Source organism: Methylopila jiangsuensis, assembly GCF_027922305.1.
In the GTDB taxonomy this organism is placed as follows: Bacteria; Pseudomonadota; Alphaproteobacteria; order Rhizobiales; family Methylopilaceae; genus Methylopila; species Methylopila jiangsuensis.
This window is the reverse complement of record NZ_BSFK01000016.1, coordinates 706,550-757,883: the sequence shown is the minus strand read 5'-3', so window position 1 is coordinate 757,883 and position 51,334 is coordinate 706,550. Positions and strand designations below refer to the sequence as shown.

The 51,334-nt window shown below is 68.2% G+C and carries 76 protein-coding genes (2 of these 76 cut by a window edge); 29 read left to right on the top strand and 47 right to left on the bottom strand.

Annotated features, from left to right (window positions below):
* The 4 genes from PKE85_RS16550 to PKE85_RS16535 form a co-directional block, all read right to left on the bottom strand.
* On the bottom strand, positions 1-273 hold the beginning of the coding sequence (locus tag PKE85_RS16550; protein WP_271205867.1) for a hypothetical protein. The gene continues 285 nt to the left of window position 1, outside the view; 273 of the gene's 558 nt are visible here — the first part of the coding sequence; the start codon lies at positions 271-273; its stop codon lies off the left edge, out of view.
* 75 nt (positions 274-348) lie between these two features.
* Complete coding sequence (locus tag PKE85_RS16545) at positions 349-651, bottom strand: hypothetical protein (protein ID WP_271205866.1); 303 nt, start codon at positions 649-651, stop codon at positions 349-351.
* Positions 648-1,436, bottom strand: a complete 789-nt coding sequence (locus PKE85_RS16540) for a Rha family transcriptional regulator (protein WP_271205865.1) — start codon at positions 1,434-1,436, stop codon at positions 648-650. Before PKE85_RS16540 ends, PKE85_RS16545 begins: the two co-directional genes overlap by 4 nt.
* 10 nt (positions 1,437-1,446) lie before the next feature.
* Complete coding sequence (locus tag PKE85_RS16535) at positions 1,447-1,695, bottom strand: Arc family DNA-binding protein (RefSeq protein WP_271205864.1); 249 nt, start codon at positions 1,693-1,695, stop codon at positions 1,447-1,449.
* 108 nt (positions 1,696-1,803) lie between these two features.
* On the opposite strand from PKE85_RS16535, the gene PKE85_RS16530 reads away from it, so the two are divergent.
* Together PKE85_RS16530 and PKE85_RS16525 are read left to right on the top strand one after the other, a co-directional pair.
* Positions 1,804-2,220, top strand: a complete 417-nt coding sequence (locus PKE85_RS16530; RefSeq protein WP_271205863.1) for an Arc family DNA-binding protein — start codon at positions 1,804-1,806, stop codon at positions 2,218-2,220.
* 139 nt (positions 2,221-2,359) lie between these two features.
* Positions 2,360-3,043: a hypothetical protein gene (locus PKE85_RS16525; RefSeq protein WP_271205862.1), complete on the top strand. Its 684-nt coding sequence runs from the start codon at positions 2,360-2,362 to the stop codon at positions 3,041-3,043.
* Here the strand turns inward: PKE85_RS16525 and PKE85_RS17735 are convergent, their stop codons facing one another.
* From PKE85_RS17735 to PKE85_RS17730, 36 genes are all read right to left on the bottom strand, one after another.
* Complete coding sequence (locus PKE85_RS17735; protein WP_428981378.1) at positions 3,044-3,394, bottom strand: phage tail assembly chaperone; 351 nt, start codon at positions 3,392-3,394, stop codon at positions 3,044-3,046.
* Positions 3,395-3,417: 23 nt separating this feature from the next.
* A complete protein-coding gene (locus PKE85_RS16515) occupies positions 3,418-3,852 on the bottom strand; it encodes a hypothetical protein (RefSeq protein WP_271205860.1) in 435 nt (144 codons plus the stop codon).
* A gap of 46 nt (positions 3,853-3,898) precedes the next feature.
* The gene (locus PKE85_RS16510; RefSeq protein WP_271205859.1) at positions 3,899-4,384 is read right to left on the bottom strand and encodes a phage tail tube protein; all 486 of its coding nucleotides are present in this window, start codon (positions 4,382-4,384) and stop codon (positions 3,899-3,901) included.
* An 89-nt stretch (positions 4,385-4,473) separates the two neighbouring features.
* Positions 4,474-4,710: a hypothetical protein gene (locus tag PKE85_RS16505; protein WP_271205858.1), complete on the bottom strand. Its 237-nt coding sequence runs from the start codon at positions 4,708-4,710 to the stop codon at positions 4,474-4,476.
* Between the two features lie 11 nt (positions 4,711-4,721).
* A complete protein-coding gene (locus PKE85_RS16500; RefSeq protein WP_271205857.1) occupies positions 4,722-5,123 on the bottom strand; it encodes a phage tail terminator-like protein in 402 nt (133 codons plus the stop codon).
* A gap of 3 nt (positions 5,124-5,126) precedes the next feature.
* Positions 5,127-5,792: a hypothetical protein gene (locus PKE85_RS16495; RefSeq protein ID WP_271205856.1), complete on the bottom strand. Its 666-nt coding sequence runs from the start codon at positions 5,790-5,792 to the stop codon at positions 5,127-5,129.
* The gene (locus PKE85_RS16490) at positions 5,789-6,139 is read right to left on the bottom strand and encodes a hypothetical protein (protein WP_271205855.1); all 351 of its coding nucleotides are present in this window, start codon (positions 6,137-6,139) and stop codon (positions 5,789-5,791) included. The genes PKE85_RS16495 and PKE85_RS16490 overlap by 4 nt, the downstream gene beginning before the upstream one ends.
* The gene (locus tag PKE85_RS16485; RefSeq protein ID WP_271205854.1) at positions 6,127-6,762 is read right to left on the bottom strand and encodes a hypothetical protein; all 636 of its coding nucleotides are present in this window, start codon (positions 6,760-6,762) and stop codon (positions 6,127-6,129) included. Before PKE85_RS16485 ends, PKE85_RS16490 begins: the two co-directional genes overlap by 13 nt.
* The gene (locus PKE85_RS16480; RefSeq protein ID WP_271205853.1) at positions 6,762-7,007 is read right to left on the bottom strand and encodes a hypothetical protein; all 246 of its coding nucleotides are present in this window, start codon (positions 7,005-7,007) and stop codon (positions 6,762-6,764) included. Before PKE85_RS16480 ends, PKE85_RS16485 begins: the two co-directional genes overlap by 1 nt.
* A 59-nt stretch (positions 7,008-7,066) precedes the next feature.
* Complete coding sequence (locus tag PKE85_RS16475; protein WP_271205852.1) at positions 7,067-8,224, bottom strand: phage major capsid protein; 1,158 nt, start codon at positions 8,222-8,224, stop codon at positions 7,067-7,069.
* Between the two features lie 120 nt (positions 8,225-8,344).
* On the bottom strand, positions 8,345-9,220 hold the full coding sequence (locus PKE85_RS16470; protein WP_271205851.1) for a head maturation protease, ClpP-related: 876 nt from the start codon (positions 9,218-9,220) through the stop codon (positions 8,345-8,347).
* Positions 9,207-10,544 carry a phage portal protein gene (locus tag PKE85_RS16465; protein WP_271205850.1) on the bottom strand — a complete coding sequence of 446 codons (1,338 nt, stop codon included), beginning with the start codon at positions 10,542-10,544 and terminating at the stop codon, positions 9,207-9,209. Before PKE85_RS16465 ends, PKE85_RS16470 begins: the two co-directional genes overlap by 14 nt.
* 7 nt (positions 10,545-10,551) lie before the next feature.
* A complete protein-coding gene (locus tag PKE85_RS16460; RefSeq protein ID WP_271205849.1) occupies positions 10,552-12,246 on the bottom strand; it encodes a terminase large subunit in 1,695 nt (564 codons plus the stop codon).
* Positions 12,246-12,806, bottom strand: coding sequence for a hypothetical protein (locus PKE85_RS16455; protein WP_271205848.1), 561 nt, complete (start codon positions 12,804-12,806; stop codon positions 12,246-12,248). Before PKE85_RS16455 ends, PKE85_RS16460 begins: the two co-directional genes overlap by 1 nt.
* Positions 12,807-12,917: 111 nt before the next feature.
* On the bottom strand, positions 12,918-13,250 hold the full coding sequence (locus PKE85_RS16450; RefSeq protein ID WP_271205847.1) for an HNH endonuclease signature motif containing protein: 333 nt from the start codon (positions 13,248-13,250) through the stop codon (positions 12,918-12,920).
* A gap of 175 nt (positions 13,251-13,425) precedes the next feature.
* Positions 13,426-13,554: a hypothetical protein gene (locus tag PKE85_RS16445; protein WP_271205846.1), complete on the bottom strand. Its 129-nt coding sequence runs from the start codon at positions 13,552-13,554 to the stop codon at positions 13,426-13,428.
* 73 nt (positions 13,555-13,627) lie between these two features.
* A complete protein-coding gene (locus tag PKE85_RS16440; RefSeq protein ID WP_271205845.1) occupies positions 13,628-13,843 on the bottom strand; it encodes a hypothetical protein in 216 nt (71 codons plus the stop codon).
* Positions 13,844-13,993: 150 nt separating this feature from the next.
* Positions 13,994-14,653 carry a transcription termination/antitermination protein NusG gene (gene nusG / locus PKE85_RS16435; protein WP_271205844.1) on the bottom strand — a complete coding sequence of 220 codons (660 nt, stop codon included), beginning with the start codon at positions 14,651-14,653 and terminating at the stop codon, positions 13,994-13,996.
* Positions 14,653-14,865 (bottom strand): hypothetical protein, encoded by a 213-nt coding sequence (locus PKE85_RS16430; protein WP_271205843.1) that lies wholly within the window; start codon positions 14,863-14,865, stop codon positions 14,653-14,655. The genes nusG and PKE85_RS16430 overlap by 1 nt, the downstream gene beginning before the upstream one ends.
* Positions 14,862-15,785: a YdaU family protein gene (locus PKE85_RS16425; protein WP_271205842.1), complete on the bottom strand. Its 924-nt coding sequence runs from the start codon at positions 15,783-15,785 to the stop codon at positions 14,862-14,864. Before PKE85_RS16425 ends, PKE85_RS16430 begins: the two co-directional genes overlap by 4 nt.
* Positions 15,782-17,212, bottom strand: coding sequence for a replicative DNA helicase (locus PKE85_RS16420; protein ID WP_271205841.1), 1,431 nt, complete (start codon positions 17,210-17,212; stop codon positions 15,782-15,784). The genes PKE85_RS16425 and PKE85_RS16420 overlap by 4 nt, the downstream gene beginning before the upstream one ends.
* Entirely contained in the window at positions 17,209-17,424 is a 216-nt protein-coding gene (locus tag PKE85_RS16415) for a hypothetical protein (RefSeq protein ID WP_271205840.1), read from the bottom strand. Before PKE85_RS16415 ends, PKE85_RS16420 begins: the two co-directional genes overlap by 4 nt.
* Positions 17,424-17,987 carry a helix-turn-helix domain-containing protein gene (locus tag PKE85_RS16410; protein ID WP_271205839.1) on the bottom strand — a complete coding sequence of 188 codons (564 nt, stop codon included), beginning with the start codon at positions 17,985-17,987 and terminating at the stop codon, positions 17,424-17,426. Before PKE85_RS16410 ends, PKE85_RS16415 begins: the two co-directional genes overlap by 1 nt.
* Positions 17,987-18,328 (bottom strand): RusA family crossover junction endodeoxyribonuclease, encoded by a 342-nt coding sequence (locus tag PKE85_RS16405; protein WP_271205838.1) that lies wholly within the window; start codon positions 18,326-18,328, stop codon positions 17,987-17,989. The genes PKE85_RS16410 and PKE85_RS16405 overlap by 1 nt, the downstream gene beginning before the upstream one ends.
* Complete coding sequence (locus PKE85_RS16400; RefSeq protein ID WP_271205837.1) at positions 18,325-18,666, bottom strand: HNH endonuclease; 342 nt, start codon at positions 18,664-18,666, stop codon at positions 18,325-18,327. The genes PKE85_RS16405 and PKE85_RS16400 overlap by 4 nt, the downstream gene beginning before the upstream one ends.
* Positions 18,663-18,806, bottom strand: a complete 144-nt coding sequence (locus PKE85_RS16395; RefSeq protein WP_271205836.1) for a helix-turn-helix domain-containing protein — start codon at positions 18,804-18,806, stop codon at positions 18,663-18,665. Before PKE85_RS16395 ends, PKE85_RS16400 begins: the two co-directional genes overlap by 4 nt.
* Positions 18,803-19,258, bottom strand: coding sequence for a hypothetical protein (locus PKE85_RS16390; RefSeq protein ID WP_271205835.1), 456 nt, complete (start codon positions 19,256-19,258; stop codon positions 18,803-18,805). The genes PKE85_RS16395 and PKE85_RS16390 overlap by 4 nt, the downstream gene beginning before the upstream one ends.
* Positions 19,258-19,935: an RAD52 family DNA repair protein gene (locus PKE85_RS16385; RefSeq protein WP_271205834.1), complete on the bottom strand. Its 678-nt coding sequence runs from the start codon at positions 19,933-19,935 to the stop codon at positions 19,258-19,260. The genes PKE85_RS16390 and PKE85_RS16385 overlap by 1 nt, the downstream gene beginning before the upstream one ends.
* On the bottom strand, positions 19,935-20,438 hold the full coding sequence (locus PKE85_RS16380; RefSeq protein WP_271205833.1) for a siphovirus Gp157 family protein: 504 nt from the start codon (positions 20,436-20,438) through the stop codon (positions 19,935-19,937). Before PKE85_RS16380 ends, PKE85_RS16385 begins: the two co-directional genes overlap by 1 nt.
* Positions 20,435-20,644 (bottom strand): hypothetical protein, encoded by a 210-nt coding sequence (locus PKE85_RS16375; RefSeq protein ID WP_271205832.1) that lies wholly within the window; start codon positions 20,642-20,644, stop codon positions 20,435-20,437. Before PKE85_RS16375 ends, PKE85_RS16380 begins: the two co-directional genes overlap by 4 nt.
* A 104-nt stretch (positions 20,645-20,748) precedes the next feature.
* Positions 20,749-21,003, bottom strand: a complete 255-nt coding sequence (locus PKE85_RS16370; protein ID WP_271205831.1) for a DUF2312 domain-containing protein — start codon at positions 21,001-21,003, stop codon at positions 20,749-20,751.
* Positions 21,000-21,458 carry a hypothetical protein gene (locus PKE85_RS16365; RefSeq protein WP_271205830.1) on the bottom strand — a complete coding sequence of 153 codons (459 nt, stop codon included), beginning with the start codon at positions 21,456-21,458 and terminating at the stop codon, positions 21,000-21,002. Before PKE85_RS16365 ends, PKE85_RS16370 begins: the two co-directional genes overlap by 4 nt.
* Before the next feature lie 367 nt (positions 21,459-21,825).
* Positions 21,826-22,731 carry a DNA-methyltransferase gene (locus PKE85_RS16360; protein WP_271205829.1) on the bottom strand — a complete coding sequence of 302 codons (906 nt, stop codon included), beginning with the start codon at positions 22,729-22,731 and terminating at the stop codon, positions 21,826-21,828.
* Positions 22,728-24,131 carry a helicase-related protein gene (locus PKE85_RS16355; RefSeq protein WP_271205828.1) on the bottom strand — a complete coding sequence of 468 codons (1,404 nt, stop codon included), beginning with the start codon at positions 24,129-24,131 and terminating at the stop codon, positions 22,728-22,730. The genes PKE85_RS16360 and PKE85_RS16355 overlap by 4 nt, the downstream gene beginning before the upstream one ends.
* A gap of 112 nt (positions 24,132-24,243) precedes the next feature.
* A complete protein-coding gene (locus PKE85_RS16350; RefSeq protein ID WP_271205827.1) occupies positions 24,244-24,753 on the bottom strand; it encodes a GIY-YIG nuclease family protein in 510 nt (169 codons plus the stop codon).
* Positions 24,750-24,971 carry a helix-turn-helix domain-containing protein gene (locus tag PKE85_RS17730; RefSeq protein WP_309802427.1) on the bottom strand — a complete coding sequence of 74 codons (222 nt, stop codon included), beginning with the start codon at positions 24,969-24,971 and terminating at the stop codon, positions 24,750-24,752. The genes PKE85_RS16350 and PKE85_RS17730 overlap by 4 nt, the downstream gene beginning before the upstream one ends.
* A gap of 71 nt (positions 24,972-25,042) precedes the next feature.
* Between PKE85_RS17730 and PKE85_RS16345 the strand changes: the two genes are divergently transcribed.
* From PKE85_RS16345 to PKE85_RS16225, 26 genes are all read left to right on the top strand, one after another.
* Positions 25,043-25,738 (top strand): XRE family transcriptional regulator, encoded by a 696-nt coding sequence (locus tag PKE85_RS16345; RefSeq protein WP_271205826.1) that lies wholly within the window; start codon positions 25,043-25,045, stop codon positions 25,736-25,738.
* Positions 25,735-25,995, top strand: a complete 261-nt coding sequence (locus PKE85_RS16340) for a hypothetical protein (RefSeq protein WP_271205825.1) — start codon at positions 25,735-25,737, stop codon at positions 25,993-25,995. The genes PKE85_RS16345 and PKE85_RS16340 overlap by 4 nt, the downstream gene beginning before the upstream one ends.
* Before the next feature lie 5 nt (positions 25,996-26,000).
* Positions 26,001-26,132 carry a hypothetical protein gene (locus PKE85_RS16335; protein ID WP_271205824.1) on the top strand — a complete coding sequence of 44 codons (132 nt, stop codon included), beginning with the start codon at positions 26,001-26,003 and terminating at the stop codon, positions 26,130-26,132.
* Between the two features lie 136 nt (positions 26,133-26,268).
* Positions 26,269-27,279 (top strand): P63C domain-containing protein, encoded by a 1,011-nt coding sequence (locus PKE85_RS16330; protein ID WP_271205823.1) that lies wholly within the window; start codon positions 26,269-26,271, stop codon positions 27,277-27,279.
* Between the two features lie 504 nt (positions 27,280-27,783).
* Positions 27,784-28,056, top strand: a complete 273-nt coding sequence (locus tag PKE85_RS16325; protein ID WP_271205822.1) for a hypothetical protein — start codon at positions 27,784-27,786, stop codon at positions 28,054-28,056.
* Between the two features lie 163 nt (positions 28,057-28,219).
* The gene (locus PKE85_RS16320) at positions 28,220-28,678 is read left to right on the top strand and encodes a hypothetical protein (RefSeq protein ID WP_271205821.1); all 459 of its coding nucleotides are present in this window, start codon (positions 28,220-28,222) and stop codon (positions 28,676-28,678) included.
* Positions 28,678-28,989 (top strand): DUF6874 family protein, encoded by a 312-nt coding sequence (locus PKE85_RS16315; RefSeq protein WP_271205820.1) that lies wholly within the window; start codon positions 28,678-28,680, stop codon positions 28,987-28,989. The genes PKE85_RS16320 and PKE85_RS16315 overlap by 1 nt, the downstream gene beginning before the upstream one ends.
* 40 nt (positions 28,990-29,029) lie before the next feature.
* A complete protein-coding gene (locus PKE85_RS16310) occupies positions 29,030-29,401 on the top strand; it encodes a hypothetical protein (protein WP_271205819.1) in 372 nt (123 codons plus the stop codon).
* A gap of 256 nt (positions 29,402-29,657) precedes the next feature.
* Positions 29,658-30,056 (top strand): hypothetical protein, encoded by a 399-nt coding sequence (locus PKE85_RS17745; RefSeq protein WP_487353027.1) that lies wholly within the window; start codon positions 29,658-29,660, stop codon positions 30,054-30,056.
* Positions 30,016-30,642, top strand: coding sequence for a DUF6745 domain-containing protein (locus tag PKE85_RS17740; RefSeq protein ID WP_487353022.1), 627 nt, complete (start codon positions 30,016-30,018; stop codon positions 30,640-30,642). Before PKE85_RS17745 ends, PKE85_RS17740 begins: the two co-directional genes overlap by 41 nt.
* A 64-nt stretch (positions 30,643-30,706) precedes the next feature.
* On the top strand, positions 30,707-31,372 hold the full coding sequence (locus PKE85_RS16300) for an LbetaH domain-containing protein (protein WP_271205817.1): 666 nt from the start codon (positions 30,707-30,709) through the stop codon (positions 31,370-31,372).
* Positions 31,373-31,462: 90 nt separating this feature from the next.
* Positions 31,463-31,807 carry a hypothetical protein gene (locus PKE85_RS16295; protein ID WP_271205816.1) on the top strand — a complete coding sequence of 115 codons (345 nt, stop codon included), beginning with the start codon at positions 31,463-31,465 and terminating at the stop codon, positions 31,805-31,807.
* Positions 31,804-31,932: a hypothetical protein gene (locus PKE85_RS16290; protein WP_271205815.1), complete on the top strand. Its 129-nt coding sequence runs from the start codon at positions 31,804-31,806 to the stop codon at positions 31,930-31,932. The genes PKE85_RS16295 and PKE85_RS16290 overlap by 4 nt, the downstream gene beginning before the upstream one ends.
* A complete protein-coding gene (locus PKE85_RS16285) occupies positions 31,929-32,291 on the top strand; it encodes a hypothetical protein (RefSeq protein WP_271205814.1) in 363 nt (120 codons plus the stop codon). The genes PKE85_RS16290 and PKE85_RS16285 overlap by 4 nt, the downstream gene beginning before the upstream one ends.
* Entirely contained in the window at positions 32,288-32,620 is a 333-nt protein-coding gene (locus tag PKE85_RS16280; protein ID WP_271205813.1) for a hypothetical protein, read from the top strand. Before PKE85_RS16285 ends, PKE85_RS16280 begins: the two co-directional genes overlap by 4 nt.
* On the top strand, positions 32,617-32,799 hold the full coding sequence (locus PKE85_RS16275; protein ID WP_271205812.1) for a hypothetical protein: 183 nt from the start codon (positions 32,617-32,619) through the stop codon (positions 32,797-32,799). Before PKE85_RS16280 ends, PKE85_RS16275 begins: the two co-directional genes overlap by 4 nt.
* Positions 32,796-33,986, top strand: coding sequence for a DNA cytosine methyltransferase (locus tag PKE85_RS16270; RefSeq protein WP_271205811.1), 1,191 nt, complete (start codon positions 32,796-32,798; stop codon positions 33,984-33,986). The genes PKE85_RS16275 and PKE85_RS16270 overlap by 4 nt, the downstream gene beginning before the upstream one ends.
* Positions 33,983-34,198, top strand: coding sequence for a hypothetical protein (locus PKE85_RS16265; protein WP_271205810.1), 216 nt, complete (start codon positions 33,983-33,985; stop codon positions 34,196-34,198). The genes PKE85_RS16270 and PKE85_RS16265 overlap by 4 nt, the downstream gene beginning before the upstream one ends.
* Positions 34,188-34,406: a hypothetical protein gene (locus PKE85_RS16260; RefSeq protein ID WP_271205809.1), complete on the top strand. Its 219-nt coding sequence runs from the start codon at positions 34,188-34,190 to the stop codon at positions 34,404-34,406. Before PKE85_RS16265 ends, PKE85_RS16260 begins: the two co-directional genes overlap by 11 nt.
* Positions 34,399-34,860: a hypothetical protein gene (locus PKE85_RS16255; RefSeq protein ID WP_271205808.1), complete on the top strand. Its 462-nt coding sequence runs from the start codon at positions 34,399-34,401 to the stop codon at positions 34,858-34,860. The genes PKE85_RS16260 and PKE85_RS16255 overlap by 8 nt, the downstream gene beginning before the upstream one ends.
* Positions 34,853-35,131, top strand: a complete 279-nt coding sequence (locus tag PKE85_RS16250; protein ID WP_271205807.1) for a hypothetical protein — start codon at positions 34,853-34,855, stop codon at positions 35,129-35,131. The genes PKE85_RS16255 and PKE85_RS16250 overlap by 8 nt, the downstream gene beginning before the upstream one ends.
* The gene (locus tag PKE85_RS16245) at positions 35,128-35,478 is read left to right on the top strand and encodes a hypothetical protein (protein ID WP_271205806.1); all 351 of its coding nucleotides are present in this window, start codon (positions 35,128-35,130) and stop codon (positions 35,476-35,478) included. Before PKE85_RS16250 ends, PKE85_RS16245 begins: the two co-directional genes overlap by 4 nt.
* Positions 35,479-35,736: 258 nt before the next feature.
* Positions 35,737-36,954 carry a site-specific integrase gene (locus PKE85_RS16240; protein ID WP_271205805.1) on the top strand — a complete coding sequence of 406 codons (1,218 nt, stop codon included), beginning with the start codon at positions 35,737-35,739 and terminating at the stop codon, positions 36,952-36,954.
* Between the two features lie 174 nt (positions 36,955-37,128).
* Positions 37,129-40,431, top strand: coding sequence for an SEL1-like repeat protein (locus PKE85_RS16235; protein ID WP_271205804.1), 3,303 nt, complete (start codon positions 37,129-37,131; stop codon positions 40,429-40,431).
* A gap of 103 nt (positions 40,432-40,534) precedes the next feature.
* A complete protein-coding gene (locus tag PKE85_RS16230) occupies positions 40,535-41,464 on the top strand; it encodes a sulfite exporter TauE/SafE family protein (RefSeq protein WP_271205803.1) in 930 nt (309 codons plus the stop codon).
* The gene (locus PKE85_RS16225; protein ID WP_271205802.1) at positions 41,461-42,255 is read left to right on the top strand and encodes a TIGR02186 family protein; all 795 of its coding nucleotides are present in this window, start codon (positions 41,461-41,463) and stop codon (positions 42,253-42,255) included. The genes PKE85_RS16230 and PKE85_RS16225 overlap by 4 nt, the downstream gene beginning before the upstream one ends.
* Before the next feature lie 8 nt (positions 42,256-42,263).
* On the opposite strand, the gene pdeM is transcribed toward PKE85_RS16225, so the two are convergent.
* Both pdeM and PKE85_RS16215 read right to left on the bottom strand, forming a co-directional pair.
* Positions 42,264-42,974: a ligase-associated DNA damage response endonuclease PdeM gene (gene pdeM, locus PKE85_RS16220; RefSeq protein ID WP_271205801.1), complete on the bottom strand. Its 711-nt coding sequence runs from the start codon at positions 42,972-42,974 to the stop codon at positions 42,264-42,266.
* A gap of 268 nt (positions 42,975-43,242) precedes the next feature.
* Positions 43,243-45,768 carry a ligase-associated DNA damage response DEXH box helicase gene (locus PKE85_RS16215; RefSeq protein ID WP_271205800.1) on the bottom strand — a complete coding sequence of 842 codons (2,526 nt, stop codon included), beginning with the start codon at positions 45,766-45,768 and terminating at the stop codon, positions 43,243-43,245.
* A gap of 93 nt (positions 45,769-45,861) precedes the next feature.
* Between PKE85_RS16215 and PKE85_RS16210 the strand changes: the two genes are divergently transcribed.
* Positions 45,862-46,899 carry a ligase-associated DNA damage response exonuclease gene (locus PKE85_RS16210; protein ID WP_271205799.1) on the top strand — a complete coding sequence of 346 codons (1,038 nt, stop codon included), beginning with the start codon at positions 45,862-45,864 and terminating at the stop codon, positions 46,897-46,899.
* Between the two features lie 10 nt (positions 46,900-46,909).
* Here the strand turns inward: PKE85_RS16210 and aqpZ are convergent, their stop codons facing one another.
* The 5 genes from aqpZ to PKE85_RS16185 all read right to left on the bottom strand — a co-directional run.
* Positions 46,910-47,659 carry an aquaporin Z gene (gene aqpZ / locus PKE85_RS16205; protein WP_428981369.1) on the bottom strand — a complete coding sequence of 250 codons (750 nt, stop codon included), beginning with the start codon at positions 47,657-47,659 and terminating at the stop codon, positions 46,910-46,912.
* A gap of 108 nt (positions 47,660-47,767) precedes the next feature.
* Positions 47,768-49,378, bottom strand: coding sequence for an AMP-binding protein (locus PKE85_RS16200; RefSeq protein WP_271205797.1), 1,611 nt, complete (start codon positions 49,376-49,378; stop codon positions 47,768-47,770).
* 7 nt (positions 49,379-49,385) lie between these two features.
* Entirely contained in the window at positions 49,386-49,874 is a 489-nt protein-coding gene (locus PKE85_RS16195; RefSeq protein ID WP_271205796.1) for an RNA pyrophosphohydrolase, read from the bottom strand.
* The gene (locus tag PKE85_RS16190) at positions 49,871-51,082 is read right to left on the bottom strand and encodes a divergent polysaccharide deacetylase family protein (protein WP_271205795.1); all 1,212 of its coding nucleotides are present in this window, start codon (positions 51,080-51,082) and stop codon (positions 49,871-49,873) included. The genes PKE85_RS16195 and PKE85_RS16190 overlap by 4 nt, the downstream gene beginning before the upstream one ends.
* A gap of 148 nt (positions 51,083-51,230) precedes the next feature.
* A protein-coding gene (locus tag PKE85_RS16185) for a S41 family peptidase (RefSeq protein WP_487353020.1) crosses the window boundary here: on the bottom strand, positions 51,231-51,334 show its 3' portion. The gene runs 1,225 nt beyond the window's last position; 104 of the gene's 1,329 nt are visible here — the last part of the coding sequence; its start codon lies off the right edge, out of view; it ends in the stop codon at positions 51,231-51,233.

Here is a 51,334-nt window from a genome sequence, read left to right as displayed (position 1 = left end):
CTCGTTGTTGCCCACCTCGATCCTGACGGGGCGGCTGGCGTAGTAAGCGGTCTCCGCCGCGACCGACGCCCGGACCGCCACCTCGTGCCGAGCTTCAGCCTCCGCGAGGCGCGCGGCGAAAGCGCGGAACACCTCCGAAACCGTCTCCGGCGCGCCGCTCGTCAGATACACCACCCCGCCGGCGAACGCGGCGCCAGCAATGTGCCCGAAGAAGCCGCGGCGCGAAGGTTGCGGCGCGTCGTGTTCTTCCGTGGTAGAGTCGTGGTTAGCCATTCGCCGGTGCTCCTATCAGCGGCGTTTCGGTGATGGGGCGCGATTGGCCTGCCCGCCTTTCGCGCCCCGGCTATTTCAGGAAGCGACCGGAGTGAACTTCCACGCTTCTTGTTCGACGCCGTGGACGGCTACTCCGACCGAAATCGCATACGATTCAATATGCTCTCGGAATTCGGGGTCGCCCTTGAAGCGCCGCACCGTGTCTGCGACCAGATCCATTGCCTTCACGGTGAGCGCTTCGGGTTGAAGCTCGAACAGAATGTCGTTGCCGAAGCTTGAGAACTTGACCCAGATTTCGATGCCTTGTGCGTCCAGAGCTTCGAGACGGCGGTCGACTTCCGAGGCGCAATTCTGAAAATGGATGATATTCCCGCTCACGCCGCTGCCCCCCGCTCATCGGCGTTGAAAATTTGCGCCAGCTTTGCCACCCCCTTCGGCGTGATCAGAGGCTGGTAGTACGTCTTCGGGCCATCAGGCCCGTCCACGGTACTCGGCTTATTTTCGAGGTAACCGGCCTCGATCTTCGTTTGATAAGCGGTGTCCCGCCCACCCGGGCGTCTGTACAGCCACCCGTTGGACCGCAGCCAGCGGGTGAGCCAGCGCGGCGGCTTGTTAAGTGATTTCGCCGCGACCGTGGGGCAGACCGACCCGAACGACTCCGAGATGCGGTCGAGCGCGTCAAGTTTCGGCTTGGCGTCGGTAAGAGCGCCTTCGAGCGCGATGACCTTCTCGCTGTACGTCAGCAGCAATCCCCGCATCGCCGCCGGGTCGTTCAGAACCTGGATGGGGTCTCCGCCGCGGCGCGCCATCAGTTCGCGCTCCATCGCGTTAAAAGCCGCAATGTATGCCAACTTAAACTTGAGCGGCTTCGCGCCAGTGAAACCCATCGCGACCAGCGTGAACCCGTCGCGGTTCATCGAGTAGTTCCGCAGCGGCCGCCCGCCGCCGTCGCGCGGCGACGTTCGCTCGATGAACATGTTTGCCAAACCCGGATTTTCGGGTTTGCCGGACTCGATCAGGTTGGCAATCGCTTCCATCACATGGTCATGGCGCTTCCCGAAGAACGCAGCCACATCCCGGCTGTCCGCAAGCACCTCGCCGTTTTCGATCCGCACGATCGGATTGCGCTCCGCCTCGTTCGGAAGCATATCGTTGGTCGTCATCTGTGGCACCTCAATTGCCGTAGGTGGTGACGTCAGCGCCCTGCAAGGCGCTGGGGTTGACGGCGACGGCGGGGTCCGTGGCCTGCAAGCTGTTCCCCGCCGTCGTCTGCGTGCTCTGCCCGAGCACGGTTTCGATCATCAGAATAATCTCTGCGTTCATCGAGCGGCGGTTCACCGCCGCCCGGACCTTGATCCGGTTTCGCATTCCATCGGGGAAGCGAAGGGCGAACTGATCCGCCCCCCTACCGACAACGTCCATGACACCTCCATATCTCCTATTGCGATATAAATATCGCCTAGTGAGATAATTGCGTCAATCACTGTTTATCGCCTAATGCGACTATCCACCGAAAGGGAGCATGCCGCCGTGGCGCAGGACACCCCCAGCCGCAAGCTGGACCAATATATTGTCCGCTTCCCACACGGGATGCGGGACCGGCTCAAGTCCCTCGCCGCTGAGAACAAGCGCTCACTGAACGCTGAGATAGTTGCTCGGCTAGAAGATAGTTTCGCATTCAACGATCCAGAATTTACTTCCAAGCTAGATCGTATGGAAATCGATCTTGCGGAGACAAAACGTTGGAGCCGCGAAATGAGATCTATCCTTGGTGGGGAATTGAGAATTTTGCGCGCCATGGCCGTCGCCCTCGACAAGCAGGGCGGTCAAGTCTCTAAAGAACAACTTAGCGAACTTCGCTCGGCGCTGATGGAAAGCATGGAAAAAACCCACGCCATCGATCCCGACGGAAGCGACAAACCGCCTTCGTCTCGCGGGCGGCGCTGACTCCAAAGCACCGACTTTGGAGCGCGGTTGGTAGACACATCCCCGCCCCACCTCCGACTGAGCCCTACGTCGTTCTACTGACTCGACCTTCGGCGCTTTAGCGCGCCACGGTTTCGCCCAAATTGCTCGGGGGATACCAATGGCGGCGATCAGAACCGCGCTACTCGCTCTCGCATGCGCGGCGCTCGCCGCCTGCTCGCACACCACGCCTGCGGCCGTCCGCATGACCGATGGTCGGCTGCTGACCGGCACCGCGACCGCAGCCCTGTCCGCCGGCACGTTCGAGGTCGTCGACCCTGCATCCAGGCTCCGCTGCTTCGGCAACTACGACCAGTTCTCCAGCTCCATCGAACTCAGCGCACCAGTCACATGCTCGGACGGCCGGGTCGGCGTCATCAGGCTCACCCGGTCGCCTGATCTCCTGTCCGGCTCCGGCACCGTCACCATGACGGATGGCTCGGTCGGCAACGTCGCGTTCGGCAGCCTCGCGGCGTCAGTCATCGCGCCGCCGGTGCCAGTCGTCGCGGCAATTGCAGACCCCGCCCCGGAGCCCATTCCGGACGCCGCGTCGATCGCGACCTGGAAATCTCTCGACAGCCCCCATGCTGACGCGGGGCTCGCCTCCGTCCCAACACCCGTCGCGCCGTCCAACGCGGCCTACACGCCTCCGTCAAGCTACGGTGGCGGCGGCTGCTATTCCGGCAACTACTACGGCGCCACGAGCTGCATCACCGGACGCGCCAAGACACAGTATGTCAGCGGCTACTACCGCAAGAACGGAACCTATGTCCGAAGCTATTACCGGAGCCGAGGGCGGCGGTGATCATCCGCCCTTCGACCCCACGCTCTGCAACAGCGCCCGCAGGCCCGCGGCGTCCTTCATGGACGTGAGGTTCTGCGGGTCGTCCTTGCCCGCCGACCGCTTTGTCAGGTGTTCGCTGTCCAGCGCCCGGATCATACGCTCGAAGCGGTCGAATTCGGAGCCCCAGATGCGCCAGCGCCGGGCGAAAGCGTCTATCGCCTCGAATGGGATCGGCCCCTCGCTGAAGCCGACCCGCCGGGACGGGCTGAGCCGGAAGAACGCGTCGAAATAGAACGCTCCTTCCGGCTCAAGCTCGGGCCGGTTGAGATAGTCGGCCGGGACCTCACGGCCTTTTTTCTCTAGCCGCTCGATCGCCGCCCGCTCTCCGCTCCATCTCAGGTGCCAGCGGAGGCAGGCTCGGAGTTTCCCTCCAGATCCTCGTCGGCTTCGGCGTCGTCCTCCGCGACGATCGCCGCGGCGTAGTTCACGCCCTCGCGCAGGCGCACGAAATCGGGGTTGGACAGCAGCCGCAGAGCCTCGACAGGGCTGTAGTCCAGCGGCGACCCGTCCTCGTTCTCCAGCCCCTCCCAGCCGAGAAGGACCGTCTCCGCGAGGCAGCGGGCTTCGATCCGGGCCTGATCCTCGAGGCTCAGGCCGTTGCGACGGTTCTTGCGCGGCACGGCCATGACGAGCTTGTTCTGGAGCCGGCGAAAGTCGGTGTTGCCGAGGCCGCGGACGTGGAGACGCACGCCCTCAAGCTCAGGGATGTCGCCGACCCATGCGCCTTCTTCCAGACGCGCGTTGTCGATCCGCAGGGCGGACAGCTTCATGTGAGACCTCGTGAAGAAAGGCCGCCCGCGGGATGCCGGCGGCGGGTTACGGCAGCAGAGCCGCCAGCGCCTCGGCCAGATCGGAGTTGATCGCGAGGCTGTAGTTGCGTCGCAGCAGGTTGTCGTTGTTGCCCACGTTCAGGCGGCGCGAGGCGACCAGCGCGCGGAAGTAGATCGTGGTGCTGGAATAGGTCACGTCGGGCGCGTCCGGCAGCACGATCTTGAAGGCGTAGTTCCGCTTGGTCTTCGACGCGGCGATGAGAGCCGCCTGTCCGGCGTCGAGCGGATCATGGAAGCACACGAGCGCCAGTTCGCCGGCGTCCGCGGCGCCCTTGGCCTTGCGCACGCGGCCGTCCTTCAGCGTCGTGCCCGAGACGATGTTGTGCTGGTCGCCGAACTCGCCGAGGTTTTCGACCATGTCGATCTCGGTGAACGTGAGCGATGCGAACTCCGCCGCGGTGTCAACGGAGGGCAGCACGACCGGCCCGATGTAGATGCGGGCGTCGGTCGCCGTGATCAGATCACCAGCCATAGGAGGCTCCTTCTGAGGGCTTGGCGCGTCTCGCGACGGGCCGGGCGGCCTTGCCTAAGGGCCGTTTGGCGTGCTGACGGCGGAGGCCGTCAGGATTGGGGGACGAGGTCGGCCTTGGCGCGACGCACGTTGGGAATCTCGGGAGCGGTCTCGACGACCTCGACCAGGGCGCCAGCCTGCAGCGCACCGACGACCGAGGGGTGATCGGCATTCAGGCTCGCCTCCTTGGTCTCACCGGCTCGGAAGCTGGTGATCTCCGGCTTGTCCGGCGTGCCGCCCGTGACGAAATCCAGCGACTGGCGGGTGGTGTTGGTGTAGGTCGGCATCGGTTCCTCCGTCAGCCGGTGAACGAGAAGGCGAAAGGCGTCACGAAGGCGGTCACGAAGTGATTGCCGTCGTCGTTCTCTGGGCCGACGAAGATGTCGCCGGGCACGAAGGTGCGGACGCCGCCGAACTTGCGGTCCCGGAACAGGGTCGAAAGCTCGTCAGCCCACGCCGAGGCCTTGCTCAGCCCCTCGCCAAGCTCCACCGCGATCACGATCCGAAAGCCGCCGGTCTCACGATAGAGGCGGCGGTTGACCACCGGCCGGCGACGGCCGGAGGCCGGGAACTGGAGCCGGAGATAAGGCGAGCCGTCCGCCGGCGCGTCGCCCTCCACGTTCGGCGCCAGCACGACGGACTTGGTCCAGTTGCTTGTGAGCCGCGATGTGACGGCCGCGACGACGTCCGGGTGCGCCATGTCCTATCCACGCTCCGTCACCACGATCGCCGGCTGGCGGGTCTCACGCTCGATCGCATGGGCCGCGCGCTTGGCCGGTGCCGCGGAGCGACCGCCTTTGCGGCCACCGAGCGCCACGTAGTCCAGCAGCGCGGAGCGATAGGAGAACCGAATGCGCGCAAGGTTGCCGAACCTCCGCGACGCCAACTCCGCCACCACCTGGAACACGCCGTCCGGCGCCTGATCCGAAAGTCCACGCTCGATCTTGCGGGCGTAAGGAACGCCCGGAAGGAACGCGTATTCGACAGCCGCCGGATAGGCCGCGCCTTCTGGCACCAGCACGCCATCAGCCAGCATGAAGAAGCTGTCCCGGTATTCGCCGGTCAGAAATGGCGCCGCCTGAACCAGCTCCTCCGCGATGAAGTTGAACACGTCGTCCAGAAACTCGAAGGCGAAGACGATCGTGCCATCCGGCCGAACCGCGTCTACCGAACCGCCGGGGCGGCCGTCCACGAAAGTGGCGTGATCCGGCACACGTCCGAGCGCCCGGCGGTTGATCTCCTGCGCCTCGGCAAGCTGCTCCTTGGCGTAGGCCGCGAGCTGGCGGCTCTGCGCCGCAGGCGAAAGCTCCTCGTCGAGGATGGCGCGTACGTCGAGGTCGATCGGCGCGACCCGACCGCGGATGCTCATCCCCGCACCACCAGCTCGACGCCGATCAGCACGCCGGCGACGCGGCGCTTCTGGTCGTCCACCTGCTGGACGGTGAACCTCCGCCCGTCCTGCCAGATGGCGTCCTGCGCCTTGGCGCGGATCGGCAGCGGAAACCCTTCCAGATCATCCGCATGCAGGATCACCGTGTGCTCGTGGCTCACGGTCCCGGCCGGGCCTTCCACCGCCCGCGCGCCGGTCATGCGGGCCTTGAACGTCACCTCGGGCGCATCGGGCCCGGCGCCGCGGCGCAGCGTAACGGGACCGCCCACGCGGGTCAGCGACCCGCGCAGGTCCCGCTTCGCCTGCGCCGGCGTCAGACCGCCCATACCCGATACCCCGACAGCAGGTTCTCGACGGCGTTCCGGACCAGCTTTTCAGCCGCGTCCGAGACGGTGAAGGTGCGGCTTTCGACGCCGTCGACGTCCACGCTGCGCAGCGCCAGATCATCTGTCGAGAGCGACCGGAGCTGAACGGCGGACAGCACGATCGCGTGCTTCGCCGGGATCAAGTGAGGATCGTTGATCGGATAGCCCGCCTTGTAGCGCACGCGGACGGCGTCGTTGCCGCAGGCCACAAACGGCCATGACTGTCTGTGTCGGAGCCCCAACTCAGCACGCACCGTGCCGGCGCCGAAAAGACGATAGATGAAAGGGTCAACGGTCTGCTCGACGCCGTCCGGGTCGTCGTAAGCGACAGAAACGACTTCAGTCGCAGGCCCGTAAGGCAGTCGGACAGGCCCAAATCGCGGCAGCCCCGGCCACCGCACCTCCAGCACCGCCTCGCCAAGCGTCGAGCCCAGCCACGACGGCGGATCAAGCGCCGCCTGCGCGCAGGCCAGCAGCGCCGCAATGCGACCGTCATCGTCGCCCGCCAGCACCGGCGACCACAGCTTGGCGTCCGCCACGCTGACGAGCGGCGCGGAGGGCGTGACGACGATGACGGAGTTCATCAGGACTTGGCAGTCTCGTTGAGGTTTTTCTCGACCGCCTGCTCGTCGGTCAGGTTCGGGTCGTTGAAGTCGATCCGGTTCTGATTGATCGACGTGCCCGCCCGCGGGTTATCGTCGACCGCGGGGTGGCTGGGGTCGACGTCCGGCACGATCTGATCGGGCGCACCGGCAGGGGTGAACCCGGTCGCCGGCGCGATGTCGGCAGGAGCCTCGCCTTCGGGCAGATCGCTCTTCTTCACGGCCATTTCGGCCTCCTTGTCACGAGGGAAGAGCCGGCGGGAGCGCCCCGCCGGATCGGCTTTCGTCAGGACGCGGCGACCTTCAGGGCGCGCATGGGCTCGGGGTTGTAGACACCGCCGCCGACGCGCTTGACCGTGTAGAAGTGCACGAAGGGCTTATTGCTGAACGGGTCCCGCAGCACCGAAACGCCGATACGGTCCACCACCAGATAGGTGGCCTCCATGTCGCCGTAGAGCGCCGCGATGTTGCCGGCGGCAACGCTCGGCATGCCCGGCACCTCGACCACCGGCGCGCCATTCAGGGTCGCCGGCTCGCCCGCCACATAGGCGGGCTGCCAGAGATAGTTCCCCTGCCCATCCTTGAGCTTTCGAGCCGCGCCGAGGGATGCGCGGTTGATGTAGAGCTTCGCGTTGGCCGCGAATTCGGACGGCAGCGAATACATCAGGTCGATGAAGCCGTCGCCGGTGAGAGCGGCCGCAGCCCCAGTGTTGACCGCCTGGATTGCGCCCCACGGGTGACGCGCCGCGTTCGCCGCGCCGGTCACAAACGTCAGGATGCCATAGGGCTTGTTGACGCCGTCGCCGGACAGGAACGCGATGCCCTCCTGGCGAGCGAATTCCGCCTCGACTTCGGCCGCGAGCCATTCCTCGAGGTTGATCGCCGCGTCATCCAGAAGCTGCTGAGAGATCGCCGGGTTGGCGTACAGCTCGCCCGGAACGAAGTCGAGCGAACCCAGCGCCGGCGTGGTGGTGGCCGGACGAGATGCGGTCTCACCCACCCAGCCCGAACCGAGCGTGCGGTCGTTGAACAGCTTGCGGAAGCCGGCCACGGTGATCGAGATAACCCGCGCGTTCTGCCGGATCTTCGACACCTGTTTGAGCTTGTTGATGATGGTGCGGTCCCACTCCACCGGAGCGAGGTACCCGCCTTCACCGTCCGTGCTCTTGGTCAGGGCCGCGTTGGGCGTGCCGTGGCGCATGTTGGCCTTGAAGGCCGCCAGATATTCCGGCGTCGTGGACGGCAGGTCGCCGATGACGCCGCCGCCGGCCTTGTCCGCGGCGATCTTGGCGGACAGGTCATCGATCGCCGTCTGGAAGTTGCCGACCGCAGCGTCGATGCGCTCGATCTTCTCGGTCACGACGACATCATCGGCCTTGGACTTCAGCTTGTCGTCGTGGGCGGCCTTGAATTCTTCGAACGCTTTGTTCAGCGCCGCGATCATGGCCTTGGGGTCGCTACCGTCCGCGCGAGGGCGGGCGTTCAGGACGGAGCGCGGCACGGAGACGAGCGCCGTCGAGGCCGCAAGCGCCGCGGCCGGGGAGAAATGCTTCATGGTGTCCTCTCAGGGCTGAAGCGTTGCGAGAAGTCCGGTCAGGCCGGACCAGTCATCGCCAGCGCCGGGCGTGGCGGCAGGGGCAGCGCCGGGCGTGCCCTTGATCTTGTTGATGCGGGCGCGCGCCGCAGAGCGCGACATGCCAGCGGAGACGAGCTGGAGCTCCATCGCGCGGAGGTCGTTCACCTCGCGATCGCGGCTCTTGGCGTCCTCGTCGGTCGTGGTCTGGTCGGACGCCAGCAACTCATCGGCGAACCCGCGCTCGATCGCCATGGTGCCGGACATGTAGGTCTCGGCGTCCATCCACTTCGCGATATCCTGCGTCGTCTGACCGGTCCGGCTGGCGTAGAGATCGACCATGGCCTGATCAAACGGCTCCAACCATTCCGACGTCTCCTGCATGTCGTGTCGATTGCCGATCGCCAGGACCCAACAGTTGTGGATCATGATGAAGGAGGCGGAACCGATCTCGATCCGGTCGCCCGCCATGGCGATGATGGAGGCCGCCGAAGCCGCCATGCCCATCACCTTGACCGTGACCTGCTGCGGATGTTCCCGCAGCACATTGAAGATCGCGATGCCCTCGAACATGTCGCCGCCGGGCGAGTTGATCTGGACCTCCACAGGGCGGTCGCCGATGGCGCGAAGCTGCGCAGTCACCTTTTTCGCTGTGACGCCGCCGCCAGACCAGAAGTCCTCGCCGATCACGTCGAACATGGTGATGACGTTATCGCCACGCTCGACCGCTCGCACCCCCGCGGCTTCGTCCGACCATCGGTCGAAAACGGACGGCTTCGTGTAGGCGTGTACGTCGTCGCGAACAGGGAGGGGCAGAGCCGACGGCCGCGCCATTGCGAACACCTGCGGGCGCTCAATCTTCGTCATCGTCATCGTCCTTCCTGGCGGGCGCGTCAGCCGCGCCGGGGGTGGATTCTTCGGGCGCGGCATCACCGCCGCCGGCCATCGCTGCCGTCCCCGGATTCAGCCTGTCGCTCGCGGGATCGTCGTCCCGCGGCAGGTCCATGACCGCGCGGATTTCGTTCTGTTTCATGAAGCCGGGACTGCCGCCGGAGCCCAGCGCCCGGGCGAAGAACTCGCCCTGATCCTTGGTCGAGCCCCGCAGCAGCGCGTCCGCGTTGAACCGCGCGACGAACCGGCCCTTCTCGTCACTGTCGAGCAGCACCCGCTCAATCGCCTGCTGCCAGGCTGTGAACCAAGGGTTGAGGGCGAACTGGACGAAGAAGCGTCCAAGCGCCTCAATGCCGGAGCCCCAAGAGGTCTCGTCGACCATCAGCAGCGGACGAGGCACGCCGGTCGCGCGGCCGATTTCCTCGACCTGAAGCTTGCGGATTTCGGCGAGTTGCGCGTCCCGAGCCGTTTTCCCCAGCTCCTGAAATTCCAAACCTTCCTCAAGGATCAGGTGCTCGCCGGCATTATCGGCGCCGCGCTTCTCCGCAAGACTTTCGCGCAGGCGCTCAAACGCATCCGGCGACAGCCGTTTGCCGGAGGGCATCTTCAACGCGCTGTCGACGAACGAGCCGTTCCTGAAATATCGCGCCGCCGCCAACTCCGCGGCGAGAGCCAAACCGATCGCCTCAGCCGCCTGCTTGACCACAGACAGTCCGTGCAAGCCGTCGAGACTGAGTCCCCGCAGATGGAAGATGTCCGAAGCCGCGTAGACCCGCATGCCGCCGGTCGGCGGCGTGTACTCGTAGACGACTGACCAGTCGTCCCTCTGCTTCACGCGGATCCGGAGAGGATCGAGCGGGACAAGTTGACGGATGACCTTCCGGCCGCGCCGGATGTCGAAGCTCCTCACCACCAGAGCGTAGGCGTCTCCACGGACAAGAGCGCGGAGCTGCATCAGCGAGCGGAAATCGTAGGCCGACTGCCAGCCATTCGGCTCGTCATGGATCAGGCGGTGAAGAGGGTGGTCCTTCGCTTTCTCTTTCGTCTCGTCATCGATCAGATTCAGCGGCAGCATGCCCATTGAGCAAGAGATCAGGCTGACCGCCCGGAACATCGCCGTGTTCTTCAGCGCCCGCTCGACGCTCACCTCCACGCCGGAAGCCGTCATGGTCCCGAACTTCAGGAACTCGATCACCCTCGGGTCGTCGAGGCTGACATAAGACCCGGCGCCTTGGGCGCGGGCGGCAGGCGCGTGAGTGCTATCCGGCGCCTCCCGGCGAAGCCAGCTCAACAGGCCCATGCAAACCTCACGCGGTCAGGATGCCGCGGTCCTCGTAGACCGAGCGGAGGTTCACGGGCTCCGGGTTCGTCTGCATGACGAACACGGCATTGAAGAGAGCAATGGCGGGGTCGATCTTCGCATCGCCTGCGGTGCGCTTCGTCGCGCGAATGGCTGTCGCCATCGGCTCAACCTTCACGTTCCCGACGCACCAGTTCATCAAAAGCGTTCCGCCATGCAGAAGCGTGCCGTTGGCGAGCTTCCGCTCCGCGGTCTTCATGGCGTCCATCAAACGGATGCCTTGGGGAACGCCCATCAGCAGCCCGGCGTCCTGCGTCACCTCGATCGCGTCCATCTCGTCGACGAATTCGCCGAGGCCAGCCGGATCCACGCCGACGCCACCCAGGAGCCCCGCATCCAGCACGGCCTTCACGATGCCGACGATCTCGGTCAGGTCTTCGAGGCTGTCGCCGACAATGCGGAGAGTGCCTTCGCGCTCAAGGTCTCGCAGCTTCGAGGCGATCAGAGGCCGGCGTTTCAGCACGCCGGAATGAGCCCAAGCTCGCGACCAGGCGAGCCAGCGCTTCGTTCCTTTCTCACGACCAAGCACGCAAAGGCCGAACAGGTCGTCGAGCCCGCCGCCGTCGATCCCGATGGTGATGACCTCGCATCGCGCGAGCAGTTCCTTCAGATCGGTCAGCTCGCCAGCGGCCCTGCGCTCCCAATACTCCGCGCCGGGCCACCTGTTGGCCGCGAGGCGCAACCCGATCTCGACGTTCAGATGCTTGGCGAGGAACACCTGCAGCGCGCCGTCTGTGGCGCCCTGCACTTTCTCGTGCTCATCAATCAGCCATTCGAGATCGACCGACCGGCCAATATTCGGGTTGGTGACGTAGAAATTCTCCGGGTCATTGTAAGCCCCGGCTTCCACCATCTCTTTCGGGAACTCGTACAGCACCGGAAGACTGCGCGGGTCCTTGCGCTTGCCGTCGCGCACCTCGCGATAATAGTCGAGCTTGGCTTTGAAGACCCCGGCCGGCTCTTCATCCGATTGCGTCGACAGGATGATGACGAAGCCTTCAGGCCGGGCCACCTGGCCGCCCGTCGCCTCGCGCAGCATCGCGTCCGCCTTCGGGCGCTTGCCGAAGATCCACAACTCGTCGATCAGGACGAAGGCGGCCTTCTTGCCCGACACCGTGTCGGAGTCCGCGGCCACGACCTTCAGTGTGGCGCCCGTCGTCTTGTGGGTGATCGTCCGGGTATGCTCCTGGATATGCAGGAACCCGCCCTGGGTGAAGTCAAGCTCCGGGTCTTCCCGGATCATGTCGCGCGCCGGATGGAACGCGTTGTTCGCGACCTCGATCGTGGGCGCCAGGATCAGCAGCTCCGCGGAATGCCGCCAATTGCGTATCAGCGCTGTGACCATGATCCCGGCGGCGATCGTGCTCTTCGAGTTCTTCTTGCTGATGAGGAGAAAGAACTCGCGGATCATCCGCTTCGCCCGCCCGGCGTCGTAGGCCCCGAAAATGGCGGCCACGAACTCGAATACCCACTCCTCGCACGCCTCGCCAAACGTCGGCTTGCCCGGGGCGTCCACGATGCGCAGGCCGCGGAATACCTCCAGCGCCGCCTCCGCCTCGTCCGGGAACAATGGCGCCGGGATGATCGAACGACGCTCAACGATGCGCCCCCGCCAGTCGGGACAGGCTGTCGTCCACTCCATCAGTGATTGTCCACGACCAGCCGCGGCGGAGGTGGCGGCGCATATTTTCCACCGGATCCAGCCGCGCGCTCCGCGGACGCCTGGCGCTGCGCCTTCTTCCCAGCCGGAGCCGCTGTCTCGTTCAGCGTCTTCACTGCCGCGCTCAGGTTCTTGAGCGTCTGGGTTCGCTCACCGAGCGAGACCGCCTTCAGGAGGGCTTGCCGGCGCCGCGGGTCGCTCTCTTCGGCGCAGATCATGTCCTCGATCTCGCCAATATGGGCGGTCACGCTCTCAAGCTCGTCCATCAGCCGCGTCGCGATGGTGCGCCCGCGATCCGCCAGTGCCTCCGGGTTTTCGGACGCTGGCGGGATGATCTCGCTCGGCTCGATCGGCCTCGCCCGGTCTGCCCTAAGGTGGGGCGCCGCCTGCTTGCGGATCCAGCCGGACTGCTGCGCCTTCTTCCGGATCGCCTTCTCGTCGACACCGTACCAGCGGGCCATCTCCCGAACGCTCATCACGCCGGCGATGAAGTCGCGCTCGATACCCTGCCAATCAATCGGCTTGTCGCGTTTTGACGCCATGGTCCGCACCTAGTCCGCAGGTGCGGACCCGTGAGATGGAAAAAATCTGTCGCTGTAGACCCATGCGGTGCTGGCCCTTGAGGGGTCCAGACTTTCGACCGGGGGGTGGGGTCAGCCGCGCCCCGCCCGGCGCGCCCGCTCCGCGATGGTCTTGCGCGTGTGGTGGAGCCCGCAGAGCGCCTGCCCGTTCTCGACGTCGAGCGGCGCGCCGCCGTCCTTAAGCTCGACGATGTGGTCGGCGTAGAGCCGGGCGGTGTGGACCGTCGCCGTGCAGCCCGGGTGCTGGCAGCAGAACATGGCCCGCTCCAGCACCTTGGCCCGCCACGCCTGATGCTCCTGTGTGCGGTAGTGCGCATCCGCCTCCTTCGGCCCGATCGTGACCTTGCGGCCGTCTCGGGTGGTGAGACGCTTTGCAGCGAGCCGGAGCGGCGGGCGGACGGGCATCAGCGGGCCGCCCATAGTCCTAGAGCCGTGACCAGCCTCTGTCTGCCCCGCTCGAATGTGGAGAGCCCAGCCAGGGCGGCGCAGCACGCAAGCCAAACGACGACGCACAGAGCCGCGTAGGTTGCAGCGGCGGCGGCCACCAGAGCCACGATGACAAGCAGCAGGAGCGCGGGCATCAGGTGTTCAGGCTCACCGAGGCTTCGACAGCCGCGGGCCGCAGGTCGAACGAGGCGGCCTCGATCAGATCGGCCGGCGTGGCGTCCCGCCAGCGGGTGGAGGCGAAGCGCTGCTGCCAATGGAACATGCCGGCTTCCTCGACCTGGAGGACAACCCTCGATCCATCGGGGCGCAGGCGGTAGCGTCCGGTCTTGTACGGCTCAGGCATCGCAGCGCAGACCCTCGACAAACTCCGGGTCGTCCAGCCAACGGGCCAGAACGCCGCAGATCGATATCGCTACGGTTTCCCCGTGCCCCAAGCCGGCCTCCATCATCGCCATGCCAACGGCGGCGGCCACGGGCAGCATCGCGAGGCACCAGAAGTTGGCGCGGCGCGCAGCCTCCACCTTCTGCGGCGTCCAGTCGATGCGGGACATGGCGGGCCTCCGGGTGCGAAAAAGCCCGCGCGGCGCGAACCTGCGGGCTAGACTTTGGCGATAAACCTCCCTCAGGCCCAACGCGATTGCGGAGCCTGGGGCTGGCCCTCCGGGTATCCGAAGCCTCGACCAACTCATCCTGCGACGAATCTAGGCCGCTTCTGCGATGAAGTCCAGCGGCACGCGCGTAATCGTGGCCCGGCCGAACAGAAGAACCTCGATATCCACACCATGGCGATCAGACGCCGCCACGGCCGGGCCAGTGAAGCCGGCAAGCGGGCCGGACTTGATCGTGATCTTGTCGCCGCGGACATAGGTCGCCACTGGCGGAGGCGGCGCGCTCGGATCCTTGTTGAAGTTGAATTCGCCAGCCGCCTCCATGGCGCGAAGCAGAGAGATCGCGCCGGGCCGTAGCATGAGGGGCCGCCCCTCGTTCCCGAGCGCGCCATGCACGCCGTCGATGCGGCGGAGGAAGAACCAATCCACCGGGCGGCCGTTGGGCTCCGCGACGAACACGTAGCGCGGCAGCGCGCATCGCTCGCGTCGCACATAGTCCGTAGAGCGCTGCGGCTTGGTCCAGATCGACCCTTCTGGCACGTAGGCGCAGAATCCCGCCTCGATCGCCCTCACCTCCACCGAGCGCTCCCGCATCGGGTTGGTGAACAGCGCGTACCAGCCCATGCCGGGGCGCTCGCGGGACAGGGACAGCTCGCGCGCCAGCCGACGGCGATCCGCCTCCGCCTCGATGGCGGCACGGCGCTCCTCCGCCTTGCGGTCGCGATAGGTGGTGCGGCGGGTGGCGCTGTGCATCAGTCTGGCTCCCTGACGGCGGAGGAGGTCTTGGCGGGCTGGCGGACCAGCCAGTCGGTACGGCCGGCCGCGACCTCGGCTCGCATCCACGTCAACAGGTCGTCAGCAGCGGTGACGGCGCGGATGGAGGCGGGGCGGCCTTCGATCGCGGCGCGGAGATCGGCGGCGATGGCGTGGCCCTGCCGGCGCTTGACGTTGGCGAGGTTGCTCATGCGGCCCGCCCTTGGGCAGGGACGGCTGTCAGGCTTGGCGGCACGAGGCAGCCCGGCTGTCCGGGGGGCGGGCCCATGTCGGCGGGCCAGCGATCGAGCTGGCGGGCGTAGGCGAGTTCGCGGCGCCAGCGCGCCTCGTCCCACTGGCGAGGGTCGTCGCGAGGCGCAGCCGCCGGCTGGCGGGATACGTCGGGCGCCATCCGCGAAGGGATGCCGGACAACTTCCTCGCCTCCGCAGCGGAGCGCATCCAGTTTCGGAAGAACGCGTCGTGGTCCTTCTTCGCCCCGTTGGGGTGCGAGGCGGACCAATCCTTGGCTTTCGCGACCTCGCGGCGAATGTCGCCATCGGTCGCGCCCATTTCCCGCTTAAACCGATCGACATCTTCGGGCCTCGGCTGCCAGTCCGCAGGCATCCGGGATGCGCGCCTCTCCCGCTTTTCCGGCTTTCGGTCAGGCGCGCTCGCGCGCTCTACAAAAACGTCAGTTTTTGTTTCTTCTTCTGGCTCTGGTTCTGGAAGCCCGCACGTAGGCTTAAGCCCGGCTTCGTCTAAGCCATTGTTTTTGTTGGATCGGCCATCCATTTCGGCCCTTTTATTTCCACCTTTCGCGCCGTTTTCAGCGAGTTTTCGGGCGGTTTTCGCAGCGTTTTCGATCTCGATTTCGGCCCGAGAGTTCGTCAGACACCCGTCGCGCGCGACCAGCTTGCCGGCCTCAATCAGCGCCGCGCGAAGAGACGTCCACTTCCTGACAGACACGCCGCAGACGCCGGCAAGCCATCGCGCATCGTCCGGGATCGGCCCGCCGCGGTCATAGATCAGGTCGAGGCACAGCGAGTACGCGCCCTTCTCCTCCAGAGAGAGGGCCATGGTCCCCATGACGAAATCGCCGCCATAACGGCGGTACCATGGACGCCCGCTCATGCGGCCCTCCCCTGGATCGTGTTGCTGGCCATGTCGCACCAAGCCTCGACGACGCCGGTCTCGCCCTGGCGCTGCTTGGCGACGATGATTTCGAGGTCGTGCGCGACCTCACCGATGCGCGTCTGGCGGTCGAAGGCGCTCTCGCCGTCGCGCTTGGTGCGTTCGAGGTAGTAGGCTTCCCGGTAGAGCAGCAGGACGTTGTCCGCGTCCTCCTCGATCCGGCCGGACTCGCGCAGATCTCCAAGCGTCGGGCGTTTGTTGTCGCGCTGCTCGGTCTGGCGGTTGAGCTGGCAGAGCACGATGACCGCGCAGCCGAGTTCAATCGCCATGTCCTTCATGGCGCCGGTGATTTCGCCAAGCTCGGTCGTCCGGTTGCCGGCGTAGCGGTCGGAGGGGCGCACCTTACCGAGGTGGTCGACGATCACGACGTCGAGCTTCCGGCCGCTGCGCGCGAGCCTCTGAGCCGCGTTCCGGGCGCGAGTGACGATCTGTCCGGGGGAGAGGCCCGGCTGCTGCTCAATCGCCAGCGGAAGCCGCTGCAGACGGCCCACAGCGGCCTCCACGCGGGCGACCTGATCGTCCCCGAGGTTGCCCGTCCGAATGTCGGTGTAGGCGATCGGAGAGCCCGAGAGCGAAGCGATGTTGGAGATTGCGCGCTCCGCCAGCTCCTCCGCGCTCATTTCGAGCGACACGAACAGGCAGGGGTGCCCGGCCTTGGCCGCCGCCAGCGCCGCGCAGACGCCGAAGGCGCTCTTGCCCATGGACGGCCGGGCCGCGACGATCGTCAGGTGGCCGGGGTGCATGCCGAAGGTCATGCGGTCGAGCTGAGGCACGCCATAGGGCGCGCCGCGCGCAGTCGCCTCGCCTGCCCTCGCCCGCTCCATCTTGGCGAAGGCGCTGGACGCCGCATCGCCGGCAGAGACGCGGCGAAGGTGTTCGGGCATCTGCGAGGTCACCACGCGGTCGATCTCCGCGATAGCGTCGATGCCGAGCGCCTTCGGCAGCCCGGCCGCCATGCCGAGAGCCGCTTTCTCGCGCAGCGCTTCTGCTGCGCTGTAGAGCGCCCGGTAGTCCGAGAAGTCGCGCAGCGCGCGGACGTGCTCTCGAACGGATTCAGGGACCGGGGCTTGGCCGGCGAGCCTTGCGATGTACTCGCTGAGCGTGACGCCTCCGAGATCCACGCCAGCGCTGTCGCCAACGGCGACCCTGAGCAGCCCAACGTCCACCCGCCGTCCTTCCCGGCGCGCTTCGGCGAGGCGGTCGAACAGGAGCCGGTGCGCGGGCTCGATAAAGTCGGACGACGCGACGGCGTCCACCGCGGCGTCGATCGTGTCCGGGTAGATCAGGCAGGCGCCGAGGACCGCCTGCTCGATCGGCAGGCTGCGATCCAGCAGCGTCGCCCATGCGTCCGGCTGTCCGGCGATCATCGGCGCAGCTCCATGGGCAGCATGGCCGCGGAGAGGCGCTGGCGCTGGTCGGCGGTCATGTGGAGGTCGAGAAACCGGCGCCATGCGGCGCCGGCGGCGATGCCGTCCTCAATGGTGAGCGTCTGCTGTGCGCGTCGCGCCGCGGAGGCGTAGGCCTCCCAGGCGGCTTCCAGCGCGGCGGAGCGGTGGGACTGGAGGTCGATGACCGCCATCACGACACCTCGCCTGCGTCGATGCGGGCCTGATGCTTGCGGACGCCGTGCAGGATCGTGGTGTGGTCGAACCCGCCCATCAGGCGCCCGATGCGCGGCAGCGACCAGCCCGTGAGCTTGGACAGCCACCAATAGGCCTCCTGCCGCGCCATCGTGATGTGCTTGAAGCGGCGCTCGGACATAAGCTCTGCTCGCGTCAGATTGTGCCTGCGGCAGATGGCGTGGACGATGTCTTTGGCGTCGCGCGGCAGCCGTCCGTCTGGTGATCGAAGCCAGAACGGCGCGTGCATCTCGATTGCGGCGATCTCGACCTTGGACATCGCACTGGCGGTCTCAACCGGCTCTCCATCCTCGCGCGAGGCGATCAGAAGCCATTCGCGCCCCCCACGCCATACGATGGACGAGCCATCCAGCACCTGGGAGGCGGCGTGCTGCGGGGCGGACGGCGCAGGTTCAGCCGCTGGCGCCGCCGCGGGCGGCGACCATAGCCTCGCGCGGGCGCGAGAATAGGCCGCGCGCATCTCGTCCGGGCTGTCGTAGGTGGCGACTCCAATGAGGGCCATCACGCTGCCTCCACGGTGATCTGGCAGCCGGTGACGGGCGCCCATGCGAGGGTGAGGCGCTGCACGAGGCTGTCGTCCTCGATGACGCGGTGCTCCACCAGCAGATCGATCGGGGCCTTGGACAGGCCGTCGAGGTCGCGCTTGCGGCGGTCGGGGCGGCCCAGCAGGATCGTGACGGCGACAGGCCCGGTGACGGACGCCGGCCGCGCGGCGCGAAGCTGCCAGCCGGCAGCGTTGGCCCACTCTCGATAGCGCTGTGAGCGCACGCGGCCGCGGCCATGGACGTTGGCGAAGAGGTTGTTCAGCGGCGGCGGGAACGGCAGGGCGATGGTGGTGCTCATGTCCAGCGCTCCACCTGCCCGTTCATGCGCTTTCGAACGCCGCTCGCGCGGGAGCCCGGCAGCGGGCGTGACGTCGGCTTCCACGCGCCCGTGTGCTTGTCCCGCTGCCGATCGCCCTTGCGGATGCGGCGCACGTCTTCGGCAGTCTTGGCGCGATGGCAGGCGCGGCAGAGCACCCGCGCATTGTCGAGCGTCGGCTCGCCGCCAAGCTGATCGGGGAGGACGTGATCCACCTCGCCCTCGCCCACCTTGAGCTTGGCGCGGCAGGACTCGCAGCAGCCCCCGGCGCGCAGGAAAGCGGCTGCCCGGACCTTGCGGGAGAACTCCCTCCGGCTCATGCCGCCCTCCTGTCCGAAGGGCGCTTGGAGAGCGCGTTGTAGACGGCGGCTTCCGGCAGCCCGAGGCGGCGGGCGATCTCAGCCGTGTCGCAGCCAGCGCACCAGAGGCTGAGGGCCGCGGCTTTCTGGTCCTCGGTCATGCGGCCCTCTCAATCTTCGCGCGGGCCTCGTCGAGCAGCGCGATCGGATCGACGCCGGGAAGAACCTGCGTGCTGATCGCCTCCATTGCCCGGTCGAAGAAGATGCGGAACTCCGCGGCATCCATGTTCGCGAAGGCGGTCGAGTCCGTGCGCCACGCCGTCGAGCCATCGAGCAGGCGCCGCGGCACCACGTAGCCGAGCCCTTCTTTCAGAGCCTCGTGCAGATGCTCAGCGGTGGCGAAGGCGCAGCGGCCGGACGCAATCACGGCCGCGAGGACCGACCAGTAAAGCGCGTTCTGCGCGCTGGAGCGCCGGCGGCGGATCGACACCTCGATGTCGGACCCGATCGGGTGCCGGTCGATCAGCTCGGCGTCGAGCGCGGACACGGGCTCAAGCCCGCGCGGCGTACGGCGCATGGTGATCGGGGATCGTTCGATGTCGCGGAGAGCCATCACGCCGCCTCCTGCGCAGGGCCGATCTCCGCGGCGCGGTCGGAGCAGATGGTGCGCAGGTCAGCGAGCTCGGCATCGGTGAGCCCTGCGCGCTTCCGGTTTTCCTTCTCCGCCTGCCACCAGGCGGCGAGGTCTGACCGGTCGGTCGCGGCCCGGATCGCCGTGGCGGCGATCTGCATGTACTCGCGGGCCTTCTTGGCGTCAGCCGTTGACCGCTGGGGCGCCGGCTGCTGCGCCTGTCCGACGCTGCGCTGCTCCTTGTCGTAGAGCGCGAGACCGAACGGGTTGCCGAAGGTCACGAGAGCGCGCTTCATGGCGTCCGTCTCGGCTTCCTTCAGCGCGCTCTCGTGGGCCTGATCCACGTCCCGGTCGATGCCGGAGCCAAAGCCGGCGCCGTCGCGGACCACAGTCGTGCCGTCTCCGGCACGGACGGTGATGCGGACGGTCGCGCGATATCCGACCCGGTGCTTGCCTTCAACGAGGCGCGGTTCCCCGAGCAGTTGGATCGAGACGAGCTCGCGATCCCAGGCGTCGAAGCCGAAGATGCGGTTGGCCTCCGCGATGGCGTGCCAACCCTCGACATAGGAGAGCGAGCGACCGGCCTGCGTGCGGGACCGGACGTGCGACTGGTCGAGGACGTCGGAGAGCTGATTGAGCTGCTGGTCGGTGAACGCCATCACGCTACCCTCACGTTGAGCCGCTCGCCGCCGTTGGACAGCGTGGCGCCGGGGACGATCTCGCCGGCGTCGAGGCGTTCTTTGATCGCCTTCTTGTCGGGCTCGACCTTGGTGCGGGTTAATTCGGCGGGGAGCGCGTCGGGGTCCTCGACGATGACGCTCGGCGCCACACGCGCGATCGACAGCGTGGCCTCGGGCAACGGCACCTTGCGCAAGTCGGCCGCCTGCATCAGCCGAAAGGCCATCGCACGCAACGCCTCTTCGCGCTTGGCAGAAGCGTCGCGACGCTTCCCGTAGGTGGCGGCGAGGGCCTTGATCGCGTCCTGCTGCGCGGCCTCCCAAAGCGCCGCCCGGATGATGCGGGACAGCAGGCCGTGCGCGTCCGTCTCGCCCTCGATCATGTCGGCGCGAAGCTGCTCGTCTTCCGCCATCTCGGGACAAGCATCGATCAGCGCTGCGATCTCGCGCTCGATCAGTGCGGCGTCGATGTGGAGCGCGCTCACGAGGCCACTCCTTCGATCCGGTCGATGTCATCGGCCATCTGGCGATGGTCGGCGGCGACGCGCTGCCACCAAGACGGCGGGTAGAGGGAGCTGCCCGCGCAGACGGCGGCCGTGCGCTCGGCTTCGTCCGCCTTGGCGCGCAGCCAGTCGGCGAAGCTGTGGGCCGCGGCGGGCTGGGTGTTGCTGATTTCCTGCGTCTGCGCCATGTTCGTCTCGCTTGATGAGCAGCCGGGGGAGAACTTGCGCTTGGTCGTGCGAGCCCCCGGCGAAGCTCGCAGCGCGGGTCGCGCATGCACGCGAGGTCCTATCGCTAGGACGGCATTCCCAGAGCTTGCTTGTAGAGGTCGACGATCGCCTCCAGCTCAGCGCGCTTGTCGGGGTCCTGCCGCCGATCACCGATAACCTTGCGCAGCGCCTTCACGTCGAAGCCCATCGCTTTGGCTTCTTTGTAGATTTCCGACTTGATCTGGTTGCGGTCGCGGATTTCCGCTTCCTCGCTCTCGATGCGATCGACGAAAGAGCGGAGATGGTCTTTGGCGAAGCTGTCAGGGCTAGCGATGCTCACTGTCCGCCCCCTTCCAGAAGGCGGCCCACCAGAAGCACCTGCTCCCGCGCCGCGTGGATCTCAGCGCGAGCCAGTTCCGCGTCGTCGCCGGCAAAAGCCGCCTCAACGCTTTCCAGACGGGCAAGAGCCACGGCCATTTCGGCCCGGATTGCTGCATCGTTGTGTTCCTTCGCCCGGCGGGCTTCTGCGGCTGCTCGGATGGCGTCCAGTTCCTCGGCGCGCACGCGGACGCGGTCTTGCCGGAAGATGTCTTCGGCGCGGGAGGGCGTCATCACGCCCATTTCCTTCGGCAGATGCTTCGAGACAGCCTGAGCGATCTCGTACATCGCGGCCTTGACGGTCATCGGACGCGCGATCTCGGACATCAACCGAGACGCCTCGACTGTCGCGATCATCCTTGGGTTCCTGCGTGCATCCGCCGACTTGGCGGAAAAATCGGTGAACTTGTCCGACACTTCGGTGCGCCTTCCGTGCTGATCTTGGGACCAGCGATGGAGGACTTGGACATGGATGCCACGGAGACCTGGATTTCGGTAGGTGACGCTGCGCTCGACTGCTTGGCGGCGATGCGGGCGCGGCGAGAAGAGAAAGGCCGGGGCGCGCGCAGGGACGCGCCGCCGGCAGTGGGCGCCTGGGAGAACGGCGCAGGGGTGGAGACACAGTCGAGGTCCGCCCACGAGCGCGGGCCTTCGGCGGCCTGCCGGGCTTCGACATCTGAAATCGGCGAGTATTTCCCGGTGCGAACGCCAGCCTCGCGGAGAGCCTCAATTGCAAGCTCATAGCTTCCGAGGGAGTCCGCGGGCGGGTTGTAGGCGTCGATGGTCATGAGGCCCCCATCAAGTCGATGAGGGAACCCGACGATGTCTGACCCTCGATGTTCTGGAGGTACTTGACCGCTTGTGCGAAGTAGCTCGGCTTAAGCTCCACGCCGATGAACCGACGCCGCGCGCGAAGGGCCATATAGCCCTCGGACCCGATGCCCATGAAGGGCGAGAGGACTGTGTCGCCTTCGTTGGACCAGAGCCGAATGCACCGTTCGATCAGGTCAAGTTGCAGCGGGCAGAGATGCTTTTCGTCCTTGGCGTCCTTGGCGGCGCGAACGTTGAGGACGTCAGTCTGGTCGATATCCATCCAGACGGGCGATGCCCATCGCTGCCATTGATCGACCGGAAATTTGCTGGCGTCTTGCCCGACCGGATCGCTCTGCTTTTCGTTGTCCGGTGTCTTTCGAAACACCATCACGTAGTCCGGCATCCCCTGCCGGCTACGTGTCGCATCCTTCTGCAACTGCTTGTAGAGCAGGCCCAGCGCCTTCGTGCGCTGCATCTCGACGACCGGGTCTTTCCATACCGTGACGCGCGAATGGTAGGTCCATCCCGCCGCCTCATGGGCCGCGCGGATATCCGCAGGCATGTCGTAGAGGCCGACGAACCCATGCATCGACTTGGTGCGCGGAAGGTCAGAACAGTGAACCGCCGTCAGACGGCCCGGCTTGGTGACGCGATGAAGCTCGCGGACGAGATATCCGTACTGCTCGAAAAACTCGGCGTCGTTCTTGACGTTGCCCATGTCACGCTCGCTGTCCGAATAAACGAACAGGTGCGAAAACGGTGGAGAATAGATCGAGAACCCGACGCTCTCAGTGGGGAGGCCGGCGACGACTTCGACACAATCAGCATTGTACGCGCAGAAGCGGTCCGTCTGGACCTGATCGATGACCTTCGTCATGCGGCGATCCAAGCCGGGAGCCTGGCCTCATGTTCGGGTTGATAGAGCTTGCGCGCCGTTTCAGCCTTGATGGCCCGGCGCATCGCCGCGACCATCTCGCGCTTCATGGCGCCATGATCGCCGGCCTTGCGCTCAACGACGGGCCAGATGGCGCGTTCGGTGTCGGCGCAGACGACGTGCACGTGCACAGGCCGCATCTGCCCAAACCGCCAGGATCGACGAACGGCCTGATAAAAGGCCTCGTAGGAGAAGCTGACCCCGGCGAAGCACTGGCGCGCGCAGTGCTGCCAGTTGAGGCCAAATCCTGCGATCGACGATTTGGTGACTATGATGCGGGCGCGACCCTCGGAGAACCGGACAAGTCGGGACTCCTTTTCTTCGGGCGGCATGGACCCGCGAACCTCGATCGCGTCCGGCAGCACCGCCATAACCGCGTCGGCCTCGTAGTCCGTATCGACCCACACGATCCAAGGCTCGTCAGGCTCGCGGGCGAGGATGCCCGCTACGAGACGCGCGCGACCTTCGATCGTCAGCCGCTTCTCTTTATGGATCGACGTGGCGGAGGTATCTGGGATACGAAACAGCCGCGACTGCCCATCGCGCTCCGAGCCCGGATCGACCATGCGATCGGCCGCGACTTCATGGTGCGATACGACCAGATCGGGCAGAGCGTATCCGTCATCCGCAAAACCGATGTCGCTGGGCCGCGAGACGCATCGCGCCCACGACGCCACCCAGGACCAGAAATTGGCCCGAGCGTGGTTCTTGATCCGCCACGTGCCAGTATCGGCCGTGTCGTTGATGAACCAGATCGGCAGCATCTCTTCGCGCCGCATGACGCCAAGAAACTCAGCGTGCGCGCCCAGTTCCGTGTGATCGTTCGGCGCGGGTGTGGCGGTGCAGCAAAGCCGGAACGGCGTCTGCGCGAAAGCTTCAATCAGGCGACGCGTGGTCTTCCCGTTGAAATTTTTGATGACCGACGATTCATCGAGGATCACGCCGCCAAATCGCGAGACATCGAACTTGTCCAGGCGGTCATAGTTCGTGACATAGATGCCGCGCCCGCCAATCTCCTCGCCGGACCGGACGGCCTTCACATCAACGCCGAACCGCTCGCCCTCGCGCGCATGCTGATGCGTGACTGCGAGCGGCGCGAGCATGAGAACCGATTTGCCAGTGTGCTCGCTGACGACGCGGCCCCACTCGATCGCGCAGAGCGATTTACCGAGGCCCGTGTCAAGAAACAGAGCGGCGCGACCGGCGCGAAGCGCGAAATCAACCGCGTGCCGCTGATGATCGAACATGTCGGGATGAAGCGCAGGCACTTCCGAAAGCCCGCATGGAAGGGCCTCGATGCGCTTGCGGCCTATGAGGTCGTGATAGCCGTGGAGCGCGGTCATGGCCGGCGCTCCGATTGGTGCTGGCAGGACGAATGCTTGACGAGCCCGACGGCGACCACCGGCGCCCAGAACGCCAGCCAGATCGCGATGATGCAGGCGGTAGCCTTCGCGCTCATCCTGCCGCCCTCTGTTCGGGGGCGGGGGCGGGGAGCGGCGGCATGAAGTCGTTCGCCGTCACCTTGCCGCCGGTCGCGGCCGTGATGCGGGCCATTTGGCTCGGGCGCGGGGTGCGCTCGCCTCGCGCCCACTTGTGGACGCAGCCAAGAGAAACGCCGACAAGCGCCGCGAATTCCGCGCGGGTCATCTCGGCATCAAAAATGAAGGCCGCGATCAAATTAGCTGAGCAGGCTTTGGGCCTCTTCGCGGGACGAGCGGGGATGATCTCTAAGAAGTGCGTGACGGCAACATGAGATTTGTCAAACCACTCGCCATGAACCCTAGCGTTCTTGAGAAGGCCATGAAGCACGGCCTCTTGTCTGCGCGTGCCCTCAACGTACCCGACCAAGCGGCAGGGTGCGCCCGCGTCAGTGTTGATCTTGACCACACGCGTCTCAGGGTCGGAAGACCAGCCGATCTTCACGAGGCCCGCGTCGTTTTCGATGGCGTAGACGTAGCCGCTCATGCCGCTGTCCCCGCTCGGTCCAAGATAGGATCGGAAGCAGGTCGATGAGGCTCCGCCGCGAGCAGCCGAAGCAGCACCTCGGTCGGGCCGGACGGGGGCTGACCATTTTCCAGCCGCGACACGCTGGACCGGTCGAGCCCCAGCCTTTCGGCGAGCTGCCCTTGGGTCAGATTGAGGCGCTTACGCAGCGCGCGAACGTCGATGGCCGTGTCGCTCATGCCCAAAATGTGCGTTACGCACAGCGACAAGTCAAGGCGAAACGCACACTGGCTGCGTGCAAAATGCACATATGAGCTTTGATGATCGCCCCGACTTCGCCATCCGCCTGGAAGCTGCACGAGCTGCGCGGGGCTTCAGCACGGCGAAAGATGCCGCCACGTTTTTTGGCTGGCCTTACGACACTTACATCCAGCACGAGCGAGGCGAGCGCGGGATCAGTCGTGCGGCCGGCAAGTATGCTGACGCCTTCCGAGTGAGTGCGGCCTGGCTTCTTACGGGTGAAGGTCGCGGCGTCGATGCACAGCCTACCCGCGTGCCCATCGTCGGCCTCGCCGGCGCCGGCCCTCACGGAAGCGTGCTGTTCGCGGACGGCGACGGAAACTTCGGCGACATCCCGCCCCCGACAAACTGGACGCCGGAGACGAAGGCGCTCGAGGTCCGGGGGGACTCGATGTACGGCATGATCAACAACGGCTGGCTTGTGACCTACGACGAGGTCCGGGCTCCGAGCTACGAGCTGGATGGCCAGCCGTGCGTGGTCTGGCTCGATGATGGCCGGGTGCTGGTCAAGATCGTCGAGCTAGGCCGATCTGCCGGCCTCTTCGACCTGATCAGCACCAACGCTCCGGCGCTCCGCGACGTGAAGCTGACGGCCGCCGCCTACGTCACGAACATCATTCCCGAGCGAGCCGCCCGAAAGTTCATCCGGCGCAACCCGGACAAACCGATCGTGGACGTGACGCTTGATGGCGAGGTGTCATCGTGACCCCCGCCCGCCAAGCTCCCGACATCGTGGACGTGCTGCGTGCGGCCGCCGTCATCCCGGATGAGATCCAACCTGTCGAATTCCGCCAGCTCCTGTTCGATGCGGCGGCTGCTATCGAAGGGCTGCGAACCAGCGTCGAGCGGCACGAGGGCGCGTCCGTTCGAGATGCAAAGACCATCGACGACCTGCGCGACATCATCGCGGCGTATCGCGCGACGATCGCCTTGTCCGCGGAGCCGCCGGCCGGGAACGGGTGAGAAAGATGGCGGACACGCCCAGAGCGCCTGATCAAGCCCGCACCGCCCTGACGCTCGCCATCATCGCGCTGGCCTTCAGCACGACAGCGGTCGCGCTGTCGATCATCGCCTTTGTGATGGCGATTGGAGCGGGGTGAGAAATGGCGGCGTTCGTGGTGGCTGCGGTGAGATTGCAAGCACGAACGGCACATATTTGCTTCTTCAGGCAAGTTTATGCTTGCACATATCAGCAAGCATTTTACAGTCCTCCCTCCAGCAAGCATGGAGCGGACGATGACGGACGACACCCCCCAGAGCCTCGGCGGAAAAGCGCGGAGCGAGTCCCTCTCCGCAGATGAACGAACGGGCATTGCCCGCCGGGCGGCCGAAAAGCGTTGGAGCGAGCGAGGGGCCGCCGCATCGGATCCGAACCTCATCAAAGCGACGCATCAGGGTCAGATGACGGTCGGGGATCTTAACCTCGACTGTTATGTGCTCGAAGACGGCCGCCGCGTTTTCCATAAGCGAGGCATGGCTCGGTCACTGGGGCTAAAATCAGAGGGAGGGAATGCATTTTTACGGTCGATGACCCGAAAGGGCATCGGATCCGAACTTGGCGAAAAACTAGTTGAGCGGATCGAAAACCCTATTAATTTCAAGCCATTGACCCAGGATCTGGCGCATGGTTACGAAGCCGATGTCTTGGTCGAAGTCTGCAAAGCGATCATTCGAGCATCGGAGCTTGGAAAGCTCTCAACCTCGCAGGAAGGTCTAGCAGCTCAAGCCAAGATCCTTCAGCAGGCATTCGCGAAAGTCGGCGTCACGGCGCTGATTGATGAGGCGACCGGCTTCCAGCAGGTCCGCCAGCCAGACGCGCTTAGATTGCTCGTCCAGCAGTATATAGAAGAAGAAAAGAGGCAGTGGGATAAGCAATTTCCTGATGAATATTATGATGAGCTCAACAGGGTATATGGGTCAAAGCGGCTGACTAAAAATAGTTCTGGAACTGTTATGCAAAATAGGCCGCAACATTTCGCGGTGTTCACGCGGACATACGTTTATCAGCCGCTAGAAAACGGTGTGGTTCTGGAAGAGCTAGACCGCATTAACCCGAAGATTGGCGGAACGCGGCGGGCGCGTTTCCACCAGCACCTTACAGAGGGTTACGGGATCGAGAAGCTGAAAAGGCAGGTCCAAGAAATCGTCACATTGATGAAAGTTTCAGACACGGTTGGACAGTTCAAGCGTCTATTTGCGAGGAGATTCCCGCAGGTTGGAACGCAGCTATCGCTGCTTGATGACTGAACATGATGCTTGAGCACCAGCGGTCGATGTTAGCTAGCCCGCCCTCCCCGGCGGGCTTTTTCACGCCGCCTCCGCGGGCCTCAATCCCGCCACCTTGGGCCGCTATAAGCGGTTGTTCGAGGCAGCGACCGGCATGAGCCGAGGTCGCCTTTCCTCGATCATTCTCAGAATTTGCGCGCTCACGGACATGGCCCGCAGGCCAGCGTTTGAGCGCGCTCGATCAAGGACACTATGAAGAAGCATACCCCTACGGTCAGCGCCCACGAGGGCGACCGCGCTACGTCCCACGTCCAGCGCTCCGCGAAAGACTGGAAGCCCGAGCCCAGCAGCCTCACTCGCGAAGAGATGAAGGCCATCGTCGCTGAAATGCTCGGCTGAGCCGTGTCGCAAGATTCCAGGAAGCCCGCCATCATGGCGGGCTTTTTTTGTTCCGCTTAGGAATAAACCAGACCCAGCGACGGCCCGCCTTTAAGGTCGCTACCGGCCAAGGAGGCCGAACCAATCATGAGCAACAGGCGAGAGCTGTATCGAAGCCCGGAAGGCGACTGCTGGTATCTCGGAAGGGAGCCGCAGACCGGACACGCATTTGTCATTCACCAGCCGAATGGCCCATCCGGAGCCAGACTGTCCCATACTGACCTCGGCTCGTTTCTCCGAGACAATCAGGGGAAGCCCGAACATCAGGCCCTGCTTCGGCTGATCGGCGATCTGGTGGGCGCACCACCCTATGCGGATCGCCGCCCGCTGCATGACAACGACGAGATCGGCGGGATGTAGCCTCGCCCTAAGCCGCCCTACCCTCCGACACCTCCCCCAACCCCGCTCCGGCGGGGTTTTTTGTTGGGCGCGCTCCGATAGCGTGCGTAATGCACATTTTCAGTTGACGGGATGATGTGCGTAATGCACCTTCTCCCCATCACCCCACGTGATGGAGCCCGCCATGACCGCCGCCGCTGATGCCCACGACATGACGCCCGCCGAGGCCTGCGCTGAAGCGCGCAAGATCGCCGCCGAGGTAGGGCCGGAAGCCCGCCTCTGGATCCGCCTTGAGACTGATCAGCGCCGCGCCGGCGGGGTCGGCATGACCCTGTACCCGTTCGGGATCGTCCGCGGGGACGAAGACCTCAAGGTCACGGACGGCACCTTCCGCGGCGCTTTCGCCAAGGTGCGCGCCGAACTCGCGGGCGCCGCCGCCAAGCGCGCCGCCGTCACCATCCGCAAGCTCGCCCTCGCCATCATCGACAAGGCTGACGGCGGTGCTGTGACCGAGCTTGATCTGCTCGCGTCCTTCAACGCTGGCGAGATCGCGCAATACGGCGAGGCCGCCTGCGCCGAGGCCACGCGCCTCGCGGGCAACGCGCCGTTCTCGATCGTCCGCCGGGCCGAGAGGGCTGCGTGATGACCGCCGCCGCCCACGAAGTCAGCTTCGCCGTTTCCGCCGCCGACCGCGCCCTGGTCGACAAAATCGTTAGCCGCGCCCTTGCGGACGGCCTGATCAGGAAGCGCGAGCGCCTCTCGACAGAAATGGACCTGTGCGCCACGGCCGCGAACGGATGCCCGATGGACTTCGCCAAGCTGCTGGCGGCCGACGACTTCAACTTCGCGCACGATCTCTACGGCATCGAAGATCACCTGGACCGCGCGACGGGACGGCTGTTGAACCATTTCCGGCCGCGCTGTGCCGCTCCCTCCCCCACCAAAGCCGCCTGAGAGCCCTTCGCCACCTGCCGCCAGACCTATGGAGTCAACCATGAAGACCTTCTCCCGCATCGCCGCCCAAGGCGAAATCACCCTGATCCGCATCGGCGACGTGAAGCCCGGCGCGAAGCTGCCTGCCGGCTGCACCCCTCTTCAGCCCGAGGACGGCGTGGTCATCGTCGGCCACAGCGAGACGGGCCATCACCATGTGCTTGCGGCTGATGGCGTCACCGCCGGCGTCCTTGATCGCGCTCCGGAAGGCATGCGCATCCTGCACATCATTCTTCAGAGCGCGAACGAGCTGACGCACCTGCGCGGACACGACACGCACGAGACCATTCGCGTCGAGCCCGGCGAGTATCGCGCAATCTCCGGCCGCGAATACGACCCGTACCAGCAGCTGGCTCGTAGGCAGGCGGACTGACCATGGCGAAGCTCGAAAAGCTCTCGCCTGAGCAGCAGGCGCTCATTCCAGCCATCCGCGATCGGTTTATCAACGCCGGCCTTTCCTGCGCTCCCGCGGATTTCGATACCGCGCAGCAGGCCATCTGCGCGGCCTATGCGGTCGCCGGCTTGGAAGCGCCGAAAATTTTCATCCGGCTTTCTTCGCCGCGTGAAGGCGCCATCGCTGCGGCGATGCTGAAGAACTCGAAGTTTGGGGCTCAGGTCGGGGATCAGGTCTGGGATCAGGTCGGGGCTCAGGTCTGGGCTCAGGTCGGGGATCAGGTCTGGGATCAGGTCGGGGCTCAGGTCAGGGCTCAGGTCGGGGATCAGGTCGGGGCTCAGGTCAGGGCTCAGGTCTGGGCTCAGGTCGGGGATCAGGTCTGGGCTCAGGTCGGGGCTCAGGTCAGGGCTCAGGTCTGGGCTCAGGTCTGGGCTCAGGTCTGGGCTCAGGTCGGGGCTCAGGTCTGGGCTCAGGTCGGGGCTCAGGTCGGGGCTCAGGTCAGGGCTCAGGTCTGGGCTCAGGTCGGGGATCAGGTCTGGGCTCAGGTCGGGGATCAGGTCAGGGCTCAGGTCGGGGATCAGGTCTGGGCTGCGATGTACGGCCAGCACGACGCGGGGTGGCTGTCGTTCTATGAGTATTTCGCCGCCGCAGGCGTGAAGGCCGCTGAGCGCCTGAGGCCGCTCGTCACGGTGGCCGAAACCGTGGGGTGGTGCTGGTTTTTTCGTGGTGCGGCCATCATGACTGATCGGCCTTGCGATCTTCGCCGCGACGAAGATGGGCGGCTGCACAACGAGTCTGGTCCAGCCGTCCTCTACCGAGACGGATTTTCGGTCTACGCGTGGCGTGGAGTCCGCATCCCCTCCGAATGGATCGAAAATCCGGGAAGCCTGACGCCTGCGGCGGCTCTGTCCTGCCAAAATCTCGAGCAGCGTCGCGCGGCCTGCGAAATCCTCGGCTGGGCGAAGATCCTGGCGGATCTAGACGCGCGAACCCTCGATGCGGACGGCGATCCTGAAATTGGAACGCTGGTGGAAGTTGACCTTCCCGGCAGCGAGGGCGGTGAGGACAGGGTGACGGCTCGCTTTCTCAGAGTGCGCTGCGGAACTGGCCGTGACTTTGCGATCTGCGTCGATCCGATGTGCGAGACCGCGATCCAGGCGCAGAGCTGGATGCTCGGCATCTCTGCCAGCGAGTTCACCAAGCCTGAAATTCGCACCTGAGAGCCCTTCGCCGAGCCCGCACTCAACCGCGGGCTCCACGAAGAGCTTTTGAGAGGAGGCCAGTATGGCCGAGGACAGCAGCAAGACCTTCACTCACCTATTCGGCGGATACCACAGCGCGGAGGCCCGTCATTGGGTCAACCCGGACGGGTCCGAGGGTGGCATCGTCGCCACCAGCGCGACCGTGGCTGATGGCGTCACCATTCCGGCTTCCGCTGAGGTCTGGCCCGGCGCCAGCATCGGCGACCGCGCCAGCATCGGCTACCGCGCCAGCATCGGCGACCGCGCCAGCATCGGCCACCACGCCATCATCGGCGACCGCGCCAGCATCGGCCACCACGCCATCATCGGCTACCGCGCCATCATCGGCTACCGCGCCAGCATCGGCGACCGCGCCAGCATCGGCCACCACGCCATCATCGGCGACCGCGCCAGCATCGGCGACCACGCCATCATCGAGGCCGAAGACTGGATGTTCGTCGCCGGCCCGCAGGGCTCGCGCAACGCCTGGGCGACCGTCGTCTGGTCAGCCGAGCATGGGCTTCGGTGGTGGGTCGGGTGCCAACACGGCATCGACACTGCCACGCTCAAGTCCCGCGTCGAGGACGAGCATGGCGCGACGGATCATGGCGACGATTACCGCCATCTGATCGCGATGGTGGAGAGCCACCCCGGCCTTGCGCGCGCCAAGGCTGCTCACGCGGCGAAGATCGCGGAGCCCGCCCGATGACCCGCATCGCCCGAGCGTCCATCGACGCCATCGCCATCACCCTTTTCATCGCCGGCCTTATGGCCGCCGCCATCGCCGTAGGAGCGTGAGATGCAGCCGCACCAGCTCGCCTACAACGACATGCTGTCCGCGCTCGCGGCCAATCGGCCGCCGCGGCTCGACGTCCGCGCGCACTCGCTCGATCTGGAGGATATGGCCGGCCATGTCCGGCTCACCATCCAGCCGATGCTCGCCTACTTCGACGCGCTGCTCTGGCAGGCTGACGCCAGTACGCCGTGCGCGGACAAGCCGCGCGATGACGGGCAGACGGACAACGACGCAGTGCTGGCGGCACTCGCGGACGCCTTCGAAGAAACGATCCTCGCGCGGTTCCGCGCGCTCACCGACCGCGCGCGAGGCGGCGAGCTGGAGCACAGGCTGGAGGCCGCGGAATGACCCCCTCCGCCTTCGCCGCCGGCCTCGCCAGCTACCTCGACATCATGCTCGCGGCACGTCGCGAGCGCCAGGAACTTGATCGCACCCGGACCGTGTTTGGCCGCGTGCGGGGAGAGACGTCATGAGCCATACGCAAGGACCGTGGGTCGCGCAGGACGGCACGACCTACGGGTACGAGATCATCTCGACAAGCGCGCCGAAGTCACGCCGCGTAGTCGCCCGGCTTGGCGGCAGGGACCGGGATGCCAACGCGGCCTTCATCGTCCGCGCGGTCAACAGCCACGACGCGCTGGTGGAAGGGCTGCAGGAAGCCCGCAGTCATCTCGCCGACCTACGCGACGAGCTATTCGACACCTGCACGGTGCGCGGCGACGCTTCCACGCTCGACGCCGGCGACAAGGCCCTGATCGACGAGCATGACGCCGTGCTCGCCCGGATCGACGTCGCCCTCGCCAAGGCCGAGGGCCGGGAGGTCGCGCCGTGACCGACAGCTTCGAATACGGCCTCGCGCTCATCCCTGTCGAGCCGACATGGGCGATGCAGATCGCCGGCCGAGACGCAATCTTGGCGGAAGACCCCGATCTCGATCTTTCGACCGATGACGCCCGCGCGTGCTTCAAGGCGATGGCAGATTACGCGGCGAAGCTGATTACCCGTGATCGCCTCGCGATATGGCTCGCTTCACTCGACAGCATAACTCTGAAAGAGATCAAATCGACGGTCGGCCCCGCCGCGGATGCTAGCGCATGGCGCGAATATCTCGGGCGCGCCGACGATCTTCTTGCGATGATTTCGGCTGAGGTGTCCCGATGACCGACAGCCCGCACCTCACCCCCATCCCCGAGCCGCGCCGCTCCGAGCTCATCGCCCACGCCCAGCGCCTCGCTGACGGCTACACGCTCGCGCAAGGCCCGGTACGCCCGGCCTCCGCTCCACAGCCCGGCCACGAGCTTCGCGACCAGTCGCAGCGCGAGCGGGAGGTGCGGCGGTGAGCGCACTCGACGTCATCGACCTGTTTTCGGCGGCCGCCGGCGGCTGGTCGCTCGGCATGCACAGGGCTGGCTTCCGCAATGTCGCGGCCTGCGAGGCTGTGGACTGGCGCCGGACGCTCTACGCGGAAAACAATCCGGGGGTGAGAATTTACGATGACGTCCGCACTCTCACCGCAGCTCGCGTTGTGGCCGACCTTGGATATTTCCCATCCGTCCTCGTCGGCTCCCCGCCCTGCCAAGACATATCGAGCGCCAACACAAAAGGAAAAGGCGTCGACGGCGAGCGCTCCGGGCTGTTCTTCGAGGCCATCCGGCTCGTCGGAGAAGGCCGACCTCGTTGGGTCGCTCTTGAGAACAGCGCTAATCTCAGAAGTCGAGGCGCTGACCGGGTGCTCGGCGCGCTGGAAGACCTCGGCTACGCCTGCTGGCCGCTCGTGGTTCGTGCTTCAGACGTCGGTGCCAACCACGAACGCGCACGATGCTGGGTCCTCGCCTGCGATCCCGAACAGGTTGCCGACGCCGATGGCGTCGGACGGGCAGGGCGGAGCGGGATCGACCTACCCGTTGAGGATGATCCTCGCGACCCCGCGAAAGACGGACGGGGATCGGGGTGGAAGGGGCGATATCCTTTCGCAACTACGGGGCTATCCCAGCCGGCATGCGGGCATGCTTCCGACGCCGATCAAACCGAACGGCGGCAGAACGCTGACCCGCGAGGCGATGCTGTCGGGAAAGAGGGCCAACGGCCACAAGGCCCAGATCGACGTGGCGAACCTGCTTCGCCATGCGCCGACGCTGGAGACCCTGCCAACGCCGCTGAAATCAGACCGCCACGGGTCATCGGGCCTGCACACGGGCGACGGTCGTACGAAAGCAAACATCCCGGTCGTACTGCGGGATGCCACATCGACCAAGTGGGCAAGCGCGCGGGCGCTGGCGGTGATGCTCACGAGCCATGGGCTGACTGGAACGGCGGCCTTGCCGCCCACCTACGGCTGGATGATGGGCTATCCGCCTGGGTGGCTGGCGCGCGCGTTGCGGTCGGCGGTCCTCGCGGGACGTCTGCCGCCAGGCTCATCGCCGAAGCGTTCGGGGACGCGGTCGTCCCCCAGATCCCCGAGATGATCGGCCGCGCGATCCTGCGCGTCGAGGCGGCGATGGCGGCCGTGCACGGGATGGCGGCATGACCTTCGAAGAAGCCCACCTCCTCCTTCTCGGCGGCGAGCCCGTTCCGAGCCACATCGCCAACGACCCGGCGTTCCAGGCCTACCGCCGCGCTCGCGAGGACCACCCGGTCTACGTCACCGACGACCCGATCGACGCGCTTATCGAGGCTGAGGCTCCGATGCCGGGGCGGTCGAACATTCTGCCGTTTCGGAGGCCCGCACATGGCCGGTGAGCTGACGCCGTACGAGCGGGCGAAGCTGATCGTTGAGGCTTCCAAGCGCCAGCAGATGGCCGCCACCGCCCACGACGTCGCCGCCTATCACATGGCCTCCAACTACCCGTGCGCCGCCTCCGAGCATCAAGAGGACGCTGAGCATGACGCCGCATACGCCCGCCGCGCCCTTCTCCACCTCATCCATGGAGAGCGCATCGATGACTGAGAGCAAGACCCTTTCAGACCTTCGTATCCGCCTTGGTGGCGTCGAGTGCGACGCCTTCGGCGGTGACAACATCTCTGTGTTTCTCGCGTCCGAGTTTGAGCGGCATGTCGAGGGCGACGAGCCCGAGATGGACGAATACGACACCTGGCCCCAGGAGGCGGTCGATAAGGCCAACGAGGTGCTGGACGCCATCCATGCGGCCTACACGCCGGCCATCGAGGCTCAGGCGGCGGAGATCGAGCGGCTGCAAGAGGCGCTGGAGTGGGCACTTGAGCGCGCGACCGATAGTGATCATCCGCACTATCCGATGCGCGGCGAAAGCTGGCCTTGGGTGTTCCCCTACCTTGTCCCCGGTTCTCCGCTGGGCGGCGGAGTGGGAGAGGCCGGTTTTAAGACCGCTCTGGTGGCAGTCGAAGCCGCCCGCGCCGCTCTCAACGGAGACGACCATGAGTGATCTGCGCGAGAAGATCCGCGACATCTTGGTTAAGGAGACGATGGACTACGGCATGCTCCGCGCGCCCGTTGTCAGAGCCACCGACACCATCATGACCCTGATCCAGAGCGAAGTGGAGGCGGCCGAGAAGCGCGGCGCTGAGGCTGAGCGGGAGGTGTGTGCAAAAGAAGCTGAGGGATACGAGCCTCAGCACGAGGCGAACGTGACAATTGCGGGACAGGTGGCAAAGAACATCGCCAAAGCCATCCGCGCACGGGGAGAAGCGAAATGAGTGGCTACCCTGAGAGCGTCCGTCTCCGGCATGTCAAGGCTGTGATTGCCGAGCGCGACGCAGCCCTCGCCCGCGCAGAAGCCGCAGAGGCCCTGATAGCCGAAAGTGACACTTACCTCGCTGCGAACGGCTTCGCCGCCCTCCGCGCCGCCGGGCTGGTGGCCGTGGCAGCGGGAGACCTTCGCCGCACGATCGCTCAACTGCGCCACGCCTACACGCAGATGCAGAAGTACGACATCATTCTCGATCTGTCTGGCTTCGCGAAGGGGCAGATCGCTCCGCAGATCGAGGCGCTGGAGCGACTTCTGGATCCCGCCCCTCCCGCTCAGGAGAAGAGCGATGGGTAAGGTGGCGGAGAGGGATGCAGGCGACACGCCGCTTTATCTCAGCGACGCTGAGATCGGGGCGAAGGTGCTTGGTCGAGCCCGCGCCCGTGAGTGGTCGGCTATCGCCCCGCTTCTTGAGGCGCGCGGGCTCCCGACTATCCACCCCGTCATGGGTGGGCGATACTGGCCGGCCGTGAAGCGCTTCTTTGACGTTGACGCTGGGCTGGAGCCCCCGACCAAGACAGTTCGCCCGGCGGGCGCGATTGAGGATGCAGGCGCATGGCGGGCGACCAAAAAGCGGGCATGAACCTCAAGTGGCGGTCTCGGGCAGGCGGTCAGCGCGTCCCGTATTGGATCGCGCCCGCGGATGCGGTCAAAGAGGGATATCCGGTCAAGTCCGTGAACCTCACCGGCCTCGCTGGCGATGATCTCGCCGCCCGGTGCGAGCGGCTGAACGCTGAACTGAAAATGTGGCGCACCTACCGAGACACCCGGTCAGTGGTGTTCGACGGCACCTTCTCGTCCCTTTTCGACTTGTATGAGCGCCACGAGCAGAGTCCATTCCAAGCTCTGAACCCCGCCTCTCGCCGGCCCTACTTGGTGTATCTGCGGAAGCTCCGCGCCATGATCGGAGCTCTCCGCGTAGACCAGCAAAATGGCCTAGACCTCGCTCGTTGGCACAAGGTTTGGCGGGAGCCCGCGGAGCCCGGCGCAGCCGAACGGCTGGGCGCGGCCAAGATGGCCCTCGCGGTTCTCAAGGCGGCGGTGCGCTTCGGCGTCATGGCTGGTCTGCCGGGCTGCCTCCAGTTCAGCGCGGTTTTCTCCGCGACGTCCCTTCCCGGCCCGCGGCCGCGCGACGTCGCGCCGACCGCCTCCGACGTGATCGCCATTCGAGCAGCAGCGCACGCGGTGCTCCGCCCGTCAGCCGCCCTCGCATACGCGATCCAGTTTGAGACGTCGCTGCGGCTATGGGACGTCATCGGACGCTGGGTGGAGATCGGAGACCCCCAGCCGTCAAGCATCCTCGGCTACGGCGAGAAGTGGGTCGGGTTGTCTTGGTCCCATATTTCGGACGATCTGATCCTGAACTACACGGCCAGCAAAACGGCGAAATCCACCGGGGCACGGGTGCATTGCGACCTGAAGCTTTGTCCGATGGTGCTGGAGGAGATCGAGCGCATCCACTCCGAGCAGCGTGTCGGCCCGCTCATCGTCTGCGAGCGATCTGGCCTCCCGTGGCGGGAGCGGAACTTTCGAACGCTTTGGAAGCGCGTTGCTCACGCGGCCGGCCTCCCGTTTGGCGCCTGGAACCGCGACCTGCGCGCCGGCGCTGTGACGGAAGCGAGGCGAGGCGGCGCGGCGATCGAGGATGCAAGTCGGATGGCTGGGCACAAGGGCACGCAGACGACCGCCCGCGTCTACGATCGGGACGTGCTCGAAGCGACGAGGCGCGCGCAGGCCAGCCGCACGAAGTTTCGGGCCTCCAAGGACACCTGAACGGGCATCGAACAGGGCCGGGAACGTTTCCGGGAACACGTTCCCGGCCACCAAGAGAAAGTCACGACATGACAAAGCCCTACGGTCTCTTGGCGTTAACCGGTTGTTTACCCTGTCCGTTAAGAGTGCCTAAAGGCGGCGCTTCGAAGGGGCCGCCGACGGAGATCGAGCGCAATGAGCTTCAGCGACCAGGCACGGGCCGCACGGGCGATCGCCCCGCAGGGCGAAGGGCGGGACGCCGAGGCGCGGCCGATCGACCGCCTCGCGGAACGCCTCGCCGACACCGCCTCGCCCGCGCCCCAGAGCCCGCCGCGCCGCAGCCTGGAGCAGCTCGTCTCCATGCTGTCCCGGCGCAACCTCCAGACCGAGGACCGGCTGACCAACGCGCTGGAGGGCTTCGCCCGCTGGACGGACACGCCGCCGCCCGCGCCTTCCGCGTCGCCGGAAGAACACGTGGCCGAGCCGATCGCCCCCGTGGCCGAGCGCGCCCCCGTTCCCGCCGCGGAGGAGGAGCCGGCCGCAGCCTCCTCGCGCGCGACCATGACGCTGCGCGCCGCGCTGGCCGAGATCGCCGCCCGGCAGAAGGCGCTCGACGACGAGGCTCCCCGGCCGTCGCGCGCGCCCATGGCCGCCGCCGCGCCGGCGACCGACCCGGCCGTGATCGCCGAGCTGCGCCGCCGCATCGACGACCTCGCCGGCGCCGTGCAGGACCTGCCGACCCGCGCCGACGTGGACGGCCTGCTGCGCGAGATCGCCGCGGTGGCCGAGCGCTGCGACGCCGAGCGTCCGGCGCGGCTCGACCCCGTGTCCCTGAAGGCCATAGAGACCCTCGTGCTTGAGGTGGAGCGCATGCGCGGCGACGCCGCGAGCCCGCAGATGCTGGCGAGCTTCTCGGCCGAACTCGCCGCGCTGTCGGAGCGGCTGGAGGCCGCCGCGCCGCCGAACGTGGAGGCCATGGCCGCCATCGCCTCCCAGATCGACGACATCCGCGGCGAGCTTGACCACTTCCCCCGCATCGCGGCGGTGGACCGGCTCGCCGGCGACATCCAGACCCTCGTGCGCCGCCTGGACGAGCAGGAGGCCGCCGCGAGCCGCCGCGGCGACGAGCTGCAGCGGCTGGAGACCACTCTGCGGGCCGAGATGGACGCCCGCTCGCCGGCGGTGGCGTTCGACGGCTTCAGCGCCCGGCTCGACGCCCTGACGGAAAGCCTCGCCCGGCGCGACGCGGCTGACGACGCCGTCCTGCCGGCCAGGATGGACGCGCTCGCCGACCGCATCGACGCGCTGGCCGCCGCCTCCTCGCGCGCAAGCGATGTGGAGAGCGTGGCGGAAGCGGTGCGCGCCGGCCTCGCCCAGCCGGGCGGCGTCCACGACCTCGGCCGCCGCATCGAGGCGCTGACCGAGGAGCTGTCCAGCCGCGCCGCCGTCGCGCCGCGGCTGGACGCCGTCGCGAACAAGATCGACGGCCTGTCGGAGCGGGTCGACGTGGTGGCCGCCAGCGCCCGCGCTCGCAGCGAGTCCTTCGAGCGCATCGAGGACGCCGTGCGCGGCATCGCCGAACACCTCGTCGCGGGCGCCTCGGCGCCGGCCATGGGCGGCGCGCCGCTTGCGGGGCTCGAGACCCGGATCGCCGGCCTCGTGGACACGCTGGACCGCACCGGCGGCCGCATCGACGACCTGAACGCCGGTTTCGCCGCGCTCGCCGCGCGGGTGGAGACGAGCTGCGCCAACGCCGGCGCTGAGGCCGCCCGCGCCGCCGCTTCGGCCCTGCGCGACCACGCCGCCGCGCCTCTGGCCGCCGCGCCCGGCGTCGACCCGACCGAACTCGCCGAGGTCCTGGCCGGGATCCGCGACATCGCCGTCCGCAGCGACCGCCGCACCTCCGACACGCTGGAGGCCGTGCGCCTGACGCTGGACCGGCTGCTGGAGCGCATGGAGGGTTTTGAGGCCAACGCCCTGCGCGCCGCGCCCCGGACCGAGACCGCGCCGGCCCCCGCGATCGACGCCACCGAGGCCGCCCGCGCCGCCGCCCGCCGGGCGCTGGCCGAGCTGTCCCCGGAGGACGCCGCCGCCTTCAGCCGGCCGCAGGCGCAGACGAAGCCCGTGGCGCCCGTGCGCGACATTCCGGTCGAGCTGTCGCTCGACACGCTGATCGAGCCGGACGCGCCCGCCGAGCGCGGGGCGCCCGCGCCTGCGGCGACCACCGCGCCGATCCTCGACGACGAACCCGCCGCGCCGAGCTCGAAGGCGGCCTCCCTCATCGCCGCCGCGCGCCGCGCCACCTCGCGGCCGCCCGCGGCGGACGAGATCCGTCCCGCGCCCGAGCTCCTGACCGAGCCGGCCGAGTCGCGCTTCGGCGCGGTCCTCGCCACGCTGAAGGCGCGCCGGCGCCCGCTCGCCATCGCGCTCGCCGCAGCCCTGATCGTCATCGGCGTGGTGAAGCTCGCGGGCTCGCTGTCGGACACGCATTCCGAGAACGTGGTCGCCGCGCCGGCGATCGAGGAGCCTGCCGCCACGGCGCCCGAAGCCGCGCCGGCGGCGCGCGCGCCGGAGAACGCCGCCCCGGAAGCCCCGGCCGCCGAGGAGCCCGCGCTCCCGGCTCCGGCGGCGCCCGCCGAACCGCCCGCCGCCGCGCCCAGGCCGCAGTCGCAGTCGTCCTTCACGCCGCCGCGCAAACCGGCGCCGGACATCACCGACTACGCCTTCGCCGAGTCGCTCGGGGCCAAGCCGCAGAAGTTCGCCGCGCCCAAGGCCGACGACGACCTGACCACCGGCTCGCTGTCCCGCGACCCGGAGGCGCTGCCGGACACGATCGGCGGCTCCATGCTGCGCCTGCGCGCGGTGCAGGGCGACCCGTCCGCGCAGCTTGAGATCGCCGACCGCCTGGCCGAAGGCCGGGGCGTGGCGCCCAACCCCGCCGCCGCCGCCCACTGGCTGGAGAAGGCCGCGGCGCAGGGGCTGGCGCCCGCCCAGCACCGCCTCGGCAGCCTGTACGAGAAGGGCCGCGGCGTCGCCCGCGATCTGGTGGTCGCGCGCCGCTGGTACGAGCAGGCGGCCGCCTCCGGCAACGTGCGCGCCATGCACAACCTTGGCGTGCTGCACGCCGAAGGCGGACTCGGCAAGCCGGACTTCGCGGCGGCCTCGGTGTGGTTCCGCATGGCCGCCGAACGCGGCCTCGTGGACAGCCAGTACAACCTCGCCGTGCTGCAGGCCCGCGGCCTCGCCGGCAAGCGCGATCTCGCGGAGGCCTACAAGTGGTTCGCGCTCGCCGCGGCCCAGGGCGACCAGGACGCCGGCCGCAAGCGCGAGGAGGTGGCCAAGGCCCTCGGCAAGAGCCTCGCCAGCGCCCAGCAGACGGTGGCCAACTTCAAGCCGCGCATGCTGGACAGCGCCGCCAACGAAGCCCCGACGCCTCCGGGCGGCTGGGACCAGGCCGGCGCGCCCGCCGACGCGCGTGAGCCGGTCTCGCTGCGCTGAGGCCGGTCTTGCGCGGTTGACAGCGCCGGGAGGCTGACGACACCTGCGGCGCGGGCGGGCTTGATCCCGCCGGCGCCCGAGCCCGCTCCCGTCCGCGACACCCATGCAGATCTATCTTCCGATCGCCGAACTGCCCGTGGACGTGCTGCTCGTGATCGGCATGAGCCTCGCGGTCGGCTTCATCTCCGGCATGTTCGGCATCGGCGGCGGCTTCCTCATGACGCCGCTGCTGATCTTCATCGGCGTGCCGACGGCGGTGGCGGTGGCCTCCGAGGCGCCGCAGATCGCGGCCTCCGCCTTCACCGGCGCGCTGTCCTACTGGCGACGGCGGGCGCTCGACGTGAAGCTCGGCCTCGTGCTGCTCGCGGGCGGCGTCACGGGCGCGGGCGCGGGCGTGTGGTTCTTCAACCTGCTGCGCGCCGCGGGCCAGCTCGAGGCGGTCATCGCCGTGGCCTACGTCGCCCTGCTCGGGGTGATCGGCGGCCTGATGCTGACCGAATCCACCCGCGCGCTGCTGCGCCGGGGCGCGCCTCAGGCGGCCGCGCCGAAACCGCGCGCCGCCGGCCGGTCGATCATCGACCGCATGCCGTTCAAGCTCCGGTTCCAGCGCTCCATGCTGCACATGAGCGTGATCCCGCTGCTCGGGCTCGGCGCCTTCGTGGGCTTCGTGGGCGCGACGCTCGGCATCGGCGGCGGCTTCCTGCTAGTGCCGATCCTGGTCTACGTGTTCCGGGTGCCGACCGCGGTGGTGGTGGGCACCTCGCTGTTCCAGATCCTGATCACCATGCTGGCCGCCACCGTGCTGCACGCCTATGCGGCGGCCTCCGTCGATCTGGTTCTGGCCGCTCTCCTGATGCTCGGCGGCTCGATCGGGGCGCAGTTCGGCGTCCGCGCCGGGCAGAAGCTGAAGGGCGAGCATCTGCGCCTGCTGCTGGCGCTGCTGCTGCTCAGCGTCGGCGGCCGCTTCCTGATCGATCTGGTCGCAACGCCCAAGGACGCCTATTCGGTCGCGATCGAGGCCAAGGCGCGATGACGGGGCCCGTCATGAACGCGCGCGCGGCGCTCGCCGCGTTCGGGCTTGCGGCGGGGGCGCTTCCGGCCTCGCCGGCGCAGGCGGAGAAGCTGCTGCTGGCGCTGTCCTCCCAGCAGGTGACCATCGCCTCAAACTACGCCGGCGGCGAGCTCACCCTGTTCGGCGCGGCGCGCGGCGAGCCGCGCCGGAGCGGCGGGCGGTGGGAGGCGGTGGTGCGGGCGCGCGGCCCCGGCCGCACGCTGCAGGTGCGCCGCAAGGAGCGGGTCGGCCCGTTCTGGATCAACGGCCCCGCCCGGTCGTTCGAGCGGGCGCCGGACTTCCTCGCCGTGCTGTCGTCGAAGCCGCTCGCGAGCGTCGCCGCCCCGGAGGACATCGCCAGCGAGCAGCTCAGTCTGGCCGCCGCCGCGGACGGCGCGCCCGCCGGCGGCACCCGCCGGCTCGACGCCGCCGAGGACGCCGCCTTCGTCACGGCGCTGGTGCGCCGGCAGACCCAGCGCGGCCACTGGCGCGAGGACGGCCGCGGCGTCGCCTTTCTCGACCGCGACGTGTTCCGCGCCACGATCCATCTGCCGCCGGACGTGGCCTTCGGCGCCTATGAGGTGGAGGCGCGGCTCTACGACCAGGGCCGGCTCGCGGCGCTGGAGACCATCACCTTCCGGGTGGTGAAGGCCGGTTTCGAGCAGCGCGTGGCCCGTTTCGCGGACCGGGAGCGGCTGCTCTACGGCTTCGGCATGGCGCTGCTGGCGATCGCCTTCGGCTGGACCGCGAGCGCGGCCTTCCGGCGCGACTGACGCCCCGCTCAATCCGGGCGCAGGCCCGCGAGGCGGAAGGCGTAGACGCCCTCGTCGCCCAGCATCCAGGCGGCGAAGGCGGAGGGCTCGAACAGGCTGGCGAAGGCGGCGTCGCGCACGTTGAGCCCGCCCGTGTAGGCCCCGAAGGCCGGCAGCACGAGCCGGGCGCCGTCGGTGGCGAAGCAGCGGCGGCGCAGGCTGCGGCCGCGCACGGACACTTTCGCGGCCGGATGGAGATGCCCGGCGATCTCGCCGGGGGCAGGCCCCGCGACCGGCTCGTGGCGCAGCGTCAGCGGCCCCAGCCGCATCTCGCCATGGGCCTCGCCGCCGCAGCCGGCTGGCGGCTCGGGGTCGTGGTTGCCCGCGATCCAGATCCAGTCCCGCCCCGCCTGCAGCGCAGCGAGGCGCTCCCGGTCGGCCTCGGCCAAACGCGCGGGACCGCCGCCGTCGTGGAAGCTGTCGCCCAGCGCGATCACCGCGCGGGGCCGGTAGATTTCGAGCAGGGCCGACAGACGGCCAAGCGTCGTCCGCGTGTCGTAGGGCGGCAGCATCTGGCCGCGGCGGGCGAAGGACGAGCCCTTCTCCAGATGGAGATCGGCCACGATAAGCGCGCCGCTCGCCGGCTCATACAGCGCGCCGGAGGCGTCGGCGACGAGCGCCGTTCCGGACACGGTGAGGGTCGGCGGGGGATTGGGCGCGGGAGCGGCGGCGGGAATCATGCCTGGAACGTAGCAGGAACAACCCCCGCCGTCCATGGGCCGCGTCAGGCCCGCGCGGCGGCCGGGAGCCCGCCCCCCAATGCAAGGCTCCCGGCCGCAGCGGACGAGCGCCTCAGCGCGTCGTGGCCCAGAGCATCGTGCCGGCGAAGGTCCCGAACGTGGCGAGCACGGCGGCCAGAATCAGCATGTCTTGCAGCGGCATGTCACATCCTCCCTTATGATGTGGGAGCATGTGGCTCCGGCGGCGGGGCCGGCGCCTTGACGTGGATCAAGGCGCCGCGTCGCCCATGGCCTCCGCCACCAGATCCTCCGCCGCCTCGCGCAGCAGCGCGTCCTGCGCCGCGCCGTAGACCGGCTCGCGCCCCACCTCCAGCAGGATCGGCACCGCGAGCGGCGAGATGCGGTCGAGCGGAACATGCCGCAGATGGGCGCGCACCCGCGCCAGCATCTCGGCCACGCGCTCCAGGTCGATCAGCCCGCGGGCGGCGTCGGCGCGCGCGGCGCGCAGCAGGATGTGGTCCGGCTCGTGCCGGCGCAGCACGTCGTAGATCAGGTCGGTGGAGACGGTGACCTGCCGCCCGGTTTTCTCCTGCCCCGGAAAGCGGCGCTCGATCAGCCCGGCGATGATGGCGCAGTTGCGGAAGGTGCGCTTCATCAGCGCGCTCTCCGCCATCCAGGCCTCCAGATCGTCGCCGAGCATGTCCTGATCGAACAGCGCGTCGAGCGACAGCCGGCCCGCCCCGATCAGGGCGGACAGGTCGGACAGGCCCCAGATGGCGAGCGCGTAGTCGCCCGCCACGAAGCCGAGAGGATGGGCGCGCGCCCGCTCCAGCCGCCGCGTCAGCAGCATGCCGAGCGTCTGGTTGGCGAGCCTTCCCTCGAAGGTGTAGGCGACGATGAAGTGCTTGCCGGCCTTGGGGAAGGTCTCCACCAGCAGCTCGTCCCGCAGGGGGGCGGACGAGCGCTCCGCCTGCAGCCGCAGCCATTCCCGCACCTGCGCCGGCAGCGCGCCCCAGCGGGCGGGGTCGCCCATCATCTCGCGCACGCGGGCGGCGACGTCGGTGGTCAGCGGCATGCGACCGCCCACATAGGTCGGCACCTTGGGCGCCTCCGAGGACGAACGCGAGACATAGACCTCGTTCTCGATCAGCGCGTCGTAGCGCAGGATCTCGCCGCCGAACATGAAGGTGTCGCCGGGGGTCATGGTCTCGACGAAATACTCCTCGATCTCGCCCAGAATCCTGCCGCCATAGCCCGCCGGCCCCGTGGCCCCGCCGGGCGCGCGGCGCACCCGCGCGAGCCGGACCTTCAGCGTCGTCGCCTCGATGATGGTGCCCACGTTCATGCGCCAGCGCTGGGCCACGTCCGGGTTGGCTATGCGCCACAGCCCGTCCTTGGTGCGGCGGATCTTGGCGAAGCGCTCGTAGGAGCGGAGCGCGTAGCCCCCCGTTGCGGCGAAGGCGACCACGTCCGCGAACTCGGAGCGGGTCAGCGCGGCGTAGGGCGCGGCCGAGGTCACCTCCGCGAACAGCGCGTCCTCGTCGAACGGGCCGCCGCAGGCGACGCCGAGCACATGCTGGGCCAGAACGTCGAGCGAGCCGGGCTTCACGGTGTCCGCGTCCTGCTGGCCGTCGAGCGCCGCCGCCCGCGCCGCCTCGCACTCGATCACCTCGAAGCGGTTGGCCGGCACGATCAGCGCCTTGGAGGGCTCTTCCAGCCGGTGGTTGGCGCGGCCGACCCGCTGCAGGAGCCGCGACGAGCCCTTGGGCGAGCCCACCTGCACCACGAGGTCCACGTCGCCCCAGTCGATGCCGAGATCAAGCGTGGAGGTGCACACCACCGCCCGCAGCCGCCCCTCCCCCATGGCGGCCTCCACCTTGCGGCGCTGACCCACGTCCAGCGAGCCGTGATGCAGCGCGATGGGGAGCGAATCCTCGTTCAGAAGCCAAAGCTCCTGAAACGCCATCTCGGCCTGCGCGCGGGTGTTGGCGAACACCAGCGTTGTGCGGTGGGCGCGGATCGCCTCGTAGATCGCGCCCATGGCGTGGCGGGCGCTGTGCCCGGCCCAGGGCAGGCGCTCGTCGGTGTCGTGGATGGCGATGTCGGGCGCGGCGCCGCCGCTGATGCGCACCAGCTCCGAGAGCGGCGCCCCCCGGCGCGGGTCCACCAGCCAGCGGCGCAGCTCGTCGGGCGCCTTCACGGTGGCGGACAGGCCGACGAACACCGCCTCCGGCGCGAGCGCCCTCACCCGAGCCAGCGCCAGCGCCAGCTGGTCGCCGCGCTTGGTGGGGGCGAGCGCGTGCAACTCGTCCAGCACCACACGGCGCACGGTCTCGAACAGCCGGCCAGCCCCCGGATCGCCGATCAGCAGCGCGAGCTGCTCCGGCGTGGTGAGCAGCATGTCCGGCGGCTGACGCTTCTGCCGCTGCCGCCGCGCGGCGGGCGTGTCGCCGGTGCGGCCCTCGATGCGGACCGGCAGGCCCATCTCCGCCACCGGGCGCTCCAGATTGCGCGCCACGTCCACCGCCAGCGCCTTCAGCGGCGAGACGTAGAGCGTGTGGATTCCGACGCTTTCTCCCCGCGCCTCCGTCAGGTCGATCAGGCTCGGCAGGAAGCCCGCCAGCGTCTTGCCGGCGCCGGTGGGCGCGATCAGCAGCGCGTCGCGGCCGGCGCGGGCGTGGTCCAGCAACGCCAGCTGGTGCGGACGCGGCGTCCAGCCCCGCGCCGCGAACCAGGCCTGGAACCGGTCCGGCAGCGGCGAAAGGTCGGTGGGGGGCGGCGGCGCGAGGGTCACGCCGCATCAGATAGGCGCGAACGTCCGCTTCGGGGAGAGCGCGAGGCGGCCGAGGCCCCTGTGCGGCGCGCGGGCGGCGCTTATGTTGGGAGCATGCGCCCCGAAGAGCTGCTGATCCCCACTCCCGCCGGCCTTTATTGCCCGCCCGCCGACGTGCATGTGGACCCGATGCGGCCCGTGCCCCGGGCGCTGATCACCCACGGCCATGCGGACCACGCCCGGCCCGGCCACGGCGCGGTGATGGCGACGCCGGAGACGCTCGCCATCATGGCCGCCCGCTATGGCGAGGACTTCTGCCGCGAGCGCCAGCCGGCGGCCTATGGCGAGACGATCTCGATCAACGGGGTCGCGGTCAGCTTCCACCCGGCCGGCCATGTGCTGGGCTCGGCCCAGATCCTGTTCGAGACCAGAGGCTTTCGCGCGGTCGTCTCCGGCGACTACAAGCGCCAGTCCGACCCCACCGCCGCCCCTTTCGAGGTGGTCCCCTGCGACCTGTTCGTCACCGAGGCCACCTTCGGCCTGCCGGTGTTCCGCCACCCGGACGCGGCCGAGGAGGTGGCGAAGCTCATCGACAGCGTGGCGCTGTTTCCTGACCGGGCGCATCTGGTCGGAGCCTATTCGCTCGGCAAGGCCCAGCGGCTGATCGCGCTGCTGCGCCAGGCGGGATGGGATGCGCCGGTGCATCTGCACGGCGCCATGGTGCGCGTCACGGAAGTCTATCGCGCGCTCGGGATCGCGCTCGGCGACACGCCGCAGGTGGCGGCGCCGAAGCGCAAGGACATGGCCGGCGCCATCGTGCTGTGCCCGCCCTCCGCGCTTCGGGAGCTGTGGGCGCGGAAGTTCCCGGATCCGGTGACGGTGGCGGCCTCGGGCTGGATGCGGGTGCGGGCCCGCGCCCGGCAGAAGGGCGTGGAGCTGCCGCTGGTGGTGTCCGACCACGCCGACTGGGACGACCTGCGCCGCACCATCCTCGACACGGGCGCAAGCGAGGTCTGGGTCACCCACGGCGAGGAGGACGCGCTGGTGCACTGGTGCGGGACGGCCGGGCTCAAGGCCCGGCCCTTACGCCTCGTGGGCTATGGCGACGAGGGCGAGGCGGAGCCGGAGGCCGCCGCCGACGCTCCCGCCTGAGGCCCGGACCTCAGCCGTTCTGCAGCGCGTCGCGCGTGGCCTTGGCCGGCGAGACGCCGCCGGTGATGTCCGCCGAGGGCTCGTCGCTGATCCAGCGGTAGACGAGGCCGCCGATCGCGCCGCCGATCAGCGGCGCCACCCAGAACAGCCAGAGCTGCTGCAGCGCCCAGCCGCCCACGAACAGCGCGGGGCCGGTGCTGCGGGCCGGGTTCACCGAGGTGTTGGTGACCGGGATGCTGATCAGGTGGATCAGCGTCAGGCCGAGGCCGATGGCGATGGGCGCGAAGCCGGCGGGCGCCTTGCCGTGGGTGGCGCCCATGATGATGAACAGGAAGAACGCGGTGAGCAGAACCTCGGCGACCAGCGCCGCGCCGAGGCCATAGCCGCCGGGCGAATGCGCGCCGTAGCCGTTGGAGGCGAAGCCCTTGGCGAGATCGAAGCCCGGCGCGCCGGAGGCGATGACATAGAGCGCCCCGGCGCCCGCGATCGCGCCCACCACCTGAGCGATCACGTAAGGCGGGATCTGGCGCGCCGGGAAGCGGCCGCCCGCGGCGAGGCCGACCGTGACCGCCGGGTTGAGATGGCAGCCGGACACATGGCCGATGGCGTAGGCCATGGTCAGCACGGTCAGGCCGAAGGCGAACGAAACGCCGAGCAGGCCGATGCCCACGTCCGGGAACGCCGCCGCCAGCACGGCGCTGCCGCAGCCGCCGAAGGTGAGCCAGAACGTTCCGATCGCTTCCGCCGCATATTTGCGCATGATCAATAACCCCGATGCCCCTCTGCGAGGCAAAGTGAGCCTCCGCTCCGGAAAAGTCCATAATTCATCTGTTGAATTAAGACATGGGAGCTGCCCGATCGGGCGGGGTCACGCCCGGTCGCGAAGCTGCCGGCGGATGACCTTGCCGCTGGTGGTGAGCGGCAGCTCGTCCACGAAGGTCACCTCGCGCGGATATTCATGCGCCGACAGCCGCTCGCGCACGAAGCGGCTTATGTCGCCGGCCAGCGCCTCGGAAGGCGCGAAACCCGGCCGGAGCTGCACGAAGGCCCGCACGATCTCGGTGCGCAGCGCGTCCGGCTTCCCCACCGCCGCCGCCAGCGCCACCGCCGGATGGCGGGACAGGCAGTCCTCGATCTCGCCGGGGCCGACCCGGTAGCCCGAGGTGGTGATGACGTCGTCGTCGCGGCCGACGAAGCGCACATAGCCTTCGTGGTCCATCACCGCCTGATCGCCGGTGCGCCACCAGTCGCCGCGGAACTTCTCCGCCGTCGCCTCGGGGCGGTTCCAGTAGCCGAGGAACAGGATCGGGTCCGGCCGGCGCACGCAGATCTCGCCCGGCTCGTCCGGCCCGCAGGGGCGGCCGTCGTCGTCGAACAGCCCCACCACATGGCCCGGCGTGGGCTTGCCGATGAAGCCCGGCTTCGACACGCCGAGCCCGGCGGCGGAGGACAGCACGTAGTTGCACTCGGTCTGGCCGTAGACCTCGTTCACGGTCACGCCCAGCGCCTCCCGCGCCCAGTGGAACGTGGCCTCGCCCAGCCGCTCGCCGGCCGCCACCGCCGAGCGCAGCTTGGCGCCGAAGCGTTCGGGGTTCGGGACGCCCGCCATCAGCCGGAGCGCGGTCGGCGGCAGGAAGGCGTTGCGCACCCCAGCCTCCGCCATCAGCGCGAAAGCGGCTTCGGGATCGAACTTGGTCGCGGGCTGCGCCACCACCGCGACGCCGTAATGCAGCGCCGGCATCAGCAGGTTGAGCAGCCCGCCGGCCCAGGCCCAGTCCGCCGGCGTCCAGGCGCGATCGCCCGGTTGGGGAAAAAACTCGTGCGTCATGCGGAGGCCCGGCAGGTGGCCGAGCAGCACCCGGCCGCCGTGCAGCGCCCCCTTCGGCGCGCCCGCGGTGCCGGAGGTGTAGATCATCAGGGCCGGATCGTCCGGGGTCAGCGCCTCGTCCTCCACCGCGCCGCCCTCGGCGATCAGGCCGGCGTAATCGAGCGCCGCCCCGTCCCCGCCGTCCACCGACACGACGATCTCCAGGCCCGGCGGCTGCGCCGCCATGGCGCGCAGCCGCGCGAGCCCCTCCGCGTTGGTGACGATCGCGCGGGCGTCGCAGTCGCCGAGCCGATAGGCGATGCCGTCCGGGCCGAAGGCGAGCGCCAGCGGCGCCACCACAACGCCGAGCCGCGACAGCGCCACATGTGCCGTCACCACCTCCGCGCCCTGGGGCAGCAGCACGGCGGCGCGGTCGCCCCGGCGCAGGCCCCGCTTCGCCAGCGCCGCGGCCAGCGCCTGGGAGGCGGCGCGCAAGGCGCCATAGCTCACGGGCTCCAGCGCCGCGCCCGGCCGCTTGAGCAGCAGCGCCGTCCGGTCCGGCTCGCGCGTCGCCCAGCGGTCGCAGATCGCCTCGGCGATGCTGAACCGCCGCGGCAGCCTCCACCGGAACTCCGCGCTCAGCCGGGCGTGATCGCGAATCTCCGGGAGCACGGCGGCTTCAGCCCGCCAGATGGGCGAAGGCCCGCACCACCCGATCGTAGACGCCGCGCTTGAACGGCACGATCAGCCCCGACAGCTCCGCCATCTCCGCCCAGCGCCATTCCGAGAACTCCGGCCGGTGCCCCTTGGGCGCGAGGTCGATCTCCCCGGGCTCGCCGGTGAAGCGGAAGGCGAACCAGCGCTGGGTCTGGCCGCCATACTTTCCGTTCCGGGTGCGCGCCATGATCTCCGCCGGGAAGTCGTAGGCGTACCATTCCGGCGCCTCCGCCAGCAGCTCCGCCGAACTGACCCCGGTCTCCTCCTGCAGTTCCCGGATCGCGGCGGCGAGCGGCTCCTCACCCCGGTCGATGCCGCCCTGGGGCATCTGCCACTCGTAGCTCGGGGCGCCGGGCTCGATCTCGCCGCCCCGGCGACGGCCGACGAACACGCGGCCCTCGGCGTTCAGCAGCATGATCCCGACGCAACGGCGATACGGCAAAACGGTCATGATGGTCCCTGCGCTCCGGCGACGGCGGACACCGGCGCGAGCGCGGCGCCGCGCTGCGCCAGCCCGGCGCGCCAGGCGTCGATCCTGTTCAAGGTGAGCGGCGTGGCCGTGATCCAGCCCACGGCGATGCGGGACGGGTCGGCCTTGGCCTCGCTTTCGAGCTTCGCCAGCCCGGCGTCGATGGCGTCGGCGTCGTCGGTCTGGTCGATCGCCACCACGCTGGCGGCGTGGGGCAGCGACGCCTCCTTGGCCACATCAGCGGCATGGCCGCCGCGATCGGCCGCCACCACGAACATCAGCCCCCGGCGGGCGAGCTCCACCAGCATGGGCTGCAGCGCGTCCTGCGCGTCGAGGAAGCGGGCGCCCGCCAGCGGCGCGACGCCCACATAGCCCTGCGCCCGGCCGAGCGACCAGCGCAGCCGCTCCAGATTGGCGGAGGCCGGCAGGCTGGTCAGCAGCGTCTGCGGGCCGGGATCGTTGGCGGGATAGTCGAACGGCTCCATGGGGGCCTGCATCAGCGCCTCGCGGCCCGCGCCGCGCGCCTGGGCCACCAGATCCGCCACGTCCGGCGCGTAGGGCGAGAACGCCACCGACACCTCCGGCGGCAGCCGGCGCAGCGCCTCGGCGGTCGCCTCGCGCCCGACGCCGAGCCCGCCCACCACCAGCGCGACGCGCGGGCCGGTCTTCGCCTTGGGCGCCGCGCGGGCGTAGACGTCGAGCGGGCGCCGCCCGTCCTCGGCCATGCGCGGCAGCGGGCCGTAGCGGCTGTCCTCGAGCAGGGCCTTGTCCACCTCGCCGGGCTTGGCCGCGGGGGAGGCCGCGCCCCGCCCCGGCGCGGCGTCGTCGGCGCCCGGCACGCGGATGATCACCGGGCCGGATTTCGGCATCGGGTCGCCGGGACGCACCACCGGCACGCCGTCGCGGACCTCCGGCTGCGGCGCCGCGGCGCGGTCCGGCCTCGACGTGTCCGGTGCGACCGGCGTCTCCGGCGCGGCGGGGGCCTGCGCCAGCCGGCGCTCGATGGCGACCTCGGCCTTGGGCTCGCCGCCCAGCGGGTCATAGGCGAACAGGGACCAGAGGGCGGCGACCGCCAGAGGCGCCAGCGTCACCGCCGCGATGACCGTCATCGGCTCGACGCGGCGACCGAAACGCGGCGCGCCCCGCAGCGCGCGGCCACGCAGCGGTCGTTCGAGATCGTCGTGCGTCACGTCAGCCCGGCGCGGATGGCGCGCTCCCCCGTCGATGGATCACGAATTGCGCGCGGAAAGCATAACGGATTCGCGATGCGGCCGCCGAGAGACTTATCGCCTCCGGCGGCCGGCATCGGATCGTCGCCGCCCGCGCGGGGGCCGGCGGTCAGTTGGCGCTGGACGACTTGCCCGAGGGCGGGAAGTTGGCGTTGCTCTGGATGCCGCGCAGCAGGTCGAGCGCGTAGTTGAGCTGCTTGTCGTCCTTCTTGT

Bases quoted from the DNA above. Each gene is read 5' to 3' on its own strand.
- PKE85_RS16540 (WP_271205865.1), bottom strand. From the start codon at position 1,436: ATGACGACCAACGATATGCTTCCGAACGAGGCGGAGCGCAATCCGATC.
- PKE85_RS16535 (WP_271205864.1), bottom strand. From the start codon at position 1,695: ATGGACGTTGTCGGTAGGGGGGCGGATCAGTTCGCCCTTCGCTTCCCC.
- PKE85_RS16525 (WP_271205862.1), top strand. From the start codon at position 2,360: ATGGCGGCGATCAGAACCGCGCTACTCGCTCTCGCATGCGCGGCGCTC.
- PKE85_RS16515 (WP_271205860.1), bottom strand. From the start codon at position 3,852: ATGAAGCTGTCCGCCCTGCGGATCGACAACGCGCGTCTGGAAGAAGGC.
- PKE85_RS16510 (WP_271205859.1), bottom strand. From the start codon at position 4,384: ATGGCTGGTGATCTGATCACGGCGACCGACGCCCGCATCTACATCGGG.
- PKE85_RS16505 (WP_271205858.1), bottom strand. From the start codon at position 4,710: ATGCCGACCTACACCAACACCACCCGCCAGTCGCTGGATTTCGTCACG.
- PKE85_RS16500 (WP_271205857.1), bottom strand. From the start codon at position 5,123: ATGGCGCACCCGGACGTCGTCGCGGCCGTCACATCGCGGCTCACAAGC.
- PKE85_RS16495 (WP_271205856.1), bottom strand. From the start codon at position 5,792: ATGAGCATCCGCGGTCGGGTCGCGCCGATCGACCTCGACGTACGCGCC.
- PKE85_RS16490 (WP_271205855.1), bottom strand. From the start codon at position 6,139: ATGGGCGGTCTGACGCCGGCGCAGGCGAAGCGGGACCTGCGCGGGTCG.
- PKE85_RS16485 (WP_271205854.1), bottom strand. From the start codon at position 6,762: ATGAACTCCGTCATCGTCGTCACGCCCTCCGCGCCGCTCGTCAGCGTG.
- PKE85_RS16480 (WP_271205853.1), bottom strand. From the start codon at position 7,007: ATGGCCGTGAAGAAGAGCGATCTGCCCGAAGGCGAGGCTCCTGCCGAC.
- PKE85_RS16475 (WP_271205852.1), bottom strand. From the start codon at position 8,224: ATGATCGCGGCGCTGAACAAAGCGTTCGAAGAATTCAAGGCCGCCCAC.
- PKE85_RS16470 (WP_271205851.1), bottom strand. From the start codon at position 9,220: ATGACGAAGATTGAGCGCCCGCAGGTGTTCGCAATGGCGCGGCCGTCG.
- PKE85_RS16465 (WP_271205850.1), bottom strand. From the start codon at position 10,544: ATGGGCCTGTTGAGCTGGCTTCGCCGGGAGGCGCCGGATAGCACTCAC.
- PKE85_RS16460 (WP_271205849.1), bottom strand. From the start codon at position 12,246: ATGGAGTGGACGACAGCCTGTCCCGACTGGCGGGGGCGCATCGTTGAG.
- PKE85_RS16455 (WP_271205848.1), bottom strand. From the start codon at position 12,806: ATGGCGTCAAAACGCGACAAGCCGATTGATTGGCAGGGTATCGAGCGC.
- PKE85_RS16450 (WP_271205847.1), bottom strand. From the start codon at position 13,250: ATGCCCGTCCGCCCGCCGCTCCGGCTCGCTGCAAAGCGTCTCACCACC.
- PKE85_RS16445 (WP_271205846.1), bottom strand. From the start codon at position 13,554: ATGTTCCATTGGCAGCAGCGCTTCGCCTCCACCCGCTGGCGGGACGCC.
- PKE85_RS16440 (WP_271205845.1), bottom strand. From the start codon at position 13,843: ATGTCCCGCATCGACTGGACGCCGCAGAAGGTGGAGGCTGCGCGCCGC.
- nusG (WP_271205844.1), bottom strand. From the start codon at position 14,653: ATGCACAGCGCCACCCGCCGCACCACCTATCGCGACCGCAAGGCGGAG.
- PKE85_RS16430 (WP_271205843.1), bottom strand. From the start codon at position 14,865: ATGAGCAACCTCGCCAACGTCAAGCGCCGGCAGGGCCACGCCATCGCC.
- PKE85_RS16425 (WP_271205842.1), bottom strand. From the start codon at position 15,785: ATGAGCGGGCGTCCATGGTACCGCCGTTATGGCGGCGATTTCGTCATG.
- PKE85_RS16420 (WP_271205841.1), bottom strand. From the start codon at position 17,212: ATGATCGCCGGACAGCCGGACGCATGGGCGACGCTGCTGGATCGCAGC.
- PKE85_RS16415 (WP_271205840.1), bottom strand. From the start codon at position 17,424: ATGGCGGTCATCGACCTCCAGTCCCACCGCTCCGCCGCGCTGGAAGCC.
- PKE85_RS16410 (WP_271205839.1), bottom strand. From the start codon at position 17,987: ATGGCCCTCATTGGAGTCGCCACCTACGACAGCCCGGACGAGATGCGC.
- PKE85_RS16405 (WP_271205838.1), bottom strand. From the start codon at position 18,328: ATGAGCACCACCATCGCCCTGCCGTTCCCGCCGCCGCTGAACAACCTC.
- PKE85_RS16400 (WP_271205837.1), bottom strand. From the start codon at position 18,666: ATGAGCCGGAGGGAGTTCTCCCGCAAGGTCCGGGCAGCCGCTTTCCTG.
- PKE85_RS16395 (WP_271205836.1), bottom strand. From the start codon at position 18,806: ATGACCGAGGACCAGAAAGCCGCGGCCCTCAGCCTCTGGTGCGCTGGC.
- PKE85_RS16390 (WP_271205835.1), bottom strand. From the start codon at position 19,258: ATGGCTCTCCGCGACATCGAACGATCCCCGATCACCATGCGCCGTACG.
- PKE85_RS16385 (WP_271205834.1), bottom strand. From the start codon at position 19,935: ATGGCGTTCACCGACCAGCAGCTCAATCAGCTCTCCGACGTCCTCGAC.
- PKE85_RS16375 (WP_271205832.1), bottom strand. From the start codon at position 20,644: ATGGCGCAGACGCAGGAAATCAGCAACACCCAGCCCGCCGCGGCCCAC.
- PKE85_RS16360 (WP_271205829.1), bottom strand. From the start codon at position 22,731: ATGACGAAGGTCATCGATCAGGTCCAGACGGACCGCTTCTGCGCGTAC.
- PKE85_RS16355 (WP_271205828.1), bottom strand. From the start codon at position 24,131: ATGACCGCGCTCCACGGCTATCACGACCTCATAGGCCGCAAGCGCATC.
- PKE85_RS16350 (WP_271205827.1), bottom strand. From the start codon at position 24,753: ATGAGCGGCTACGTCTACGCCATCGAAAACGACGCGGGCCTCGTGAAG.
- PKE85_RS17730 (WP_309802427.1), bottom strand. From the start codon at position 24,971: ATGAGCGACACGGCCATCGACGTTCGCGCGCTGCGTAAGCGCCTCAAT.
- PKE85_RS16345 (WP_271205826.1), top strand. From the start codon at position 25,043: ATGAGCTTTGATGATCGCCCCGACTTCGCCATCCGCCTGGAAGCTGCA.
- PKE85_RS16335 (WP_271205824.1), top strand. From the start codon at position 26,001: ATGGCGGACACGCCCAGAGCGCCTGATCAAGCCCGCACCGCCCTGACG.
- PKE85_RS16330 (WP_271205823.1), top strand. From the start codon at position 26,269: ATGACGGACGACACCCCCCAGAGCCTCGGCGGAAAAGCGCGGAGCGAG.
- PKE85_RS16325 (WP_271205822.1), top strand. From the start codon at position 27,784: ATGAGCAACAGGCGAGAGCTGTATCGAAGCCCGGAAGGCGACTGCTGG.
- PKE85_RS16320 (WP_271205821.1), top strand. From the start codon at position 28,220: ATGACCGCCGCCGCTGATGCCCACGACATGACGCCCGCCGAGGCCTGC.
- PKE85_RS16315 (WP_271205820.1), top strand. From the start codon at position 28,678: ATGACCGCCGCCGCCCACGAAGTCAGCTTCGCCGTTTCCGCCGCCGAC.
- PKE85_RS16310 (WP_271205819.1), top strand. From the start codon at position 29,030: ATGAAGACCTTCTCCCGCATCGCCGCCCAAGGCGAAATCACCCTGATC.
- PKE85_RS17740 (WP_487353022.1), top strand. From the start codon at position 30,016: ATGTACGGCCAGCACGACGCGGGGTGGCTGTCGTTCTATGAGTATTTC.
- PKE85_RS16300 (WP_271205817.1), top strand. From the start codon at position 30,707: ATGGCCGAGGACAGCAGCAAGACCTTCACTCACCTATTCGGCGGATAC.
- PKE85_RS16295 (WP_271205816.1), top strand. From the start codon at position 31,463: ATGCAGCCGCACCAGCTCGCCTACAACGACATGCTGTCCGCGCTCGCG.
- PKE85_RS16290 (WP_271205815.1), top strand. From the start codon at position 31,804: ATGACCCCCTCCGCCTTCGCCGCCGGCCTCGCCAGCTACCTCGACATC.
- PKE85_RS16285 (WP_271205814.1), top strand. From the start codon at position 31,929: ATGAGCCATACGCAAGGACCGTGGGTCGCGCAGGACGGCACGACCTAC.
- PKE85_RS16275 (WP_271205812.1), top strand. From the start codon at position 32,617: ATGACCGACAGCCCGCACCTCACCCCCATCCCCGAGCCGCGCCGCTCC.
- PKE85_RS16265 (WP_271205810.1), top strand. From the start codon at position 33,983: ATGACCTTCGAAGAAGCCCACCTCCTCCTTCTCGGCGGCGAGCCCGTT.
- PKE85_RS16260 (WP_271205809.1), top strand. From the start codon at position 34,188: ATGGCCGGTGAGCTGACGCCGTACGAGCGGGCGAAGCTGATCGTTGAG.
- PKE85_RS16255 (WP_271205808.1), top strand. From the start codon at position 34,399: ATGACTGAGAGCAAGACCCTTTCAGACCTTCGTATCCGCCTTGGTGGC.
- PKE85_RS16250 (WP_271205807.1), top strand. From the start codon at position 34,853: ATGAGTGATCTGCGCGAGAAGATCCGCGACATCTTGGTTAAGGAGACG.
- PKE85_RS16245 (WP_271205806.1), top strand. From the start codon at position 35,128: ATGAGTGGCTACCCTGAGAGCGTCCGTCTCCGGCATGTCAAGGCTGTG.
- PKE85_RS16240 (WP_271205805.1), top strand. From the start codon at position 35,737: ATGGCGGGCGACCAAAAAGCGGGCATGAACCTCAAGTGGCGGTCTCGG.
- PKE85_RS16235 (WP_271205804.1), top strand. From the start codon at position 37,129: ATGAGCTTCAGCGACCAGGCACGGGCCGCACGGGCGATCGCCCCGCAG.
- PKE85_RS16230 (WP_271205803.1), top strand. From the start codon at position 40,535: ATGCAGATCTATCTTCCGATCGCCGAACTGCCCGTGGACGTGCTGCTC.
- PKE85_RS16225 (WP_271205802.1), top strand. From the start codon at position 41,461: ATGACGGGGCCCGTCATGAACGCGCGCGCGGCGCTCGCCGCGTTCGGG.
- pdeM (WP_271205801.1), bottom strand. From the start codon at position 42,974: ATGATTCCCGCCGCCGCTCCCGCGCCCAATCCCCCGCCGACCCTCACC.
- PKE85_RS16210 (WP_271205799.1), top strand. From the start codon at position 45,862: ATGCGCCCCGAAGAGCTGCTGATCCCCACTCCCGCCGGCCTTTATTGC.
- aqpZ (WP_428981369.1), bottom strand. From the start codon at position 47,659: ATGCGCAAATATGCGGCGGAAGCGATCGGAACGTTCTGGCTCACCTTC.
- PKE85_RS16195 (WP_271205796.1), bottom strand. From the start codon at position 49,874: ATGACCGTTTTGCCGTATCGCCGTTGCGTCGGGATCATGCTGCTGAAC.